Raw genomic sequence first — 54,998 nt, 5'->3', positions numbered from 1 at the left:
TACCGCCCAAGAGTTCATATCGACGGCGGTGTTTGGCACCTCGATGTCGGCTCATCACATCCTGGGGCTGAAGCCGGTCCCAAGGGTATGGCTGTTCGCCATTTAAAGTGGTACGCGAGCTGGGTTTAGAACGTCGTGAGACAGTTCGGTCCCTATCTGCCGTGGACGTTTGAGATTTGAGAGGGGCTGCTCCTAGTACGAGAGGACCGGAGTGGACGAACCTCTGGTGTTCCGGTTGTCACGCCAGTGGCATTGCCGGGTAGCTATGTTCGGAATAGATAACCGCTGAAAGCATCTAAGCGGGAAACTAGCCTCAAGATGAGATCTCACTGGGACCTTGAGTCCCCTGAAGGGCCGTCGAAGACTACGACGTTGATAGGTTGGGTGTGTAAGCGCTGTGAGGCGTTGAGCTAACCAATACTAATTGCCCGTGAGGCTTGACCATATAACACCCAAGCAATTTGCAAGCTTTGAGCTGAAAAGCGAAAGAGCACCAGATTGCGGTGTGTGAAGACGAAACGAACCGAAAGTTCGAAAGACTCACAAAACACCGAGATCTATCACATACCCATTCGCTGGAGCGTAATCCGTAAGGAGAACGACCTGGCTACCGAATTTCTTGACGACCATAGAGCATTGGAACCACCTGATCCCATCCCGAACTCAGCAGTGAAACGATGCATCGCCGATGGTAGTGTGGGGTTTCCCCATGTGAGAGTAGGTCATCGTCAAGATTAAATTCCGAAACCCCTATCTGCGTATGCAGGTAGGGGTTTTGTTTTGTTCGCAGGAAAGTACTCCTCCGATCACAACACAATTTTGCACAGTTATTTTCGACTCATGACACTAGAATAGGTCCAACTTTTTCGGAGGCCAGAGCCTTTATGCCAGATCCGGTTGACGCCCCCGGGCTGTCAGAATTACCGCTGGACGACTTGGTGGCGTGCCATGAGTGTGACTTGCTGATGCGCAAGCCCGAGCTCGCCCATGGCGAGAAAGCCCTGTGCCCGCGATGCGGTTACGAGCTCTACGCCCATCGGCACAACGTGGTGCAGCGCAGTCTCGCGTTGGTCATCGCCGCGCTGTTGTTGTATATCCCGGCGAACTTTTTACCCATCATGCAGCTCAATCTACTCGGGCAATCGTCGCAAGACACTGTCTGGACCGGCGTTGTCGGTCTGTTCGATACCGGCATGCAAGGCGTCTCGGTGATTGTGTTCCTGTGCAGCATGGGAATCCCCTTGCTCAAGCTGCTCTGCCAATTGGCCGTGCTGTTGAGCATCCGGTTTGATATCGGACGCAGCTACGGTTTGCTGCTCTACCGTATTTATCACCATCTAAGGGACTGGGGGATGCTCGAGGTTTACCTCATGGGCGTACTGGTGGCGATCGTAAAACTGGCAGATATGGCAGCCATTACCGTAGGTCTTGGTTTGGCGTGCTTTATCAGTTTGTTGTTGGTCCAGGTCTGGCTTGAGGTTGTGATGTCGCCTCATCAGATCTGGCAGGCTTTGTCAGGAGAGGATGCCCATGCGGGCGATTGATGCAGGCATTCTGATTTGCACCGAATGCCATGAATTGAACAAGCAGGAAGCCGACACCGACGAGCAAACCTGCACCCGTTGCGGTGCGCTGGTGCACGCCCGCCGCCCGAACAGTGTCATGCGGACCTGGGCACTGCTGGTCACCGCAGCGATTCTCTACATTCCGGCCAACGTGCTGCCGATCATGACTGTCAGCTCATTAGGGCAGGGCGATCCCAGTACCATCATGTCGGGCGTTATCCAGCTGGTTCAGCATGGAATGATTCCCATCGCTGCCGTGGTTTTTATCGCCAGTATTCTGGTACCCACGTTCAAGCTGGTGGGCATCGCGCTGCTGTTGTTTTCAGTACAACGCCGCCAGCCACTCTCGGCACGCCAACGAATCTGGATGTACCGCTTTATCGAGTTCATCGGCCGCTGGTCGATGCTGGACATCTTTGTAATCGCCATCCTCGTGGCGGTTGTGAATTTTGGACGGCTTGCCAGCGTCGAAGCCAATCTTGGCGCCATCGCTTTCGCCAGTGTGGTGATTCTCACGATGCTTGCCGCAGTTACTTTCGATCCCCGACTGATTTGGGATAACACGGAGTCGGACGACGACCATGACTGATTTGCCTATAGCTAAAACCCGACCGGCCTCGAACTGGTCTGCCATCTGGGTGCTGCCCCTGATCGCTCTGATCATTGGCGGCTGGCTCGGCTGGCGTGCCTACAGCGAAACCGGTATCGAGATACAGGTGCGTTTCGAAAGCGGTGAAGGTATTCAGGCCAACAAGACTGAAGTCGTCTACAAGGGCATGTCAGTCGGCAAGGTGAAAACCCTTAAACTCGATGACGAAGGCAGCTCCAAGGGGGTGATCGCCACCGTGGAGATGAATAAGGACGTGGAGCAATACCTCAGGACCAGCACCCGTTTCTGGCTGGTCAAGCCGAGCGTGACGCTGGCCGGTATCACCGGACTGGAAACGCTGGTGTCCGGCAACTACGTGGCCATCAGCCCCGGCGAGGGCGAGCCTACCCGCAAGTTCAAGGCTCTGGCTGAAGAGCCACCTCTCTCGGACTCTCAGCCCGGTCTGCACCTCACCATCAAGGCTGATCGTCTCGGCTCACTGAATCGCGGCAGCCCAGTGTTCTACAAGCAGATCAAGGTCGGCCAGGTCAAAAGCTACTTGCTTTCGGAAGACCAAAGCACAGTCGAGCTCAAAGTGTTCATTGAGCCTACCTACGCCAATCTGGTGCGCAAACACACACGTTTCTGGAACGCCAGCGGCATCAGCATCGACGCCAACCTGTCCGGTGTAAAAGTGCGCAGCGAGTCTCTGGCCAGCATTGTTGCCGGCGGTATTGCCTTCGCCACGCCGGAGAACCGCAAGGACAGCCCGCCCACCGATCCGAGCCTGCCATTCCGTCTCTACGAAGATTTCGATGCCGCCGCCGCCGGTATTCGGGTCAAGGTCAAACTCAGCGACTTCGAAGGAATGCAGGCCGGTCGCACACCGGTTATGTATAAAGGCATTCAGGTCGGCAATCTGAAAGCGCTCAAGATCGATCCAGATCTATCCAGTGCCACCGCCGAATTGACCCTCGACCCTCTGGCTGAAGACTATCTGGTTGAAGGCACCCAGTTCTGGGTGGTCAAACCGTCGATTTCGCTGGCCGGTATCACCGGTCTCGAAGCGTTGGTCAAAGGCAACTACATCGCCGTGCGTCCAGGAGACAAGGGCGCCGCACCGCAGCGCGAGTTTGTGGCACGGCCGAAGCCACCACCGCTCGACTTGCGTGCACCCGGACTGCACCTGGTGCTGTTCACCGAAAACCTCGGCTCACTGGAGGTCGGCAGCCCGATTCTCTACAAGCAGGTCAAGGTCGGTTCGGTCCAAAGTTATCAGTTCTCACGCACCAAAAAGCAATTGGTGATTGGTGTGCACATCGAGAAAGAATACGAAGGTCTGGTCAATGCCTCGACACGCTTCTGGAATGCCAGCGGCATCACGCTCACGGGCGGCTTGACCGGCGGAATCCAGGTCAAAAGCGAGTCGCTGCAAAGCCTGATGGCCGGCGGCATTGCCTTCGAAACCCCGGAAGCCAAGGCGCCGTTGCAGAAGCGCATTCCACGTTTCCGCCTGTTCGCCAACCATGAAGAGGCCAATCAGAAAGGCACCGTGGTCACGATCAAGGTCGATCGTGCCGATGGCTTGCGCAGCGGTACTCCCGTGAGATTCAAAGGCCTGGATGTCGGCAAGATCGAAGATGTCGACCTGAGCGATGACCTGCAATCGGTGATGCTCACCGCCCGAATCACCGAAGTGCCGGAGCGTATTGCCAGGGTCGGCACGCAGTTCTGGGTGGTCAAGCCTGAGCTGGGCCTGATCAAGACCTCCAACCTGGAAACGCTGGTAACTGGCCAATACATCGAAGTGCAGCCGGCAGCGAAGAACCTCGGCCCCCAGAAGAATTTCGTCGCCCTGACCACGCCACCGGAGTCGGCCAAACAAGAGGCCGGCTTGAGTCTGGTCCTGAGCGCCGCTCGCCGTGGTTCACTGAAAACCGGTGTGCCAGTGACGTACCGCGAGGTCACCGTGGGCAAAGTGACAGGCTATGAATTGGGTCAGACCGCTGACCGTGTGTTGGTGCACATTCTGATCGAGCCGAAGTACGCGCCGTTGGTACGCAGCGGCACGCGTTTCTGGAACACCAGTGGTTTCGGGTTCGACTACGGCTTGTTCAAAGGTGCGACGGTCCGTACTGAATCGTTGGAAACGCTGATTCAGGGCGGCATCGCCTTCGCCACGCCGGAGGGTGATCGCATGGGCAGTCCGGCGCGGCCTGAGCAAACCTTCCCGCTGTTCGACAAGTTTGAAGATGAATGGCTGACCTGGGCGCCGAAGATTTCACTCGGCAAATAGTCCATCGGCGTCAGGGATGACGCCTTCGCGAGCAAGCCCGCTCCCACAGGGTTGTGTGTTAAACACAGATGTTGTGTACAACAGCGATCACTGTGGGAGCGGGCTTGCCCGCGAAGAGGCGCTGAAGTTCACTACAAATCCCACACAATGAAAAAGGCCGCAATCCATTGGATCGCGGCCTTTTTTATCGCCTTCGATTTAACGCAAAATCAGACCGCATCCAGCTCCGGCTCATCCGCTTCAACGCTAACCACAGCCTTCACCTCATCATGGCGACGAATGTACTTCCAGTCCGCCTCATCAATGTAGATTCCGTTCGGCCCGCTGCCACCTTCCAGGTCAATCGCCACACTGGCGCAGACCTGCGGCTTCACACTCGCCAGGATCGGCACGAAACCCAGTTGCAGGCTGGTTTCCAGCAACGCTGCCTGGTTCTTCTCGTCGATGTCTGCCGCTTCGTCGAGGTAGTACGGCAGGCGCACGCGACCGGCCTGGTCGCGGTCCATCAAGTGCAGCAACAAGTACATGTTGGTCAGCGCCTTGATGGTCATTGTGGTGCCGTTGGAGGCTGCGCCGTCGATGTCGGTGTGGATAACCGGTTGACCATTGACCTTGGTGATCTCGAAGGCCAGTTCGAACAAGTCCTTGAGGCCGAGCTGGTTGTGGTTCGCCGCCACCAACCGCGCCAGATACTCCTTGGCTTCTTCGTTCTTGTTGTCCTGATCGGCGCTTTGGCTCAGGTCGAACACGGAGAGGGTTTCGCCTTCTTCGTACTGGCCGGCGCTGTGGATGATCTGGTCGATGTGCTTGAGCGCTTCCTTGTTCGGCGCGAGCACGATGCGGAAGCTCTGCAGGTTGGACACCTGACGCTTGTTGATCTCGCGGTTGAACAGCGCCAATTGGTGCTCAAGGCTGTCGTAGTCGCTGCGGATGTTGCGCAGGGTCCGAGCGATGTCGGTCACCGCTGCACGACGCGCCTTGCCGAGGGTCAGCGCTTCTTCGGTGCGGTGTGCGTAAGCGTTGATCAGCAGTTGCAGGCGACGCTCCATATCGTCTTCGCTGTCGAACTTGGCCACGCCCTTGAGACGGACTTGCGCGTAAAGCGCCTCGATCTGGCCATCGCTGCGCTGCAAACCCTGCCAGCTGTCCTGATAGTCGTTGAGCAGTGGCAACAGGTTGTCCATTGAATCGTCGATCGGGTCCATGAACGGCGTACCGAACGGCAGGTCTGCGGGCAACAGCTGACGGCGGCGCAAGGCGTCGTCGAGGGTGCGTTGCTTGGCTTCCATGTCGCCGATCTGCCGGCCGACCAGTTGCAGCTTGGCCGACAGTTGCTGGACGCGCTCGGTGAAGGCATCGCTCGAACGCTTCAATTCGTCCTGCGCCGCTTCCATCTGCGCCAGTTGCTCCAGCTTGTCGCCTTCCTCGGCGCTCAAGGTTTGCGCGCGACGGAAATCTTCCAGGGCTTTCTGCGCATCCAGCACTTGCTGGTACAGCGCTTCGGTCTGGGTCTTGCTCGCCGCGCGGTCAGCGACCACGGCAGCCTGGGTTTTCAGTTGCTTGAGCTCTTTCTCCAGTCGCTCTTTCTGATCACGCAACGCGGCGCGGTCAGCCAGGGCTTGCAGGGCGGGCGGCTCGATGTGCGAGATGTCGATGGCCAGCCCCGGCACTTCAAAACGCTCACCTTTGAAGCCGTCGAGGATCAGCTCCAGGGATTTGACCCACTGACCGTCCTCGTCCAGCGTAATCCCGTGCTCACCCAGCGGCAGGCTGAACAGCGCGCTGTTGAACAGGCGCATCAGGCGCTCGACGTCCTGCTGCGAGAACTCTTCGCGCAGACGGGCGTAGCTGTTGTTGTCGGCGTGATCGAGTTGCTGCTTCACCGATTTAAGGCGTTTTTCCAGGTCCCGCAGACGTTCTTCAAGGTCTTCGGCCGAGAACTGTCGCGACTGGGCCAATGCACCGGCCAGTTCATCGTGCGCGTCCTTGGCCGCGAGCAGTTGCTGCTCCAGCACTTTGACGTCATCGACCAAAGCGAAGCGATTCTTCAGCGCGGACAGTTCGCCGAGCCAGCGCTGGATGCCGGTGATCTCCCGCTCCAGGCGCATCAATTCCTGAGTGCCGCCGCGCTGATCGTTTTGCAGGGCGTCCTGCTCGTTGCGGTAGTGCTCGGCCTGAATCGTCAGCTCTTCCTTGCGCGCACTGGCGTAGTCCGACCAAGTGCCGAGCAGGGAGTCGAGCAGCGGCGAAATGCGGTGCAATTTGCCGCGCAGGATATTGCGCTGGGTTACGCCGGCTGCGAGCGCCTCAACCAATGGGCCGGCAGTGACCAGCGAGTTGTAGTCCTGCTCCATGCGGCGTACATCGCGGAACGCTTCTTCGCACGCGGCGATGTAATCGACACTGCCGGAACGCAGGCTGTGTTCGAAGGCATCGAGGAACAATTGCTTGAGCTTGGCCGCGGTGATTTCGCGCATGTGCAGCAGGTTGATGAACAGCGCGCGGAAAGTCTTCAGGCTCTGCTCGCTGGTGGAGCGCAGCGGGATCAGCGTCAGGTCCAGCGGAATCGAAGTGTGACCGCCGACCAGCAAGCGGCGCAGTTCATCCGGCTTGAGCTCGTAGGCTTTCAGGCCTTCGCGCTCAAGGTTGGTGAACAGCTCTTTCTGCCGCAGGCAGGTGTCGTTCTTCTGGTAATGGGCCAGGTCCAGTTTGCCGGCATAGGCAAAGAACTGGTGACCAAATCCACCGCCCGGGCCGCGACCGACCACACCGATCACATGCGGACCGTGAGGCAGCGAGACTTCGACCAGAATGTAACTGGTGTCCGAGGCGAAATAGAAACGACGGGATTGTTCCAGGCTGTATTTGCCGAAACTCATGTCCGACATGCGAGCCAGAATCGGGAACTGCAAGGCGTTGATCGACGCGGATTTACCGAGGTTGTTCGCGCCGTAGACCGACAACGGTTCTTCCAGCGGAAACAGGCCCAGGCTGTAACCGGCGGTGTTCAAAAGGGCAAAGCGGCGAATGCCGTAGCGTTCCTTGCTCATGCGTCGGTCTCCTGTTCTTCGGCGATGGCACGGGCCATGGCGTCTTCTTCGCTTTCTTCAGCGAAGTCGCTCAGATCGAGCGGGTCATCGGTTTCCAAAAGTTTTTCGTCGCTGTCGTCATCGATCAGCACTGGAACCGGCAACGGCAACACGCTGTGCAGGCTGGCTGCCAGGTCGCGGTCTTGTTGAACCGACAGGCAGACATCGAGGAAACGGTGCATCGGCGGCAGGAAACGGTAGATGCCATTTTCTTCGCCGGCGAAACCGAGTTGGGTCATGCGGCGCATGATTTTTTCTTCGAGTTCTTCGACGGTCTGCACTTCGGCCTGGATAAACAAGTCGCGGTATTTCTCCAGCAGCGATGGCAATTCATCGCGGCCGAGGCTGCCACCATCGAGCACCGCGACCGGATCGCGGCCCTGGTCGGCCAGATGCTCGACGAGGATGAAGGTGAACAGCGCCAGGCGTTGTGCGGTCTTGTTCACTGCCGCAGCGGCCAGATCCGGCACGAAGTAGTAGAAACCACGGGTGTCGCAGACCAACTCATAGCCCAGCGCCCTGAATAGCGTGCGGTACTGGTCTTGGAAGTTCGACAGTTGCGCGTACAGCTCCGGGTCGCGGCGGCTGACGTGGTAACCCTTGAACAGCTCGCGAAAGATCGGCGCCAGTTGGGACAGTTCGGATAGATCAAGATGCATGTGGAGTGCTCGCAGAATTCTCGGCGGCGCTGTCGCCGGCCGAGAGCAGGGCGAAGGAGCGCAGGCTGACCTGGTGCTCGTGAGTGTGGTAATCGCGACGTTCCAGACGCTCGCGTTTGAAGCGTTTTTCCCGCGACAGGCGCGAGAACCAATAAAGCAATTCGTCGGTGGCGCCGTCCGGTTCTTGCTCCAGCAGCCAGGTCATCAGATCCGGCATTGGCAGGGCGTCTTCGCAGCGCTCGAGCATTTCGCGAACGGTGCGCGGCGCGCGCGGGGCTTCGCCTTTCTGGGTCTTGTGGGCCTTGGGGAAGCGCGCCGGTTTTGGCTCGAAACGCGCCAGCGCATACACGTAGGCTTCAACCTGACTGGCGCTGCCGAGGAAGGTGCTTTGCGGTCGGGTGAACATCGGCATCGCGGCTTGTGGCACCGCATCGATGCCTTTGCGACGGATGGCCGACAAGGCCAGCGCCGCGCCACGGGTCACGGCGTTGTGGCGGCGCGCTTCTTCACGCAGCGGCAGCAACAATTCGCGGGCGTGGCGCAGGGTCAGCTGGGCGCTGGTCTGCATTTCGAGGATGCGCGCGTGGGTGCGCAGCAGCATGTCGTCATCGACCAGATGGCCGAGGCGCTGCTGTTCGGTGAGCATCTTCAGCAGGACGTTTTCGACCTTGCGCACGCCTTGCTCGAAGGCGCCGTCAGCGTTCACCAACTGAATCATCGGCTCGACGTATTCGTCCCAGGTCGCCAGCACTTCGGCGTAACGCTGACGCAGCGGGATTTGCCGGTCGCTGGTTTTGGCGCGTTCGGCGACGGCCACCAGGGCCTGTTCGTCGTTCGCGAGCTTCTTCAGTACATCGCGCACACGCATGTCGAGCAGGCGCAATTGACGCGCCAGGTCGTGGCCGTCGCGGATGTCGAAGGCGTCCTGGATGTAACCGGCAAGGCGTTCGAGGTGGCGCAGATAGGCTTCGATCTCCAGGCACAGGCCCAGACGGTGCTCACGGCGCAGGTAAGCGAGGAAGTCGTGGATCTGCGCGTTGAGCTCGAAACGGTTCGGGCTTTTCGCCACGGGAACCAGAATGTCGAGGCGGATCCACACGTCCAGCAGGCTGGTGATGTCCTGCGGCGTACTGTCGAGTTGCTGGGCGGCCAACTGTGAACGCAGTTCGTTGAGGCTCAATGTGCCTTGGTCGAAGTGCTCGCACAGTGGCTCCAGAAGTGCCCAGTGTTCAGCGAGGGCGCGCAAGACGCGCTTGGGTTCGATCATCGGAATGGCCGGCTGGTTGGCGATTAAAAGCCGCGATTGTACTGCATCGGGGCCGATGCGATTCACTCTCGGGACGGGCTGTAGCTGTTTCTAAGGGAAAGAGTATCGATCAAGCGCGGGCGATCTTGAGCGAAGGGCGGTAGAATCAGCGCACTTTAGTTATCCACAAGTGGCCGACCTTTGCTTATCGAGTCCCGTCGCCGCGCCTATTTGACCGCCATGCAGGTGGTCAACTGGCTGCCGCGCACCGAATTGCCCTTTGCCGCGCCCTCGCGTCCCGAGCTGCTGGCGATGCCGGAGCCGTTGGTCGCCGCCGCGCCGGTGGTAGCGGCGTCCACACCTGCGCCTGCGCCTGCCGCCAACGTAGCGGCTGCGCCGATGGTGGCGCCGACGGAGCGAGTCAAGATCGAGGTGCCGCGCCCCTCATTGGCCAGCACCCGCACGAACGCCAAGGTCGAAGAAGAGGCCGCACCGGTCGTCGCCAAGGCAGTCCAAGTGCCGCCACCGCGTTTTTCCCTGCAATTGTTGCGCGCCGGTCGTTGCCTGCTGTTGGTCGAGTTACCCACAGGCGAACCGTTCCAGACCCGCGATCCAGCCTATCTTTTGCTCAAAGATATGCTGCGCGCCGCCGGTCTGCCTGACGCCCCGCAGATCATCGGCGAGCCGGTCCGCTGGCCGCTGCTGGCCCGGGGCACCATGGACCAGGGGCCGGAAGCCGCTCGGGATTTTGTGCAAGGTTTCCTCTCGGCCCGGCTGGAAGACGCTCCGTGCGTCTGCGTGTGGCTGATCGGTCTGCCAGCGGTGCGTTTTGCCGGTGAAGCGAACGCCGAATCCTTCAACCGTGAACTCCAGGTCGAAGGCCTGGGCTCGGTCTGGGCCCTGCCGGGCCTGGAATTATTAATGGAAGAGCCACAGCGTAAGGCTGATGTCTGGCAAGCCATGCGTCGGCTGATGGCGCGCTGGAAAGAATCGAATGAGTGACGCTGTATCGTTTCGCCCGATGACCGAGGCGGACTTGGACGCTGTACTGAAAATCGAATACGCGGCGTACAGCCATCCCTGGACCCGCGGGATTTTTCTCGATGGGCTGGGCAAGTACCAGATCTGGCTGATGTTCGAAGGTCAGCAACAGGTCGGTCACGGCGTGGTGCAGATCATTCTGGATGAAGCGCATCTGCTGAACATCACCGTCAAACCGGAGAATCAGGGCCGTGGCCTGGGTTTGACGCTGCTGGAGCATTTGATGTCCCGGGCGTATGACGCCAAGGCGCGGGAATGTTTCCTGGAAGTGCGCGACAGTAACCGTGGGGCGTTCAAGTTGTATGAGCGGTATGGGTTTAACGAGATCGGGCGGCGACGGGATTATTATCCGGCCGTTGGCGGGCGGGAAGATGCTGTGGTCATGGCCTGTACCCTCGTCGATTGAGCCTTTTTAAAAGCTTCGCGGGCAAGCCTCGCTCCTACGGGATTAGTGGGTACGACACCAATCCTGTAGGAGCGAGGCTTGCCCGCGAAGCCGTTCTGACTGACATCAACGATCAACGATTACCATCCATCGGATCCCGCCGCGCCAGTTCCTCTTCATCCAGCCCATTCCCCCCGCCAATATCGTCTTCATCGACAATGCTCAAATCCCAATCCGCCTGATTGCCTTCACCGGCCTCATGGGCATCCCGCGCACCGTCTTCACGGATCAACGTTTCCGGACTCATGTCATCATCGGTAGACTCATGGTCATCGGTCGAGGCCCCCGTCATGCCCGCTTCACGCACACGCTCCCGAGGCATCAGCCGTTCGCGCTCGGTTTCCGACAGTTCGTCGCCGATTTTCGCGCTGGGTTCGTCCTCGTCGAAATCCAGTTCATGCATCGAACCCATGCGGTCTTCGTTGTCGTCGATGGGCTCGGGCTGCGTCGCATCGAACGGACGTCGTGAATCAGTCATGGCAATTCCTCATACTGTGGGCCTTACTACGGTGGACCCGCTGAACTCCTGAGAATTCCACCGGCAATACTTGCATCAAGCGCGTGACCCCGACGGGCGGTTGTCTGTCAAACCAGCGCATCATTCTTGAGGCTTTACAGCATGAACGAATTACAAGATCTGATTGATAACAACGAACGCTGGGCCGAGGCGATCAAACAGGAAGATCCGGACTTCTTCTCCAAGCTGGCTCGCCAACAGACGCCGGAATACTTGTGGATTGGCTGTTCCGACGCCCGTGTGCCGGCCAACGAGATCGTCGGCATGCTGCCCGGCGACCTGTTCGTCCACCGCAACGTGGCCAACGTGGTGCTGCACACCGACCTCAACTGCCTGTCGGTGATTCAGTACGCGGTCGACGTGCTCAAGGTCAAACACATCCTCGTCACGGGCCACTACGGCTGCGGCGGTGTACGGGCTTCGATGCAGGATCGCCAGTTGGGCCTGATCGACGGCTGGCTGCGCTCGATTCGTGACCTCTATTATGAAAAACGCGAAGAACTGGCCGAGTTGCCGACCGAAGAAGAACAGGTAGACCGTCTCTGCGAGCTCAACGTGATCCAGCAAGTGGCCAACGTCGGCCATACCAGCATTGTGCAAAACGCATGGCATCGCGGGCAGAACCTGTCGATCCACGGTTGCATCTACGGCATCAAGGATGGCCGCTGGAAAAGCCTGAACACGACCATCAGCGGCTTTGAGCAATTGCCGCCGCAGTACCGACTGCGTCCGGTCGAGACGCTGTAAAACGGTTTAACAGAGACTGCGCCGACGCCAGTGGTGGAAATACAACTGGCCGTCGGCGTTCGGCGATTCTTCGTAGCCGCAGATCCAGCCGCGACACTCCCGGGACCCGCACTGACAGGCGAACTGGCGCAGCAGTTTGTCTTCGGTCGTGGCGTAATCCATCGTCAGGGTGTCGCCTTTCTTAATATCCTTCAGTGCCCACAACCACAGCTCGCTCATGTCGAAAAAGACATTGGGGTCACAAGAGTGACTGAGCAGACCGCTGAAGTGTGGGTCGTAGACGTGGATACCAGGCGCCAGTTGCCGGGTATGTGGATGGCGATAAGGCAGGAGATGCCCCGACACGCGGCAGATTCGGCTGATCCGTGGAAATTCGCGCAGGGCTACGATAGCCACCGCCAATCCACTGGCGTTGTAGATAATCTCGAAATCGTCCCGGGAGGGAAATCCAAGGCCCAGCGGTAGCTCCGGGAAGGGATAGATTCCATCGGGAGGTTGCGCAACGGTCCCGTGCAGGGAATGAGGTTTCATAACGATCCTTGTCGGCAGCGCGTTGCGACTTCCCAAACTGACGTCCTGTCAGCCCTGCAACACAGAGGTTTACCTCAAGATCTCGCAAATTAAACGACAGGTCTACTGTCAGAACTGACAGGAGGGAAGTGCGCTTTTGCGCGTAAGCCTTCACTCACGCGCAAAAGTGTAAGGGCGATTACAGCGCCGGCACAGGGGCCGCAGTCTCAGGCGCCGGGGCTTGCAGCTGTTTGAGTTGCGCCTGGATCGGCGTCGTTGCGCACTTGGCCACGGCTTGTTCAGGCGTCAGGTTGCGGATTGAGGTGTAGAACAGCTCGCAGGTTTTTTCTTTCTGGGTCACTTGCCACGTCTGGGTGCAACCTTTCAGTTGAACGGTCGGGTCGGTCCCGGGTTTGCTGCCCATACCGGCCTGCCAGCAGGCGGCGCTCAAGTCCTGGCCCATGACTTTAAGCCCCGCGGCGTCGGCCTTGGCCTGAGCATCGTCGCCGGTGTAGCTCTCCGGGTTGGCGGCGTACCAGATGTAACTCGGGTGGTTGGAACCCAGCACCGGCACTTTCACTCCCTCGCTCGGGCTGATCGTGGCCAGACCGAGCACATTCACGGTCGGACCATATTGCTGCTTGATCCAGTTACGCACCGGAGCGCCGAACGCGACCATCGGCAATGCGGCACCGCGAGCGTTCTGGCTGACCTCTTTGACCATGGTGGTCTGGTAGTCCTTGAAGTAGTCGTAGACGCCTTCCAGATCCTTGCCCGCACTGGCCGGCGCCGCAATCGGTGCGATATCGATGATGGTCTGGTAGCCCGGCGTCTGATCGGCGGGGATACCGTTGTCGGTCAGCAGCGTGGCCCAGCGATCCGTGGTGGCGGAGCGCAGGTAATCCTGGGCTTGCGTCAGGGAGTAATCCGGCGGGAAATGCAGCAGCTCGACGCTCTTGCGGTTTTCCAGGGCCATGCCCAGCGGCAGGAACAAATACCAGCTGTAAGCCCACTTGCCATCTACGTTGAGCTTTTTGGCGCCGGTGTAGGCCAGATCACCGGCATTGAGCAGCGCGGCCAGGGGTTTTTCGTAACCCTTCGGCACACCGCTGATGTCGGCGTAGAGCTGATCGTTATCGGTCTTGACCCGCACTTTCGCGGAGCTGTAGCCATCGCGCTGCACGCTTTGGGTCAGGTAGTGCTCGACGGTCTGCTCAAGCGTCCAGTTGCGGAAGCAAACTACGTTGCAGTTGTTGGGGTAGGCGAACAGCCGCGTGACGCGTTCGGTGCTGCCCAGTTTCAGATCGACATTGGCGTGGGCGGCGGCGCTCAGGGTGAGGGCCGCGAGGGTAAGTCCTGTCAGTTTGAACATGCTCAGATCCTTTTCAGCGTGGGTCCGCGTTGATCGCGGGCGATAGTTACTTAAGCAGATCGGCCGGCAATCGCTCACCTGAACATCAAATGAGTCAGGTGATACTCCGGGAAATACATCCGGCACACGAAGATGACGCCGACCATCACCAGCAAAAACACTAACTGCAAGGGACTGAAGTGCGCCCAATGCAGCGCGGTCAACCATGGACGCCGAGCAGCCAGTTCAGGATCAAGCTGACCGATACGGCGCTTGTGCAAGAGTCCGATTAGCATAAAACCGACATAAGTCGCCATGCCCGGCCAACCCAACAGAAGCCCGAACAGCAGCGTGAGGACGGCTTGCGGAGCACCATGTCGGATCACCAGCCAGCGGGTATCCGGGTTCCAGTGTCGGGGGACCAGGCCTTCGGTCAGCCACAGGTCCTGGACAATGAAATGCGCGGTGTACGGCACCCACCAGCTCATGGTTGATCGGAAAAACCAGACCGGCGCGCAGGCGAATACCAACGGGATGAATATCATCGGGATGCTGATGCTGAAGCCTTTGGATTTGTACTCGGTCGGGAAATAAAACAAAAACAGCGCCAGTGCGATACCCGCCCAGACTTGCACCCAGGTTTCGGCGGCAATGGGGCGCGGCAGGAAACGTCGCCAGTGGAAAACATCGGCGTGGGGCAACCGTAAACGCAATTGCGGGTAACGCCATTTAAGGGTTTGCGCAAGGTCATGGCAGGCCTGCCATTCGTTCTGGCCAAAGCCGTCGACCATTTTCTTCTGTTGCCCGGGCTTCATCGGGTTCATCAGCAGATGCGCAGCCTGAACATCGGCGGGCAGCCAGGTCCGGTTGTCTTGTGCCTTGACTTGCAGGCTTGCGTAGAAGCTTTCCTGATTACAGCGCTCGATCAGTGCCTGCCAGAGCGACGCTGGTTCAGGATGAATGCCTTTTTTATCGTCCCAGCCAAACACCTGACCGACGTGGTCGAACAGCGGCAGGCTCCATTGGGTGTCGTTGAACAATTGCAGAAGGATTCGCTGCCACTCCTGGCGTCGATCGAACACCTGCAGCCAGGGTTGTGCGGCGTAACTTTTGAGCTGCGTCAGGAATTCCCGCTCCTTGCCGGCTTCGAGCAACTCCTGCAACGCCTGCCGATAATCCTGCAGCAAACCACTGGCGAGAGCGTCTCGCTGCCAATCGGTCATCTCGACGTTTTGCCAGGGCGCGAGCCAATCGAGGTGCTGGACCGCCCAGGTGGCAATCGAATTGCGCAAGCCCGGGTGATCGAAGCACAACGCCAGCAGCAATCTCTCAAACGCTTGGGCGCAGTGCTGTTGTTGCGCTTGCGTCCAGCGTTCGGTCAGATTTTGCTCAGAGAGCCCATCGAGCAATGTGCGCGCTGCCAGCTCGTCCTGCGTGATGACCGGTTCGTGCAGGGGCGCGGGATCGGATGGTGCAAGGTTCAGCGAGCGAAGAGGGCCCGGACTTTCAAGGCTCAGCGGACGCAGCTCGAGCACATCGGACCACGCCTGGAGGTTGGCATGATTTGGCTGTTCGCCGACTTCGACCGTCGCGACTTCAGGTTCTTCGGCGGCATATTCGGCCCGCCATTGCACAACATCCAGCGCTCGCTCATAGGCTTCGCGCAAGCGTTGAAAGCCTTCGGGATCTTCATCGGGCCGGAAGGTTTTCAGCAGCCGCGCATAGCTTCGCTTGATGGTGCGCGCATCAGCGTCTTCGGGCAGTTCCAGCACAGACCAGCAATCCATGTTGCTGCTCCTTAGTGCCAGAGACCGTTGTCCAGCGTGCCCAGTTGCTGGGTCAGTTCGCTGCGCGCTTCACGGATCCGCCGTTCATCCTGCGAATCAAGCACGTGCTGAAACTGTTTGGCCCAATGACCGATCTGTTCACGCATCTGCCCCAGACTTTCCTGATAGAGACGCTCAAGGCGTGCGGTCAAAACGGTATTGACCTGTTGATCGCGCGGATGAATCTTCAACAGCGCCAGGCCCTCCAGTCGCTGCTGAATCTCCTCGGGTGTGAGCACGCCGGGATTGTTCTCGATGACCAGCGAATGCTTGTCGCCCGTCAGCGGGATGACCACTTGGGCTTCGAGCAACCCGTTGTTGTCGTAGGTGAAACGCACATCGAGGGCGACTTCGCCGGCCTTGCGTTTCGGCACCTTGATGTCCAGTTCGCCCAATGCCACGTTGTCTTTGACCAGGCGGCTTTCGCCCTGAAAGATCTTCAGCCGCACCTGGTCCTGATTATCTTGCAGGGTGTATACGGTTTTCACCCGGCTCACCGGCACGATGCTGTTGCGCTCGATGATCGGCAGGTAATGTCCGCTTTCGTATTGCTGGCCGATTTGGGTCGAAGTTTCGATGCCCAATGTGTAGGAACAGACGTCGGTCAGCACCACTTCTTCCAGCGCGGCGGAGCGTGCTTTCAAGGCTGCCTGGATCGCCGCACCGTGGGCCACGACTTCGTCCGGGTCGAGACTGATCGAAGGAAAACGCCCAAACAGGCCGGCCGCCAGTTTGCGAACCAGCGGCATGCGCGTCGTACCGCCCACCAGCAGGATTTCGTCGAGGTCACTGACCCTAATCCGCGCGTCTCTCAGGGCTCGTTCGATCGGTGTGCGCAGGCGTTCGAGCAATGGCGTGTAGAGCGTGGCCAATTGCGCTTGGGTGATGGTTTGTGTCCATTGCTGGCCGTCGACCCGCAGGCTGAATTCGGCGCTGCTGTCCTGGCCCAGGGCTTTGCGCACGCGCTCGGCCTCGCGACGCAACGGCTGGATGATGCTGGCGCGGTCAGGAAAGTTATCGGTGTTGCGATGGTGCTCGAGAAAATGCTCAAGCAGCACGCTGTCGAAATCTTCGCCGCCCAGGAAGTTGTCGCCCGCGCTGGCGCGCACTTCCATGACCCCGTCGAACAGCTCCAGGATCGACACATCGAAGGTGCCGCCGCCGAGGTCGAACACCAGGAACGAGGTTTCCTTGTCCCGTTGGTGCAGCCCATACGCCAGGGCTGCCGCGGTCGGCTCGTTGATCAGCTTTTCAACCTTCAGACCGGCCAGTTCACCGGCAATCCGCGTGGCCTTGCGCTGGGCATCGCTGAAGTAGGCCGGCACGCTGATCACCGCTTCATGCACGGTTTCGCCAAAGGCCCGTTCGACGTCTTCCTTCAGGCTTTTGAGCACCAGCGCCGAAAGCTCCTCGGGGCGGAATGACCTGTCTCCCAGCCGCACTTCCGTGGCGCTGCCCATGTGCCGCTTGAACAGCGAAGCGGTCTGGCGCGGGTGGGTGTGCAAACGCTCGCGGGCGGCCTGACCCACCAACACGCGGCCCTGATCATCGAGACCCACCACGCTAGGGGTGAGAAACTGGCTCAGGGCATTGGGCACCAACTCGCTGGACTCCCCACGCCAGACGGCGACGAGGCTGTTGGTGGTCCCCAAGTCAATCCCTACGATCATTACGATGAACTCCCTTTCCGGCCTGCAAAAAGTTGAAACAGATAATATTCGCGCAAGGATATTACCGGAGCAGCGGGGCGGTAAAGGAAAGTAGTGGCACTGAGCTATTATTTGCTACGGAACGTGGTTTGGCGTGCAGGGATTGACGAATTACGTCTTCGAATACAGCCGAGCCCTAATGTGGGAGCGGGCTTGCTCGCGAAAGCGATGTATCAGTCACTAATGATGTTGACTGTCGCACCGCTTTCGCGAGCAAGCCCGCTCCCACAATGGTTTTGTGGTGATTATCAGGTTGGGTTAAGGCATCACCGGCGCCGTATACGTCAGCGTCGTCCCCAGCGCCCACAGCAGAAACAGCACCAGCGGCGTGTGCACCAGCAATTGCACGAACGAAAAACCGATCAAGTCCCGCGCCTTCAATCCGAGCACGCCCAGCAGCGGCAGCATGTAGAACGGGTTGATCAGGTTCGGCAGGGCTTCAGCCGCGTTGTAGATCTGCACGGCCCAACCCAGGTGGTAATTCAGGTCGGTGGCCACCTGCATGACGTAAGGCGCTTCGATGATCCATTTGCCGCCGCCGGATGGGATGAAGAAACCGAGAATCGCCGAGTAAACGCCCATCAGCAGCGCATAGGTGTCGTGGGATGCAATGCTGACGAAGAAGGTCGAGATGTGGTGGGCCAGGGTCTGCGCGTCAGTGCCTTTGACCGTGGTCATCAGCGCAGCGATCGAGCCGTAGAGCGGAAACTGGATCAGCACGCCGGTGGTGGTCGGCACCGCTCGGGACACGGCATCGAGGAAGCTGCGTGGACGCCAGTGCAGCAGTGCGCCGAGCATGATGAACAGGAAGTTGTAGGTGTTCAGGCCCGAGATCGCGCTGATCGCCGGCTTGGTCGAAAACTCGTGGAACAGCCATCCCGCCGCCAGCAGTACCAATAGAATCGTCAGCAGCGGGCTGTGCTCCAGCCATTCGCCGGGACGGGTGCGCGGTTGCAGCGGTGGCAGGTTGAAACTCGGGTCGATGCCGCAGGCTTCGGCGTCGCGGGCTGTTTTCGGCCCCGGCGCGGTGGCGTAGGCAATGATCAGCGAAATCACGATCAGTGCCAGCAACATGACGCCGGACTGCCAGAGAAAAATGGTCTGGGTGAACGGAATGACGCCGGTGATCGACAGAATCGACGGCGGCAGGCTGGCCGGGTTGGCCTGCAATTGCGCGGCGGACGACGACAGGCCCAAGGCCCACACGGCGCCAAGGCCCAGATAGGCGGCAGCACCGGCGGCGCGGTAATCCATTTTCAGGTCGGTGCGGCGGGCGAGGGCGCGCACCAGCAGGCCGCCGAACACCAGCGACAGGCCCCAGTTCAGCAGCGACGCCACCATGGAAATCAACGCGACCCAGGCCACGGCCGAGCGCCCGTTTTTCGGGATCCGGGCCAGGCGGTCGATGAGTATCACCGCGGGCGGGGAGCTGGCGACGACATAACCGCCGATGACCACGAACGCCATCTGCATGGTGAATGGAATCAGGCTCCAGAACCCATCACCGAACGCCATGGCCGCGTCAGTCGGTTTGGCGCCCATGGCCAGGGTGGCCACGGTCACGATGATCACTGCCAGCGCGGCAAATACCCAGGAGTCGGGGAACCAGCGTTCGGCAAAACTTGAACAGCGCAGGGCAAAGCGGGCGGAGCGGGTATCTTCGATATCAGCGGCCACGGGAGTACCTCGAGTTTTTATGTTTATTGTGGTCTTTGGGGCGGCAAAGGCCCGTCTGGACAGGTGCCAACAGTAAATCAATCAGTCATATTCTGTGACGAAGATTAACCAGACTGAGACTTTGGTCTAACGGGTTGTCGGTGGGCGCGTTTGCGTAGACCATGGGCGCCTTGGTTTTTTGCCCGTGCCAGAGTTCTTTTCATGACTGCCAATACCGATTCGCGCCCGGCGCCGTTCAGCCGCTCGGACTACAAGACCCTTGGCCTGGCGGCCCTTGGCGGTGCGCTGGAAATCTACGACTTCATCATTTTCGTTTTTTTCGCCCTGACCCTTAGCCAGTTGTTCTTCCCGCCGGAAATGCCCGAGTGGCTGCGCTTGCTGCAAAGCTTCGGGATTTTCGTGACGGGGTATCTGGCGCGGCCTTTGGGCGGCATTCTGATGGCGCATTTCGCCGACCGGCTAGGGCGCAAGAAGGTCTTCAGCCTGAGCATCCTGATGATGGCGCTGCCGTGCCTGCTGATCGGTATCATGCCGACCTACGCCCAGATCGGCTATTTCGCACCGCTGCTGCTGTTGGTCCTGCGGGTCCTGCAAGGTGCTGCGGTCGGCGGTGAAGTGCCGAGCGCCTGGGTGTTCGTCGCCGAGCACGCGCCGGCCGGGCATCGCGGTTATGCCCTGGGTTTCCTGCAGGCCGGGCTGACCTTTGGCTACCTGATCGGCGCCCTGACCGCGACCTTTCTGGCGCAGGCGTTCAGCCCGGCAGAAATCCTCGATTACGCCTGGCGTTATCCGTTCCTGCTGGGCGGCGTGTTCGGGGTGATTGGCGTCTGGCTGCGCCGCTGGCTCAGCGAAACCCCGGTATTCATGGCGATGCAGGCGAAGCGTGATGCCGCCGTCGAACTGCCACTGCGCACGGTCTTGCGTGAACATCGCCTGGCGATTCTGCCGGCGATGCTCCTCACCTGCGTGCTGACGTCGGCGGTGGTGGTGTTCGTGGTCATCACCCCGACCATGATGCAAAAAACCTTCGGCATGACCGCCAGCCATACCTTCGCCTTGAGTGCCTTGGGCATTGTGTTCCTGAACATCGGCTGTGTACTCGCCGGGCTGCTCGTCGACCGCATCGGTGCCTGGCGCACGGTCATGCTCTATAGCCTGCTGCTGCCGCTGGGCATCGGCGTACTTTATACGTGCCTGATCACCGGGGGCGAATGGATCGGCTTGGCCTACGCGATTGCCGGCCTCGGTTGCGGGGTCGTCGGCGCGGTGCCGTCGGTGATGGTCAGCCTGTTTCCGGCGCGGATTCGCGTCTCGGGCATTTCCTTCACCTACAACATTGCCTACGCAGCGTGGGCGAGTGTCACACCGTTGTTGCTGATCGGTCTGATGCCTTGGAATCCGTGGATTTGCGTGATCTTCAGTGCGGTGATGGGCGCGGTGGGCGTGAGCAGCGCGGCGTATTTCGGCACACGGATGCCCCGGGTTGAACATTGCCCGGCCGCTGGCGCGGCGTGAGTAAACAGCCTGATAGGCGTGCCACAACTATTTTTGTAGGACAACCCTGAAGCAGGCTTCAGAAAACATCCGCAAGGCCGATGGCTAAGCTATATGCCGCTTTCTATCCCTGTCCATCGGTGCTTTCCATGTTCAACAAACGCTTGAAGCAGGAGCTGTCGGCTCTTCGCGAAGAACTCTCCAGCCTTCAGCAAGTGAAGGAAAGTCTGGAAAGCGAGATGCTGGTGCTGACCCTCGATCCCGATGGGCGGATTCAATCGGTCAACCAGAACTTCCTCGGCGAGATGCTCTACAAGAGCAGCGACCTGATCGGCCGGCAAATCGAAGACATCGTCCCGGCCCATGTGAAATCGGACGAATTCCACCACCGCTTCAAGGCTGCGCTGACCCGTGGCGAGCATTTCGCCGGCACCGTGCGTTTGTTGCGTGGCAATGGCCAGGAAGCCTGGCTGCGCTCGATCGCGCAACCGGTGCGGTCTTCGGAAGGTCGGATCAAGCACTTCTCGATTTACTCCAGCGACCTGACCCGTACCATCGAGGCGTCCCGTGAGCATGAGAACCTGATCGGCGCGCTGGTGCGTTCGACGGCGGTCATCGAGTTCGATCTCAATGGCAACGTGCTGGCGGCCAACGAGCGGTTCCTCAGCGGCATGGGTTACAGCCTGGCGCAGATCAAAGGTAAACATCACCGTACATTCTGCGAACCAGAGGATTACAACAGCGCTGAGTATCAGAACTTCTGGCGACGCCTGAACGCCGGGGAGTTCGTCGCTGGCCGGTTCAAGCGTGTGGACAGCCACGGTCGTATGGTCTGGCTGGAGGCGTCCTACAACCCGGTGGTGGACGCCAACAACACACTCTACAAAGTGGTGAAATTCGCCACGCTGATTACCGATCAGGTCAATCAGGAGCAGGCTGTCGCCGAGGCGGCCAACATCGCCTACAGCACCTCTCAGCAAACCGATCAAAGCGCCCAGCGCGGCACCGCCGTGGTGACTCAGGCGGTGGACGTGATGCGTGACCTGGCCCGGCACATGCAAACTGCCGGCGAAGGCATCGAAGCGCTGAACGAGCAGTCGCTGGTGATTGGCACCATCGTCAAAACCATCAGCGGCATTGCTGAACAGACCAACCTGCTGGCGCTTAACGCGGCCATCGAAGCGGCGCGTGCCGGTGAGCAGGGCCGAGGTTTTGCCGTGGTCGCGGATGAAGTCCGGCAACTGGCTTCACGCACCAGCCAGGCAACCGATGAAATCGTTGGCGTGGTGCGCCAGAACCAGGACATGGCGCGCAATGCCGTGGCCCTGATGACCGACGGCAAACTCCAGGCTGAACAAGGCCTGGCGCTGGCGGCGGAGGCGGGCACGGTGATTGTCGAGATCCAGGACGGTGCGCAGAAAGTGGTCAACGCGGTCGGGCAGTTTGCCAACCAACTGGCGACTTGATACCTGACCTCCTGGCGGAAATCGCTACAATCAGCGTTTTGCCCCAGGAGCAGCCCTCATGAGCGTTTCTCATCGCCGTCCGGTTCCCTTGTCCAAGGCTTATCGCTTGCTCAATCACGGGCCGACCGTGCTGGTCAGCGCGGCACATGATGGCCAGCGCAACATCATGGCCGCCGCCTGGGCCATGCCGCTGGACTTCGAACCGCCGAAAATCGCCGTAGTGCTGGACAAGTCCACCTGGACCCGACAACTGCTGGAAGCGTCGGGCACCTTCGTGCTGAACGTTCCCTGCGCGGCCCAGGCCGATATCACCCAGACCGTGGGCTCGACGTCGGGCCTGGAACTGACCCAGGGCCAGGGCCTGGACAAGTTTCAGGTGTACGGCCTGCAGACGTTCAGCGGTGAACTGATCGACGCGCCGATGCTTGAAGGCTGCGTCGCCTGGCTGGAATGCCGACTGCTGCCGGAGCCCAGCAATCACCAGCAATATGACCTGTTCCTGGCCGAGGTGATTGCCGCCCAGGCCGATGAGCGCGTATTCAGCGAAGGCCGTTGGCACTTCGAGGGACACGATGCATTACGCACCCTGCACCATGTGGCGGGCGGGCATTTCCTGGCGATCGGCGACCCGGTGGAAGGCAAGACCTTGCAGCCATAAACCGGCTGCCTTTCACACCCATACGTCATTCTGCGCCGTGCGTTCGCCACCCTCACTGCCGGTGTTCAGTACACCCTTGGGTTCGATCAGCAGCAGTTTCACTTCCTGTTCCGCGCAGGGTTTGTGCTCGACACCCTTTGGCACCACGTACATTTCGCCCGCGTTCACCAGCACGTGGCCATCGCGAAAGTCGATGCGCAGCTGCCCTTCGAGCACGATGAAGGTCTCGTCGGTATCCAGGTGATCGTGCCAGATGAAATCTCCCAGCAATTTCACCACTTTGAACTGGTAGTCGTTCATTTCGGCGATGACCCGAGGGCTCCAGTGCGAGTCGATCCGGGCGATTTTTTCAGCGAAGTTCAGGCTTTGGTAGGCGTTCATGAAGCAAGCTCCCGTGGTTGATCGTGAAGCCACGATAGTCAGCACGGCAGCAGGCTTCTTGTACGATTGTGCGCGCTCAGCGGTGGTGCATTTTCATCCAGCGGGCCGGTGACAGGCCGTAGGTCTTGCTGAATTGCCGGGTCATGTGGCTCTGATCGGTGAAACCGGCGATCAGTGCCGCACTGACCAGTGACTGGCCCTGGATCAGCAGTGCGCGGACCAGGTCCAGGCGGCGCATGGTCAGGTATCGATAAGGGCTGGTGCCGAACAGCAGGCGAAAATCCCTCGACAGACTCCAGCGATCCCGACCGCTGTGTTGCGCCAGTTCCTCCAGCGTCACCGTGCGATCCAGAGCGCTGTGGATGAACTCGCGTGCGCGCTCCGCGGCCACATAATCGAAGCTTTTGCGCTGGGTGGAGGACGCTCCCGAAACGCTGCTCAAGGCCTGCGCCAGGTCGAACAGTGCGTCCTGTTCTTCCAATGGATCGAGGGGGCAATCCAGGCTTCGCAGCAGCACATCGGTGGCGGCGAACAGGCGTGGGTCTGTCGACAATCCGGTCTTGATGAACGGCAGCGGCTGCCCGCCGAGCATTTGCTGGATCAGCGCTGGCTCGATGTACATCATCCGGTATTTGAAACCGGCCTCGGTGCCGGCCTCGCCATCGTGGACTTCGTCCGGGTGCAGCACCAACGTTCCGCCCGGCAGACTGTGGCGCCAGCCGCCGCGGTACTGAAAACTCTGCACGCCGGCCAGGGTCCGGCCGATTGCGTAGGTGTCATGGCGGTGAAGGTCGTAGCCGTGGCCGGCAAAAAACGCCTCGAAACGCTGAACCCCGCCCACGTCGGGGGCGCGGTGGAACCAGTCGATGGGAGGCGTGTGCTTGGCCATGGTGTCGTGTTCTTGAACGCAATGGAGATCACGGTAACCCAGTGACCAGCCACCTGTCTTCCGGCCGACAAAACCCTCGGGGTTAGTAGAAAACCGCAGGCAAATGTTGCAAGGTGTCGAGCATTCTCTGCAGCCTGAAAGCCGTCGGGGCGCGGGTACGTATGATCGTTCGTTGAGGTGTCTGGTATGAGCAAGCTGCGGGTCGGGATTATTTTTGGTGGTCGTTCTGCGGAGCACGAAGTGTCGCTGCAGTCGGCGAAAAACATCGTCGATGCGCTGGATCGGTCGCGCTTCGAACCGGTGCTGATCGGTATCGACAAGCAAGGGCATTGGCACCTCAACGACCCTTCGAACTTCCTGCTCAACCAGGAAAATCCGGCCCTGATCGCCCTCAACCAGTCCAACCGGGAACTGGCCGTGGTGCCGGGCAAGGCCAGCCAGCAACTGGTCGAAACCTCCGGCCAGGAACTGCTGGGCCACGTCGACGTGATTTTCCCGATCGTGCACGGGACGCTGGGTGAGGACGGTTGCCTGCAAGGCCTTTTGCGCATGGCGGATTTGCCGTTTGTCGGCTCCGACGTGCTCGGCTCGGCGGTGTGCATGGACAAGGACATCAGCAAGCGCCTGCTGCGTGACGCCGGGATTGCAGTCACACCCTTCGTGACCCTGACCCGCGCCAGTGCCGCACGCACCGGGTTCGCCGAGGTCCAGGGCAAACTCGGCCTGCCGCTGTTCGTCAAACCGGCGAACCAGGGCTCATCCGTGGGCGTGAGCAAGGTTAGCGACGAAGCCGAGTACACGGCGGCAGTGGAGCTGGCCCTGGGTTTCGATGAAAAGGTATTGATCGAATCCGCCGTCAGCGGCCGCGAGATCGAGTGCGCGGTACTCGGCAACGAGGACGCCATCGCCAGCGGGTGTGGCGAGATCGTAGTGCGCAGCGGCTTTTATTCCTACGACAGCAAATACATCGACGCTCAAGCGGCAGAGGTCGTGGTGCCGGCGAACATCAGCACCGAAGCCAGCGAGCGCATCCGCGCCTTGGCCGTCGAAGCGTTTCAGGTGCTGGGCTGTTCCGGGCTGGCGCGGGTCGATGTGTTCCTGACCGACAGCGGCGAAGTGCTGATCAACGAAATCAACTCGTTGCCCGGCTTCACCCGCATCAGCATGTACCCCAAGCTCTGGCAGGCCACCGGCATGACGTACAGCGAGCTGGTCAGCCGCTTGATCGATCTGGCGCTGGAGAAGCACAAGGCACGGCAAGCGCTGAAGATCACCCGATAAGCGGCGCGCGACTATTCAATCAAGGATTTATGGATGAGCGATTCAACGGTGTACCTGTTTTCCTACGGCACCTTGCAGGACAAAGCCGTGCAACTGGCCAACTTCGGGCGCGAGCTGACCGGCAGTGCCGATGCGATGCTGGGGTACGAGCAGTCCTGGGTCGAAATCACCGACCCAGAGGTGTTGGCCACCAGCGGCAAGACCCACCACCCGATTCTTCGTCCGGGCAGCGCCAGCAGCGCGCCGATTCCGGGGATGGTGTTCCAGATCACACCCGAGGAACTGGCGGCCGCCGACAGTTATGAAGTAGCGGATTACAAGCGTGTCAGCGTAGTCCTTCAATCCGGGATTGAAGCGTGGGTGTACGTGAGCGTGTAGTGTGCCTGCGTGATATCCGATGAGCCGGGGAGGGGAGATTTTCAGCGTCGGCCAGTACGATTCGACCGACGTTTGATCAAGCTTGTTTCAGAGGTTTAATCAGGCTCTCTGCTGGTATTCCGAACAGATCATGTAGTTTCCATATCATCGGGAGCGTCAACGCACGCTTGCCATTAAGCACTTCGTAAACCCGGTTTGTCCGGCCAATGGCAGGCGCAAGGTCCGCTGCGGAAAGACCTGATTGTTCCATGCGGAATTTTATCGCATCGATTGGATTGGGCAGATCAACTGGAAACTGCTTCGATTCATAAGCTTCGATCAGTGTGATCATGATGTCGAAATAATCCCCTTAAGGCGTACCAGGCTCTGGCTCATTGTCGAAAAGGGCAGATACAGTCTTGAGGGCTGCGCGGTAGTCCTCGTCGGTGTGAATCGGACGAATGTTCATTGGTTACTCCATCTCGACGGTATCGGCGTCGATTGCGTCGTACTGCTTGTGAGTGCCGAAAAATTTTATGTAAACGGCGCCGAAGCGATAAGCGACAGCGACTTCGGATGGCCGAATTGATGCGAAAAATGATCTTTGAACTCTATCGAAGAAGCAGTGGTTTGCAGGTAGGAAAAGTCGGCGCGAGATAGCCGATCCGGATTTATTACGTAAAAAAAAGGCCTACCTCCCGGTAAGCCTTTTCCACCCTGCGCAGGACTCAATCCCCCAACGCTGCACCCTCGCGCCGAGGATCGGCCCCACCTGCCAACGACGCTTTCCCCTGCGCATCCTTCACCCGAACAATCGCCTGGGTGCCGCTGGTCATGTCGATCTCGCTGACGCTGTGCCCTTTGTCCTTCAGCGCCTGAATCAGCCCAGCGCTGAACTGCCCCTCTTCCAGCTCCGTCGGGCCGTTGCGGCTGCCGAAGTTGGGCAGGCTGATGGCGGCTTGCGGGTCGAGGTTCCAGTCGAGCAGGCCGATGGTGGATTTGGCGACGTATTCGATGATTTGCGAACCGCCCGGCGAGCCGATGGTGGCGAGAAATTCGCCGCTCTGGCGGTCGAAGATCAACGTCGGTGCCATGGACGAGCGGGGGCGTTTGCCGGGTTCGACGCGGTTGGCGACTTTCTGCCCGTTTTCTTCGGGGATGAACGAGAAGTCGGTCATCTGATTGTTGAGCAGGAAGCCTTGCACCATCACGTGCGAGCCGAACGCGGATTCGACGGTGGTGGTCATGGACACCGCGCCCCCTTCGTCATCGACCGCCACCACTTGCGAGGTGGAGATGCGCAGCGGCGAACGGTCCGGTGCGTAGGCGACCTTGATGCCCGGCGGGGTGCCAGGTTTGGCGGTGCCCATGCTGCGATCGCCGATCAGGGCTGCGCGGCTGGCCAGATAGGTCGGGTCCACCAGGCCTTTGACGGGGACGGGCACGAAGTCGGCGTCGGCCAGATAAAGCGCGCGGTCGGCGTAGGCCTGACGCTCGGCTTCGGCGATCAGGTGCACGGCTTCTGGTGTCGGCTCGGTGCCGGCGGGTTTGTCGGTCTTGACCGGTTTCATGGAGGCCAGGGCAAAACGCTGATCGCGAACTTCCAGCGCCTGGAGTGTGCCAAGGATCTGCGCCACGGCGACCCCGCCCGACGACGGCGGCGGCATGCCGCAGACCTGCCAGCGTTTGTAGTCGGTACACAGCGGCGCGCGTTCCTTGGCCGTATAGCTTTGGAGATCATTCAGCGACAGGCTGCCGGGGTTGGCGTGGCCCTGAACCTTGGCGACGATTTCTTGCGCAACCGGCCCTTTGTACAGCGCGTCGGGACCTTCTTTGGCGATGCGCTTGAGCACGGCGGCCAGTGCCGGGTTTTTCAGCTGAGTACCCGCCGCTTTCGGGCTGCCATCGGCATTCAGAAAATACGCCACCATGTCCGGCGAGCGTCGCATGGAAGCGTCTGAAGCGATCAGCTGATGCAGGCGCGGCGAGATGGCGAAACCTTGCTCCGCGAGTCTGATGGCCGGTTCGAACAGTTGCGCCCACGGCAGACGACCGTGTTGCTGATGGGCCAGCTCAAGCGCCCGCAACACGCCGGGCGTTCCCACTGAGCGACCCCCAATCTGTGCCTGGGTGAAGGCCATCGGTTTGCCGTCAGCCTGTAGGAAAAGCTTCTCGGTGGCGCCGGCCGGTGCGGTTTCGCGACCGTCGTAAGTGCGCACGTTCTTGCCATCCCACAACACAATGAACGCGCCGCCGCCGATGCCCGAGGATTGGGGTTCCACCAGCGTCAGCACTGCTTGCATGGCAATCGCGGCATCAACCGCTGAGCCACCCTGACGCAGCATCTCGCGGCCGGCTTCGGCCGCCAGAGGGTTGGCTGCCGCCGCCATGTGTTTCGCGGCGTGCCGGGTTTGCAGGTCGGTGCGATAACCCGAGGCGACTTCCGGCGCAACCGGCAGCGTTGACGTCGGTGGGGCATTGCAGGCAGCGAGGGTCAGCGCGGTGGCGATCAGCGAAAAGGCTGACAGGCGATAGCGGCTCAAGCGAAAGGCTGAGAACACGTTGGCACTCCGTCCGTGGGAAAAGATCAGGGGACTTTATCGGCCGACAGGGCGTGGTGCAAACCACGGATGACAGCCAAGACGCTTTTGCCCTTCATGAGTTGACGGATTTTCTGTAGGGTCGAGGGCATCAGACGGGTCAGAAGATCAATAAGAGGCAGCCATGCAGACCGAGTTTCCCACGCAGCCGAGTTATCGCACGCAACGTGAACAGTTCCTCGTGGCAGCGACCGCGGCCGGAGCGACATTGACCGAATATCCGCACCCACTCAAAGGACCCTTCGGCGAGCCCTTGAGCACCGATGTTGCGGTGTTGGGGGATCCGGGTGCCAAGCGATTGCTGATCGCGTTGAGCGGCACCCATGGGGTGGAAGGTTTCTACGGCTCCGGGTGTCAGATCAAGTGGATGCAGGAGTTGAGCAAGCGTTCACTGCCGGCCGATGTCGCGGTGGTGATGATCCACCTGATCAATCCCTGGGGCACTGCATGGCTGCGTCGGGTCAACGAAGACAACATCGACCTGAACCGCAATCACCTGAACTTCCAGCGTCCGCTGCCGGACAATCAGGCTTACACAGCGCTGCATGACCTCTATGCGTTCACTGAGCTGCGGGGCCCCGAACGTGACCGCGCCGATGCCTTGCTCGACGGGCAGATTCGCGAACACGGCTGGCCAGCGGTGATGTCGATTGTCGAGGGCGGCCAACACAGTCATCCCGATGGCCTGTTTTATGGCGGGCTGGCGCCGAGCTGGTCGAACCGCACGCTGCACGAAATCCTGCAAAAACATATTGCCCACGCCGAGGTCGCGATGTGTTTCGACTTGCACACCGGCGCTGGCGAGTACGGTCATCCGATGTTACTGACCATCACCGAGGCCGCTTATCCCGCGCTGCCCGATGCGCAGGCCATCTACGGTCCTTGGCTCTACACGCTGCTGACCGGCGCCGACACTTTGAGCGAAACCGGGGTGGCCGCCACCGCGACGGGCTACACCTCGCAGGCACTGATCAATGCGCTGCCGCTGGTAAAACTGATGCCGTTTGTGATCGAGTGCGGGACTTACCCTGGGGCGGATGTTCATCGCCATTTGCGCGATGACCACTGGCTGCATCTGCACGGCAATCCAAGTGATGCGGTGGGGCGTGAGATCAAACTGAACCTGCTGGAGCAGTTCTATCCTGCCGACAGCGACTGGCAGGCGATGGTCTGGCTGCGGACTTGGCAGATTTGGGAGCGAGCGTTATCGGCGTTGCCGACGGTTCGTTCCTGAGGTGCTGTTCGAGGCACTTTTCTCGAGGCATAAAAAAACGGCCTACCTTTCGGTAAGCCGTTTTTAGTACTTGGTGGCTACACAGGGACTTGAACCCCGGACCCCAGCATTATGAATGCTATGCTCTAACCAACTGAGCTATGTAGCCAAGTGGCGCGCATTATTCACCGGTAATGCAGATGCGTCAAGCGTAAATCCAAAATATTTCTCTACGCTTTCAACCGCTTATCCACCTGAGCCGAATATTCGGGCCGGGGGAGGGCGTCAACTGAGCTGAAATCTCCCGGTATTGGCACTCAAGGCCTTGCTGCCCTGGCTCAAGGTGTCCGCCGCCAGGTTCACCGCCCGCGCGCCTTCGAGCAACCTTACGGCTGCCTGATCGACCTGCTGGATGTTGCCGCTGACTTCATCGGCGGTGCAGGCCTGTTCCTCAACCGCCGTGGCGATCTGCGCCAGGGTGTCGGTGACGCCTTGTACCGCGTGGGCGATTTCCCCAAGGCGTTCGCCCAGGCCGGTGACCGACTGGGCATCACTTTGCGCCTGGCTACAGGCCGCTTCCATCAGGCTGACCGCCTCATTGACCGTGCTGCGCAGGCTGTCGACAGTGCCGGCGATCTGCGCGGTGGAGGATTGGGTGCGTTGCGAGAGGCTGCGCACTTCATCCGCCACCACCGCAAAGCCGCGACCTTGTTCGCCAGCGCGAGCTGCCTCGATCGCCGCGTTGAGCGCCAACAGGTTGGTCTGCTCGGCCACGCCGCGAATGGTGTCGACCACCAATTGAATCTGTTGTCCTTGTTCGCTGACCCGGCCGAGTGCCGCCGCCGTGTCGTTCAAGCGCTGGTTGAGCTGCTGAATGCTCGCTGTGGTGCGCTGACTGTCACGACTGCTGTCGGCCGCAATGCGTTGGGTGTGTTGAGCGCTGCCGGACGCCTGTTCGCAACTCTGGGCGACACCTTGAGAGGTCGCGGCCAACTGCGTGGCCGCAGCGGCGATCTGGCTGATCTGCAATTGCTGCGCTTCAACTTCGCCCAAGGCGCCGCTGGAGTGATGGTTGAGGGTGCGCACCGCGTTGCTCACCTGCAAGGTTTCGTGATCGACCCCCAGCAAACTGTTGCGCAGCTGCACCACGGCGACATTCAGGGCGGTGCTGATGGCCGCCAGTTCGTCGCGCCCCTGCACTGGCACTTGCAGGCTGAGGTTGCCGTCGCGCAAGGCTTCGGCCAACAGGGTGATGCCGCTGGCGCTGCGACGGATCGAGGCCTGCAAGCAGATGAACAGGTACAGCGCGGCCAGCAGCAGGCAGCCAAAGATCGTCGCCACCAGAATGAACTGGCGAATCGCCGATCCGTGGTAGTAATCCAGACGTTGATCCAGCGAAACCAATGACTGCTGGCGCAGCGAGGCGAGGTCGGTGAGCAGGCTGTCGAGGCTGCGCTCGAATTCTTCCGGCTTGAGCTTGATGCTGCCGCCGAAGACGCCGTCATCGAGGACTTTCAGTTCAGCGTCGAGATGCTTGAGGCTATCGTGGTATTGCCCGGCCCAGCTTTGCAACGCGCTGGGCAGGCGCGCTTCCAGGAGGCTGGCGGTTTTCGCCAGCTGTTCCCGGGCATCGCCGATACGACTGCGCAAATCGCGCAATTGCAGACGGCTTTGCAGGGTGAACTGCCCGGACACCACCGACGCTTGGCCGACACTGGCCAGGCGGCCGACCCGCTCAATCAGGTCCGGCGCATGCTGTGTCGAGATTTGCGTCAGCAGGTAGGTTTCCAGCCACGGCGCGAGCGTCAGGCGATTGTCCATGGCGATCTGCTCACGCAAGGCTTGCAGCGCACTCAAGGCATTGGTGAAACGATCGTAGCCATCCGGCCACCAACCGACGCTGCTCAGGCTTTTCGAGTCGAGGCCGTTGAGGGCGGTTTGAAGGGCCTGATAACGGGTCAGGGTTTCGCCCTCGGCGCCTTCAGTTTTCAGCGCATTACCGAGGTCCGAGGTGGCTTGGGCGACGGCGGGTTGAACCGCATCGAACGCGGCCATCGCGGCAAGGGTCGCAGGGGTTGGCTGGCGATTGGTTTCCGTCGCTCGCCAGCGGGCAGCGCGGTCACGTTGGGCCGCGAGCAGGTTATCGAGTGCATCCAGGGCGAGCAGTTGACGAACACCGGCACGTTCGCCGGAGATCAAATTAAGTTTGGCGCGATAGTCCTGGCCGATCATCAACAGGCTGCCTGCCAGCGGCAGGATAAACAGCAGAAACAACAACTGAAATTTGCGTGCGAAGCCAAAACGGCCCAGCAACCCGATCCCCGGTGATAAAAAAGCCTGCATGCCCCATGACTCCTCTGGACACCACGCACCATTGGCGTGCGTCGGGGTCGTTGCGACCGCGACTTGTGCCCTTTTAAAAGGCCTCGAAAGTTCACCCTTGTCAGCTCTGTAGGCCGACTCTGTGGCGAAACTTCCCATTCTCGGTCCCCTTTGTAAGGGGCCGCGTTGAAGCGGATTAACAAGGCAAGATTCAGACCATGGCGTTGCGCTATCACCTTCTCGGCGATGAATGTCGAGGTCGTTAGCAGGCTAAGGGGATGGCGCTGCTGCACTGAAAAATGGCACATTGATGCACCTGCCCGTGTGCACCCATCCGCTGTACGGAAATTCTCATGGCTATCAGTAACGCTCAGACCGGCGCGACGTCGGCACCCGCGACTTCACAAAGCAGCCCTCTGGTCATGCGCATCATCGGCGCGGTGGCGCTGGCGCATTTGATCAATGACCTGATCCAGTCGGTTCTGCCGTCGATTTATCCGATGTTGAAGGCCAACTATGGCCTGACATTTACCCAGGTTGGGTTGATCACTTTGACGTTCCAGCTGACGGCTTCACTGTTGCAGCCATGGGTCGGTTACCACACCGATCGCCATCCCAAGCCCTGGCTGCTACCGGCGGGAACCGTCTGCACGCTGATCGGTATTTTGATGATGTCGGTGGTCGGCACTTTCCCGCTGATTCTGCTGGCGGCGGGTTTGATCGGCATCGGCTCGTCGACTTTTCACCCGGAAGCTTCTCGCGTGGCGCGACTGGCTTCGGGCGGACGCTTCGGCCTGGCGCAATCGACCTTTCAGGTCGGCGGTAATGCCGGCTCGGCCTTCGGTCCATTGCTGGCGGCGGCGATCATCATTCCCTTCGGCCAGGGTTATGTGGCGTGGTTTGGATTGTTCGCCGTGTTTGCGCTGTTCGTGCTCTATCGGATCAGCCGCTGGTACGCCAACCACTTGAACCTGTTCAAGCTCAAACAAGGTCAGGCGGCGACACACGGCTTGTCGAAACGCCGGGTGATCAGCGCGCTGGTGGTGCTCGGGCTGCTGGTGTTCTCCAAGTATTTCTACATGGCCAGTTTCACCAGCTACTTCACCTTCTACCTGATCGAGAAGTTCGACCTGTCGGTGGCCAGTTCGCAGCTGCATCTGTTCCTGTTCCTGGGCGCCGTGGCGGCGGGGACCTTCTTCGGTGGGCCGATTGGCGACAAGATCGGGCGTAAGGCGGTGATCTGGTTTTCGATCCTTGGCGTGGCGCCGTTCACGCTGATCCTGCCTCACGTCGACCTGTTCTGGACCAGCATTCTGAGCGTGGTGATCGGCTTCATCCTCGCGTCAGCCTTTTCGGCCATCGTGGTTTACGCACAGGAACTGGTGCCGGGCAATGTCGGGATGATTGCCGGGGTGTTTTTCGGATTGATGTTCGGTTTTGGCGGGATTGGTGCGGCGTTGCTCGGGCATCTGGCGGATGTTCACGGCATCGAATACGTGTACTTCCTGTGCTCGTTCCTGCCGTTGTTTGGGGTGTTGGCGATCTTGCTGCCAAGAACCAAGAAGGCGTAGCACCGCTCCACCTATAGGAGCGTGGCTTGCCCGCGAAGAACGATGACGCGGTGTACCTGGCAAACCGCGTAACGGCCTTCGCGGGCAAGCCTCGCTCCTACAGGATTAGGTATCGCCCGGATTTCAGGCACAAAAAAGCCGCGTATCAAACGCGGCTTTTTCTTGTGCAGCTGCTTCGTCTTGAAAACTTAGACGTTGAAACGGAAGTGCATCACGTCGCCGTCTTTAACGATGTAGTCCTTGCCTTCCAGACGCCATTTACCGGCTTCCTTGGTGCCGGCTTCGCCCTTGTACTGGATGAAGTCGTCGTAGGCGATGACTTCGGCGCGGATGAAGCCTTTTTCGAAGTCGGTGTGGATCACGCCAGCGGCTTGTGGCGCGGTAGCACCCACGCGGACGGTCCATGCACGGACTTCTTCGACACCTGCGGTGAAGTAGGTCTGCAGGTGCAGCATTTCGTAGCCAGCGCGGATTACGCGATTCAGGCCAGGTTCTTCGAGGCCCAGGGCTTCGAGGAACATGTCTTTTTCTTCACCGTCTTCCAGCTCGGCGATTTCGGCTTCGATCTTGTTGCAGACCGGAACCACCATGGCGCCTTCTTCTTCGGCGATGGCTTTGACGATGTCCAGCAGCGGGTTGTTCTCGAAACCGTCTTCAGCGACGTTGGCGATGTACATGACCGGCTTGGTGGTCAGAAGGTGGAAGCCACGAATCACTGCTTTATCGTCGGCGCCCATGTTCTTCATCAGGGTGCGCGCAGGCTTGCCGAGGGTGAAGTGAGCGATCAATTGCTCCAGCAGGCCTTTCTGGACCACGGCCTCCTTGTCACCACCCTTGGCGTTGCGAGCGACTTTCTGCAGTTGCTTCTCGCAGCTGTCGAGGTCGGCGAAGATCAGTTCCAGGTCGATGATTTCGATGTCGCGTTTTGGGTCGACGCTGTTGGAAACGTGAATCACGTTTTCGTCTTCGAAGCAGCGGACCACGTGAGCGATAGCATCGGTTTCACGGATGTTGGCGAGGAACTTGTTGCCCAGGCCTTCACCTTTCGAGGCGCCGGCCACCAGGCCAGCGATGTCGACGAATTCCATGGTGGTCGGCAGGATGCGTTTTGGATTGACGATGGCTGCCAGGGCTTCCAGGCGCGGATCCGGCATCGGCACGATCCCGGTGTTCGGCTCGATGGTGCAGAAGGGGAAGTTCTCGGCCGCGATCCCGGATTTTGTCAGGGCGTTGAACAGGGTGGACTTACCGACGTTAGGCAGACCGACGATGCCGCAATTGAATCCCATGGTGTTTCCCCGAGGAGTTAGAGTCAGGCCTTCTGGCTGTGCAGGTTTTTCATCGCGCGGTTCCATTCCCCGGCGAGGATATCCGGCAGCACGCCGAGGGCAAAGTCGATGCTGGCATCGAGTTTTTCCTGTTCGGCGCGTGGCGCACGACCCAGGACGAAATTTGAAACCATACTGGCTACGCCCGGGTGGCCAATGCCAAGCCGCAAGCGATGAAAGGTATTCTGATTGCCCAGTTGCGCGATGATGTCGCGCAACCCGTTGTGACCGCCGTGGCCGCCGCCCTGTTTGAGTTTGGCAACGCCCGGTGGCAGGTCGAGTTCGTCATGCGCCACGAGGATTTCTTCAGGCGTGATGCGGAAGAAACCGGCGAGTGCCGCGACGGCCTGGCCGCTGCGGTTCATGTAGGTGGTGGGAATCAGCAGACGAACATCCTGACCCTGATGCGAATAGCGTCCGGTCAGGCCGAAATATTTGCGATCGGCCACAAGGTTTACGCCTTGCGCGTTCGCGATGCGCTCAACAAAAAGGGCCCCTGCGTTATGCCGGGTCTGTTCGTATTCAGCGCCTGGATTACCCAGGCCAACGATCAGTTTGATGGCAGTCACGATAGGGGCCCTTCCTTGGAGTGGTGGATAACATCGCCGCAATCAGTAAGTGCGGCGAAAGTGGACGACAAGTGCTCATTTACCATTATGTAAACTCCGCGTGCTCGCCCGCTTTCTCGCTACGTTCCAGTCCGCGATGTTACTTGATCACTCCGGCATGACAGAGTGAATTACTCTGCTGCGCCTTCTTCAGTAGCTTCTGGAGCAACACGTGGAGCGTGGACGTTGGCAACAGCCTTGTCATCGCCGTGTGCCAGAGCAACAAACTCAACGCCTTTAGGGGCTTTGAGGCCGGACAGGTGAATGATCGAACCGACTTCGGCGTTAGCCAGGTCGACTTCGATGAATTCAGGCAGGTCTTTTGGCAGGCAAGTTACTTCGATTTCCGAAACAACGTGCGAAACTTCGCCGCCTTTCTTGATCGGGGCTTCTTCACCAACAAAGTGTACAGGCACGATAGCGGTCAGTTTCTGGCCAGCTACAACGCGCACGAAGTCAGCGTGCAGGACGTGGCCTTTGGCCGGGTGACGCTGCAAAGCCTTGATGATTACGTTTTGCTTGGTGCCGCCAACGTTCAGCTCGATGATGTGGCTGTAAGCCGCTTCGTTTTCGAGCAGTTTGGCAACTTCTTTAGCCAGCATGCTGATGGATTCAGGGGCTTTTTCGCCACCGTAAACTACAGCTGGAACCAGGCTTGCGAGACGACGCAGGCGGCGGCTCGCACCTTTCCCCAGGTCGGAACGCACTTCAGCATTCAGAGTAAAATCGTTCATGTTGTATCTCCAAAATAACCACATTCGCCCCAGCGGTTGCGACCAGCGCTAAAGGCGATATGGGCAAAAAAGCCCCGCCCCGACAGGAATGCCGGGGCGGGGCGCTTTTCGTCAACGAGACAGTCGAGAAGGGCAGGGCCCTTAACGGAACATCGCGCTGATCGATTCTTCATTGCTGATGCGGCGGACCGCCTCGGCAACGACCGGCGCGATATCCAGTTGACGGATACGCGAGCAGGCTTGAGCAGCAGCGGACAACGGGATGGTGTTAGTCACCACCAGTTCGTCCAGCATGGAATTTTCAATGTTTTCGATCGCCCGACCGGACAGCACAGGGTGTGTGCAGTAGGCGAAAACCTTGGCAGCGCCATGCTCTTTCAGGGCCTTGGCCGCGTGGCACAGAGTGCCGGCGGTATCGACCATGTCATCGACCAGAATACAGGTACGCCCTTCGACATCACCGATGATATGCATCACTTCAGAGTGATTGGCTTTCTCACGGCGTTTGTCGATGATCCCGAGATCAACGCCCAGGGATTTGGCAACAGCACGTGCACGCACGACGCCGCCAATGTCCGGGGACACGATCATCAGGTTTTCGAAGCGCTGATCTTCAATGTCATCCACCAATACTGGGGAGCCGTAGATGTTATCTACCGGAATATCGAAGAAACCCTGGATCTGGTCAGCATGCAGATCAACCGTGAGAACACGGTCGATGCCGACTACGGTAAGCATGTCAGCAACGACTTTCGCGCTGATAGCCACACGTGCGGAACGCGGACGGCGATCCTGACGGGCATAACCAAAGTAAGGAATAACAGCAGTGATACGAGTAGCCGAGGAGCGGCGGAAGGCATCAGCCATCACTACCAGTTCCATCAGGTTATCGTTGGTCGGAGCGCAAGTCGGCTGAATAATGAAGACATCTTTACCGCGGACGTTTTCATTGATCTCTGCAGTAATTTCGCCGTCGGAAAACTTGCCGACAGAGATGTCACCGAGAGGGATATGCAGCTGACGTACAACACGCCGAGCCAGATCGGGGTTAGCGTTCCCCGTAAAGACCATCATCTTGGACACGCGCAGTACCTGAAGGCTGAGGGTAACCTGGATGAGTATAGGAAAATGGCAGGGGCGGCTGGATTCGAACCAACGCATGGCAGGATCAAAACCTGCTGCCTTACCGCTTGGCGACGCCCCTGTATCTGTTGCAACGAGTACCCAGTACCCGGTTCCTTTTAGAGCAGACTTTGCAGCTTGCGATGCAACATCGAAACGTTGCTTCCCTTTGCTACAAACCCTGTAAGGGTCTCTGTAAGAAGGGCCGAGACTTTATCAGCTTCAGCTTTGCTTGGGAAGCCCCCAAACACACAACTTCCAGTTCCGGTGAGTTTTGCTTCGGTAAATTTACCTAGCAAATTCAAAGCGTTACGTACATCTGGATAACGCCTTGCTACCACCGGTAAGCAGTCATTTCGACTGTTTCCCTTGGGAACGGGGCGCACTTTAATGGGAGAAGAGTTACGTGTCAACAACGGATCTGAAAAAATTTCTGCTGTACTTACAGAGACTTGCGGCACAAGCACGAGATACCACGGTTCTTCGGGGTCTACAGGGGTGAGTTTCTCCCCCACGCCTTCGGCGAAAGCCGCGTGCCCACGCACGAAAACCGGGACGTCGGCGCCCAGTGTCAGGCCCAGCGCGGCAAGGCGATCCTCATCCCAATCCAGTTTCCAGAGATGATTCAGACCGAGCAAAGTCGTTGCGGCATTTGAACTGCCGCCACCGATTCCGCCGCCCATGGGCAGAATTTTTTCGATCCAGATGTCGATACCGAGCGAACAACCGGATTGCTCCTGAAGTTTTTTTGCCGCTCGAACAATCAGATTGCTGTCGTGAGGAACACCATCGAATTCGGTGTGCAATCGAATCACACCGTCGTCACGCACGGCGAAGGTGATTTCATCGCCGTAATCGAGAAACTGAAAAATCGTCTGCAGCTCGTGATAACCGTCTTCACGACGACCGAGGATGTGCAGCATCAGATTGAGTTTGGCTGGGGAGGGCAGCGTCAAGCGCGCAGCGGTCATGTTCACTGCCCCAGTTTGCGTGGTTGCCATTCCTTGATCACCAGCGTGACATCAAGGTCGGTGCCGTGCAGTTTGATCCGCTCGGGCAGCCAATAGCCGTTTTGCTCGGCATAACTGAGGTATTCCACTTTCCAACCGTCCTGCTCGAGATTGGCCAGCCGACTGTCGGCATCCAGGGTCAGGCGACTTTTGCTGTCCGGGGCCGGAAGCCCGCGAACCCACCACGCCAGATTGGACACCGGCAGCTTCCAGCCGAGCTGTTCTTCAACCAGCGCTTCGGGTGTCGTGGCGTCATAACGGCCCTGATTGGCCACTTCCAGCGAGACTTTGCCAGGGCGACCGGTCAAGCGAGCTGCGCCGCGACCCAGCGGGCCGGAAAGGCGGATGTCGTAGTAGTCCTGTCGCTGCAGCCAGTACAGCGTGCCGCTGCCCGAATCTTTTGGCGCGCGGATGCCGATCTTGCCGTTGATCTGCCAGCCATCAAGGCCGGTCAGCTGTTGTTTGTACTCGCGCCATTGGGTCGTGTTGCCTTGGCCCTGGACCGATTCGCGGGCGCCGAAGCCCGCGCAACCGGCGAGCAGGGCGATGAAGCTGAAAACAATAAGGTGGCGCAAAAACATAATCTTAAAGAGTCTCTGATCCGGTCAGGCGCTTGATGGTGCTGCGCAGGATGGGGCTGTCGGGTTGTTCCTTGAGGAACTTGCTCCAGACCTGTTTAGCTTCCCGTTGCTTGCCATTGGCCCACAGGACTTCGCCCAGGTGAGCGGCCACTTCCTGATCGGGAAAACGATCCAGGGCCTGGCGCAGATAGCGTTCGGCTTCATCGAGGTTGCCCAGGCGGAAGTGCACCCAGCCGAGGCTGTCGAGTACCGCCGGGTCCTCCGGGTTGATCTGGTGCGCTTGTTCGATCAGGGCCTTGGCTTCGGCGTAACGCGTCGTGCGATCCGACAGGGTGTAGCCGAGGGCGTTCAACGCCATCGCATTGTCCGGGTCGCGCTTGATGATCAGGCGCAGGTCTTTTTCCATCTGTGCCAGGTCATTGCGTTTTTCCGCCTGCATGGCGCGGGTGTAAAGCAGGTTCAGATCGTCCGGGTATTTTTGCAGCGCGGTTTCCAGTACCTTCCAGGCCTTGTCGGGCTGATTGTTGGCAGACAAGGTCTCGGCTTCGATCAGGTACAACTGAATCGCGTAATCGGGTTGCTCGTCGCGTTCCGTAGCCAGACGGCTTTGGGCTTCGGCGGTCTTGCCGTTGTTGATCAGAATGTCGGTCTGACGCAGTTGCGCGGGCAGGTAGTCGTTGCCTGGGCCGACCTGGGCGTACTCGATCAGCGCGCCTTGCGGGTCGTTGCGCTCTTCGGCGATGCGACCGAGGTTCAGGTGTGCGGAGTCGACGTGACTTTCACGCGCGATCAAGTCTTCCAGGTAACCCTTGGCTTCTTCCCAGGCCTTGGCTTCCAGGCACACCAGCGCCAGGGAATAACGCAGTTCGTCGTCTTCCGGGTATTGCTGGACCAGGCTTGAGAACTCGACCTTGGCGTCGTCCATGCGGTCCTGTTCTACCAGCATGCGCGCATAGGTCAGGCGCAGGCGCTTGTCGTCCGGGTATTTCTTGATGCTTTTTTGCAACAGCGGCAAGGCTTCGTCGCCACGGTTGAGCACCTGCAACAGGCGCGCGCGCAGCAGGATCGGGGCTATTTCGCCGTCGTCCGGTGGATTGTCCTCGAGCAAGGCCAGTGCGCCTTTGGCGTCACCGTCCTGTTGCAGCAGCAAAGCCTTGCCGAAAATCAACTGGCTGTTATTCGGGTGGCGCAGCAACAAACGGTCAAAGCTTTTCATCAGTCCGTTGCGCGTGTCCTGGTCGGTATCGGCCGCGGACAGGGCGAGGAAGTCGAAATGCGTGTCGCCCTTGCCGAGCAGGACTTTCTCCATATAGACCATGGAGTCGTCATAACGCCCGGCGCGCGCCAGTTGCACCGCAGCCGCGCGTTGTGCCTCGAGGTCGTCCGGGGCGTTTTTCGCCCAGATCAAAGCGGTATCCAGGGCAGCCTGATCGGCGCCCAGGTACTCAGCAATGCGGAAGGCCCGCTCGGAGATGCCCGGATCCTGGGTGTTGATGGCCTGGGTGACGTAGTTGTCCAGGGCAATGTCGAAACGATTGCGCTGGCCAGCCAGTTCGGCGCTCAACAGACTGAAGACGGTTTCTTCACTGAATGAGCTGTAAACCTTGGGCTTTTCAGGGGCCGGAGTGCTGTCTTCGACCGGCGGCGTACCGTCCGACGAAACGGGTGCCAAGGCCTGGCAGCCGCTGAGGAAGACAAAAGCGAGGAGCAACGCGGAGGATCTATTCATATAGGAAGAGGACGACTAACCTGCGGTCGGATCATCATGACACAAGCCTTCGGCCAAACATAACCGAGTCTCGATTGACGCCTTTATAGAGGCAGGTCATTGGGACAATAGTCAGCGGTAGTTGTTCTGGCTCTGTCGAAGTAGGACAATTGCCGGCTTCACGTCACCATCAGCGACCATGAATGGCCTTCCTTGCACTCGGTATCAACCACAAGACTGCTTCAGTAGACGTCCGCGAGCGCGTGGCCTTTACCCCTGAGCAGCTGGTGGAGGCCTTGCAGCAGCTCTGCCGACTCACCGACAGCCGCGAAGCTGCGATCCTCTCCACCTGCAATCGCAGTGAACTCTATATAGAACAGGATCACCTTTCGGCAGACATCATCTTGCGCTGGCTGGCCGATTACCATCATTTGAGCCTCGACGAGCTGCGCGCGAGCGCTTATGTGCACGAAGATGATGCGGCAGTTCGTCACATGATGCGGGTCGCCTCCGGGCTCGATTCGCTGGTGTTGGGTGAACCGCAGATTCTCGGTCAGATGAAATCGGCCTACGCCGTGGCGCGCGAGGCCGGCACCATCGGGCCGCTGCTTGGGCGTTTGTTTCAAGCGACGTTCAACGCCGCCAAGCAAGTGCGCACCGATACGGCCATCGGCGAGAACCCGGTGTCCGTGGCGTTTGCCGCGGTCAGCCTGGCGAAACAGATTTTCAGCGACTTGCAACGCAGCCAGGCCTTGTTGATCGGCGCCGGCGAGACCATCACCCTGGTCGCCCGTCATCTGCACGAACTGGGTGTGAAGCGCATCGTGGTCGCCAACCGTACCCTGGAACGGGCGAGCATCCTCGCTGAACAGTTTGGCGCCCATGCCGTTTTGCTCTCGGACATCCCGGCAGAACTGGTGCGCAGCGACATCGTCATCAGCTCCACCGCCAGCCAGTTGCCGATCCTCGGTAAAGGCGCGGTGGAAAGTGCCCTGAAGCTGCGCAAGCACAAACCGATCTTCATGGTAGACATCGCCGTCCCTCGGGATATCGAGCCGGAAGTCGGTGAGTTAGACGACGTTTACCTCTACAGCGTCGACGATCTCCACGAAGTGGTCGCCGAGAACCTCAAGAGCCGGCAGGGCGCAGCCCAGGCGGCGGAAGAGATGGTCTCGATCGGTGCCGAAGATTTCATGGTCCGTCTGCGCGAGCTGGCGGCGGTGGATGTGCTCAAGGCCTATCGTCAACAAAGCGAGCGCATGCGCGACGAAGAATTGCAGAAGGCCCAGCGCATGCTGGCCAACGGCAGCAGCGCTGAAGAGGTGCTGGTGCAATTGGCGCGCGGCCTGACCAACAAACTCTTGCACGCCCCGAGTGTGCAGTTGAAAAAGCTTTCTGCCGAAGGCCGCCTTGATGCGCTGGCCATGGCCCAGGAACTCTTTGCCCTGAATGAGGGCTCATCGGATAGCTTTTCGGATAAGAAACCGCAATGAAAGCGTCACTGCTCAATAAGCTGGACATCCTCCAGGACCGTTTCGAGGAATTGACCGCCTTGCTTGGCGATGGCGAAGTCATTTCCGATCAGAACAAATTCCGCACCTATTCCAAGGAATACGCGGAAGTCGAACCGATTGTCGCCACCTATAAACAGCTGCTCAAAGTGCAAGGCGACCTCGAAGGCGCCCAGGCACTGCTCAAGGACAGCGACCCGGACATGCGTGAAATGGCCGTGGAAGAAGTTCGCGAAGCCAAAGAGCAACTGATCGACATCGAAGCCAGCCTGCAACGCATGCTGCTGCCCAAGGACCCGAATGACGGGCGTAACGTGTTCCTCGAAATCCGTGCCGGCACCGGCGGTGACGAAGCGGCGATTTTCTCCGGCGACCTGTTCCGCATGTATTCGCGTTACGCCGAGCGGCGTGGCTGGCGGGTGGAGATCCTTTCGGAGAACATCGGTGAGCACGGCGGCTATAAAGAAGTCATCGCCCGGGTTGAAGGCGAAAACGTCTACGGCAAACTGAAATTCGAATCCGGTGCACACCGGGTGCAACGGGTTCCGGCCACCGAATCCCAGGGGCGCATCCACACCTCGGCCTGCACCGTGGCGGTGTTGCCCGAACCGGATGAGCAGGAAACGATCGAAATCAACCCGGCGGACCTGCGTGTCGATACCTATCGTTCCTCCGGTGCCGGCGGCCAGCACGTCAACAAGACTGACTCGGCGATCCGCATCACGCACTTGCCGTCCGGTATCGTCGTCGAATGCCAGGAAGAACGTTCCCAGCACAAGAACCGTGCACGGGCGATGTCATGGCTGTCGGCCAAACTCAACGATCAGCAGACCAGCGCCGCCGCGAACGCCATCGCCAGCGAGCGTAAGTTGTTGGTCGGTTCGGGTGATCGCTCCGAGCGCATCCGCACCTACAACTTTGCCCAGGGCCGAGTGACCGACCACCGGGTCAACCTGACGCTGTATTCCCTCGATGAAATCCTCGCGGGCGGCGTCGAGGCGGTGATCGAACCGTTACTGGCCGAGTTCCAGGCCGATCAATTGGCAGCGATAGGTGAGTAAATGACGATCATTGCCAGTTTGTTGCGCGCAGCCGACCTGCCGGATTCGCCCACCGCGCGCCTGGATGCCGAATTATTGCTGGCCGCTGCGTTGGGCAAGTCCCGCAGTTTTCTGCACACCTGGCCGGAACGCATTGTGCCGAGCGAAGCCGCGCTGAAATTTGCCGAGTTCCTGCAACGCCGTCGCGGCGGTGAGCCAGTGGCTTACATCCTCGGTCAGCAAGGTTTCTGGAAGCTTGATCTGGAAGTTGCGCCGCACACGCTGATCCCACGCCCGGACACCGAACTGCTGGTGGAGGCTGCGCTGGAACTGCTGCCGGCCACACCAGCCTCGGTACTCGACCTCGGCACCGGCAGCGGCGCCATTGCCCTGGCTTTGGCCAGCGAGCGTCCGGCCTGGAAGGTTACCGCCGTGGATCGCGTGCTCGAAGCCGTGGCCCTGGCCGAGCGCAATCGCCAGCGACTTCACCTGAATAACGCCACCGTGCTGAGCAGCCATTGGTTCAGTGCGCTGGAAGGTCAGCGTTTTCAGCTGATCATCAGCAACCCACCTTACATCGCCTCCGCCGACCCGCATCTGGTGGAAGGCGATGTGCGTTTCGAACCGGCCAGTGCCTTGGTGGCCGGCGTCGACGGGCTTGACGATCTGCGTCTGATCGTCGCCCAGGCGCCGGATTATCTGGAGGCGGGTGGTTGGCTGATGCTCGAACACGGTTACGACCAAGCTGAAGCCGTGCGCGACTTGCTGCTGAGTCGCGGCTTTGGAGAAGTCCACAGCCGCACCGATCTGGGCGGTCATGAACGTATCAGCCTGGGGCGCCTGCCGTGCTGAATGATCAGGAGTTGTTGCGCTATAGCCGGCAGATTCTGTTGCAGCATGTCGACATCGACGGCCAGTTGCGGCTGAAAGAAAGCCGCGTATTGATCGTCGGCCTCGGCGGTCTCGGCTCACCGGTTGCGCTTTATCTGGCTGCGGCTGGTGTCGGCGAACTGCACCTGGCGGACTTCGACACCGTCGACCTGACTAACCTGCAACGCCAGATCGTTCACGACACTGACAGCGTCGGCTTGAGCAAGGTCGATTCGGCGATTCGCCGTCTCAGCGCAATCAATCCCGAGATCCAACTGATCGCCCATCGCACCGCGCTGGACGAAGACTCCCTGGCCGCCGCCGTGGCGGCGGTGGATCTGGTACTGGACTGTTCCGATAATTTCTCGACCCGTGAAGCGGTCAACGCGGCGTGCGTCGCCGCCGGTAAACCGCTGGTCAGCGGCGCGGCGATTCGCCTCGAAGGGCAATTGTCGGTGTTCGACCCGCGCCGCCCGGAAAGCCCGTGCTACCACTGTTTGTACGGTCATGGCAGCGAAGCCGAATTAACCTGCAGTGAGGCCGGCGTTGTCGGTCCACTGGTTGGGCTGGTGGGCAGCCTCCAGGCGCTGGAGGCCCTGAAACTGCTGGTGGGTTTCGGTGAGCCGTTGGTGGGGCGTCTGTTATTGATCGATGCCCTGGGTTCGCGCTTCCGTGAATTGCGGGTCAAGCGTGATCCGGGCTGCAGCGTCTGTGGTTCGAAACATGCGTGAAGCGCCGATCGGCGTGTTCGACTCCGGCGTCGGTGGGCTCTCGGTGCTGGCCGAGATCCAGCGTCTGCTGCCCAACGAGTCTCTGCTGTACGTCGCCGATTGCGGGAATATTCCCTACGGCGAGAAAACCCCTGAGTTCATCCAGCAACGTTGCAGCGTGATGGCCGAATTTTTTCAGCAGCAGGGCGCGAAGGCCTTGGTGCTGGCCTGCAACACGGCGACCGTCGCCGGTGTTGCGGACTTGCGGCGCGATTACCCTGAGTGGCCCATCGTCGGCATGGAGCCCGCCGTCAAACCCGCCGCTGCCGCCACCCGCAGCGGCGTGGTCGGCGTACTCGCCACCACCGGCACGCTGCAGAGCGCCAAGTTCGCGGCGTTGCTCGATCGTTTCGCCACTGATGTACGCGTCATCACTCAGCCGTGCCCCGGCCTGGTGGAGCTGATTGAAAACGGCGATCTGCACAGCGAGGCATTGCGTCAGTTGCTGGCCGGGTACGTCGGGCCGCTGCTCGGTGCCGGGTGCGACACAATAATTCTCGGCTGCACGCATTATCCCTTCCTAAAGCCATTGCTTAAGCAGATGATCCCCGATGACATCAGCTTGATCGACACTGGCGCCGCTGTAGCGCGGCAACTTCAGCGCCTGTTGGCCGAGCGTGAATTGCTCGCTGGGGGCCCCGCACGAGCTGCGCAGTTCTGGACGAGTGCCGATCCGGAACATTTCAGAAATATCTTGCCGATCCTGTGGAATACCGCTGGTGTTGTGCGAAGCTTCAAAGGGTAAGTTAAATCCTGGGGCAAACGAGTAATTGGGGTGAACTTCTGATTAAGCGTCGAATTCTATAGCGGTAAGCAACAAAAAAATCTTACGAAATCGTTCGGAAAAGGATGTTTCTAATGAAGCGACTATTCTGCTTGGCCGCGATTGCGGCCGCACTGATGGGGCACAGTTTTACTGCACAGGCAGCAGGCGTGGAGTTCGCAGTCGGCCAGACCAGCGATTCAACCATGACCTATAGACTGGGCATGCAATTCGATTGGGACAAGAGCTGGCTGCAGAGTGATATCGGTCGTTTGACCGGGTACTGGAGCGGCGCCTACACCTACTGGGATGGCGACGAGGCCTCCAGCAATCACAGCCTGTCGTTCTCGCCGGTGCTGGTTTACGAGTTCGCCGGCCAGACCGTCAAGCCCTACATGGAGTTGGGCGTTGGCGTCGCGGTGTTCGCCAATACCGAAGTCGAAAACAATCAACTCGGCAGTGCCTTTCAGTTTGAAGATCGGTTCGGTTTTGGCCTGCGCTTTACCGGCGGACATGAAGTCGGCATTCGTGCGACGCACTATTCCAATGCCGGGATCAGTAGCCCGAACAACGGTGTAGAAAGTTACGCGCTGCACTACACGATGCCGCTCTAAGACTCGCTACTTTAGATGTTGGAGCGAGCCTGCTCGCGATGGCTGCCTGTCAGTCAATACTGTTGCTGAATGGCAGGGCGCAATCGCGAGCAGGCTCGCTCCCACATTGGATCTGCGTCGACTTTAAATTCAGCGATACGCCGTGGTAATCCCCTGGCGCTCATCGATGCATTCCGGTGCGCCCATCTCGAACTCCCGGCAGATCAGCGGGCGTTTTTCGTAGATGGTGCACATCATGCTGTTGCGATCCAGCGCAGCGCACCAGCCGTCATCCAGACGCAGCATGACTTCCCCGCCCCAATCATCGGTATCGATAAAACGTTCAGGCACGCCCGTGTCGGTGATCAGCATAACTTCGAGCTGGCAGCAGCAAGCTGCGCAGGTCGAGCACGTGACGGCCGGTTCGGTGATTTGCGTGTGGGGAATGGTTTTCATGGCGGGCAGTGTAAGGCAGTGCGCCTTGGCTGTGTTAAAGGCCTGACGGACGCTTAGCCGCGGGTGTCCGCCGCCAACCGTTGAGACATGAAATGCAGGGTGGGAAGCAAAACGGCCCAGAGCACGCCGATGCCCAGCAGCGTGGGCACCTGACCGTAAGGAAACTGCACGCCGGCCAGTTGTCCACCGGCGTAATACGACACCGGCCCACCCACGGCGCCCAGCAGGCTGCCGAGCCACCAAGGGTTCGCGGTCCATTGCAGGCAGTGGCGCAAAGTGGTTGCCAGTAATGCCCACAACAGCATCAGCCACAGCGGGATCAAGGGCGCGACGTCGGCAAAGTCGAACACCCCCAGCCAGCGCAACGAACTGTCGACGGTGGTGCCCAGCAGCACAACGCTGAGAATCAGTCGGCCTTCATCCGCCCAGCGACTTATCCACAGCAGATGAATCACCAGTGCCGCCAGCGCCACCAGCAACCACACACTGTTGCCGCCCACCACGCAGGCAAACCAGCCGAGCTGAAACAGCGCGGCATTGGCCAAGCGCTCACGCATCGAAGCGACCCAGCAGCGGCGCGGGCATCGCCGACGGTTTGGCCAGCAGCATTTGCGCGGTGCCGATGGTGCGCTCCAGAAATCCCCCTTCGCAGTAGCACAGATAAAACTCCCACAACCGCAGGAAATAATCGTCGTAGCCCAACTCGCTCAGGCGCCCCTGGGCTCGGCGAAAATTCTCATGCCACAGGCGCAGGGTTCGGGCGTAGTGCAGGCCAAAATCCTCCATGTGCAACAGATTCATGTCGGTGTCGCGGCTGATGACTTCCAGCATCTTCTGCACACAGGGCAGGGCGCCGCCAGGAAAAATGTAACGCTGAATGAAATCGACGCTGCCCTTGGCCTGTTCGTAGCGCTGTTCGCGGATGGTGATCGCCTGCAACAGCATCAAGCCGTTGCTTTTGAGCAACTGCGCGCATTGCTTGAAATAGACCGGCATGAAGCGATGGCCGACCGCTTCGATCATCTCGATCGACACCAGTTTGTCGTACTGCCCGGTGAGGTCGCGGTAATCCTTGAGCAGCAGCGTGATCTGGTCTTGCAGGCCGAGGGCTTCAATGCGTTGTGCCGTGAAGGCGTACTGTTCTTTTGACAGCGTGGTGGTAGTGACTTTGCAGCCGTAATGCTGCGCCGCGTAAAGCGCCATGCTGCCCCAGCCGGTGCCGATTTCCAGCAAGTGATCACTGGGTTTGAGCGCGAGTTTCTGGCAGATCCGTTCCAGCTTGTTCAACTGTGCCTGTTCCAGGCTGTCTTCGTCCGTCAGGAATTGCGCGGCGGAATACATCATCGTGGGGTCGAGAAACTGTTCGAACAGGTCGTTGCCCAGGTCGTAGTGGGCAGCGATGTTTTTCTGCGAACCCTTGCGCGTGTTGCGATTGAGCCAATGCAGGGCTTGAACGAAGGGGCGGCCGAGTTTCGCCAGGCCACCTTCCAGCGCATCCAGCACCTCAAGGTTACTGACGAACACGCGAACCACCGCGGTCAGGTCCGGCGAACTCCAATAGCCGTGGATAAACGCTTCGCCAGCGCCGATCGAGCCGTTACCCGCCACCAGTCCCCACGCCGCCGCGTCGAGGATATGGATCTCCCCGATCAATGCGCTGCCTGCGGTACCGAAGACATGCCGTTCGCCGTTTTCGATGACCACCAATTGTCCATGTTTGAGCTGCGTGAGTTGCCGCAATACACCACGGCGCAGCAACGATCCGGTCAGGCCGTTGGTGCTGAGCAGATTGACTTTGGCCGAGACGCTAGAGGATTTCATGACGGTGATCCTTGGGAGGAACGATGGCGGTTTGAACGCTGCCATCGGCAGCCTGATGAGCAAATATCGGTGCGCGTTTAAGCAGCAGGCGCAGGGCCTGCCAATAGATCGCCAGGCAGGTTTTCGCCGTCATCCATGGAAAACGCCACAAGTAACGGTGCAGGCTGGCGCGATCCAGAGCTTCGCGTTTCAGGTTGAGCGTGGCGTCGAACAGTTTCAGTTCGCCCTGCCAGTCCGCCATGTGCACGCCGAGCTTTTTCGCGGCGGGGCTGAAGCTCATGCGGTATTCCAGGTCCGGCGGCAAAAACGGCGAGACGTGAAACGCCTTCGCCACGGCAAAATGTTGATGGAAATCGCCCAGGTTCACCGGGGCCTTGGCCGGTAAGACATAGTGATAACGCTCGCGCCACGGGGTGTTGGTGACTTCGCAAAGAATCGCTGCCAGTTGCCCGTCTGCCTCATGGCAGTAGAAAAAACTCACCGGGTTGAACGACAAGCCCCAACTGCGCGGTTGGGTCAGCAGGCAGACCGAACCTTGGGGCGCATGGCCGATGGCCTGGCCGACGAGTTCGCGCACCGCATCAATCAGGCGCATGCCGCTGCCGGTATAGGTTTTGAGGTAATCGCTCTCGCGAAACGAGAAAGGTGCGAAGCGACTGTTGCCCGAGAGCGGCGACAAGCCGAGCACGGCATCCTGTTCGTCGAGGTCCAGGTACAACAGACCGATCCGGTAACGGAAGGCATGAGGCTTTGGGGCGAACCGCCGATGGGCGATCCATCCGCTGTAGAGGGCGCTGTTCACAACACTTCACCAAACGAGCGAGCAACGCGCAACGCACTGACCACGCCGTCTTCATGGAAACCGTTGGCCCAATAGGCGCCGCAGTAATAAGTGTGTTGCGCGCCGTCCAGTTCCTCCCAACGGCTTTGCGCTGCAACCGCAGCCAAGCTGAATTGCGGATGGGCGTAAGTGAATCTGGCGAGCACTTTGCTCGGGTCGATGCCAGCGCTCTGGTTGAGGCTGACGCAGAACGTGGTGTCGCTCTGGATGCCTTGCAGGATGTTCATGTCGTAGGTGACGGCGGCCCGTGTATGGCCCGGGCCACCGAGACGGTAATTCCAGCTGGCCCACGCGAGTTTTCGGTTGGGCAGCAGGCGTGTGTCGGTGTGCAGCACCACTTCGTTGTCGGCGTAGGGCAGGGCGCTGAGGATCGATCGTTCGGCATCGCTGGGCGTGGCCAACAGTTTCAGGGCCTGATCGCTGTGGCAGGCAAACACCACTTTATCGAATCGTTCGCTGCCGGCGGCGCTGTGGATAATGACACCTTGCTCATCGCGCTCGACTCGGGTCACCGGGCAGTTGAGACGGATGTTCTCTTTGAACGTCGCCGTCAGTGGTTTGATGTAAGCGCTCGAGCCCCCTTCGATCACTCGCCATTGCGGGCGATTGCTGATGGATAGAAGGCCGTGATTCTTGAAAAACCTGACGAAGGATTGCAGCGGAAAACCCAGCATGTCAGCCATGGACATCGACCAGATCGCCGCGCCCATCGGCACGATGTAATGCAGGATGAAGCGCTCGCCATAGCGGCGGGTTTTCAGATAGTCGTCCAGCGTGGTGTCGGCGTCGATCCGACCCTCGGCCAGGTCACGCTGCGCCTCTTTGTTGAAGCGCTGGATGTCGCGCAACATGCCCCAGAAGCCGGGTGACAACAGATTCCGCCGTTGGGCGAACAAGCTGTTGAGGTTATTGCCGTTGTACTCCAGGCCCGAATCCGGGTCCGTCACTGAAAAACTCATTTCAGTCGGTTTGGAGCCCACGCCAATCTGGCCGAGCAGGCGAATGAAATTCGGATAGGTCCAGTCGTTGAACACAATGAAACCGGTGTCCACGGCGTAGTGCTGGCCATCGGCGGTCACGTCCACAGTGTGGGTGTGACCGCCGATCCAGTCGCTGGCTTCGAACAGGGTGATCTCATGCCTGCGATTGAGCAGGTAGGCGCTGGTGAGCCCCGAGATTCCGCTGCCAATGATGGCAATGTTCACGGCACGTCCCGGATTGGTGGGCTGCTGCGCACCATGCGTTTGCCGATCGCCAGTTTCACGCAGTTGGGCATTTTCGACAGAGGCCAGAGAGCAGCCATGAACAGTCCGGGAAAGGCGATCTCCAGGGGACGGTTCTTGAGTTTGGCGAAGATGTGCCGGGCGGCTTTCGCTACGGGCCAACTGAGCGGCATCGGGAAATCGTTTTTCGCCGTCAGCGGGGTCTCGACAAACCCCGGGCTGACCACCGTGACTTCGATGCCTTCCGGCGCAAGATCAATGCGCAGGGATTCGAACAGATAACGCAGCCCGGCCTTCGACGCGCCATAGGCTTCGGCCCGTGGCAGCGGCAGGTAGGTCACCGAACTGGCGACGCCCACCAGATGCGGCGCGGTACCCTTGCGAAGCAGGGGCAAAGCGGCCTCGATGCAATAAGCGCTGGCGAGCAGGTTGGTGCGCACCACGTGCTCGATGATCGACGAATCGAACTGCTGAACGTCGACGTATTCGCAGGTGCCGGCGTTGAGAATCACCGTGTCCAGCGAGCCCCATTCATGGGCGATCTGCTCGCCGATCTCGCGCACCGTCTGACTGCTGGTCAGATCGCCAGGCACGACCAGCACTTGCCCGGGATAACGCTGGGATAAGACTTTCAGCACCGCTGTGGACCGCGAACTCACGGCCAGATGGGCACCGGTTTTCAGGATTTCTTCGGCCAACGAGGCGCCAATGCCGCTGCTGGCGCCCGTCAACCAGTATCGCCGTGGAGGTGTAATACTCATCCCATTCTCCTTTTCAGCCAGGCAATCGCCCGACCCAATACGGGTAAATGTTCGTAAAGCAGTGCCCCGGCATCGAAGTAATCCCGGTGGCGATAAACCTTGTCGCGCCAGCGCAGGTGCGAGCAGCCGTTGACTCGAATCAACTGGCCTCCGCTCAGGCGTGGATGGCGGTAGCTCATGACCCAGCGCAGATACCCTTCGCCTTCGCCGGTCTGGTCGAAAGCATGAAAATCGAAACGCAGTTCGGTGACGTTGGCGTAGAGCTCGGTGAAATAGCCGCGCAACTGTCCGAGCCCTTGCACTTCGTGCAGCGGATCGGTGAAGTGCACGTCTTCGGTGTACAGCTCGCCGAGGCGTTGCAAACTGTCTTTGTCCAGCTGCGCGAATTGCCGGGCAAACTGCCGCAGGAAATCACTCATGAGCGCCTCCGGCATCGTGCCGCGATGGCAGGTTCTTGAACGCGGCCAAGGCTCGCTGGCGTGAAGTACTCAGGTTGACGATCGGCGACGGATAATCCACCACGCCGAACAGACCGCCGAGGTTCGCCGGGTTGTGCACGTCTTTTTTGTTCAGCCCGGCCAGTTGCGGCAACCAGTGCTTGATGAACACGCCTTCGGCGTCGAATTTTTCCGACTGGCTCAGCGGATTGAAAATACGGAAGTAAGGGGCCGAATCAGTGCCCGTGGACGCACTCCACTGCCAGCCACCGTTGTTCGCCGCCAGGTCGCCGTCGATCAAGTGGCGCATGAAAAAGCGTTCGCCTTCGCGCCAGTCGATCAGCAGGTTCTTGGTCAAGAACATCGCCACTATCATGCGCAAGCGGTTGTGCATCCAGCCGGTTTCGAGCAATTGGCGCATCGCGGCGTCGATGATCGGCAGGCCGGTACGGGCTTGCTGCCAGGCCAGCAGTTCTTGCGGGGCGTCGCGCCAGGCCAAGGCTTCTGTTTCCGGGCGGAAGGCGCGGTGACGCGAGACCCGTGGGTAGCCCACCAGAATGTGTTTGTAGAACTCGCGCCACAGCAACTCGTTGATCCAGGTGACCGCGCCCACCTTGCCGCTTTCGAACTCGCCTTGATTACTGTGCAGGGCGGCGTGCAAACAATGGCGAGGGGAAATCACCCCGGCAGCGAGATAAGCCGAAAGCTGGCTAGTGCCAGGTTTGGCGGGGAGGTCGCGTTCGTCTTTGTAGTAGTCGATTTGCGCGTCGGCGAAGGTGTCGAGACGACGGTGGGCTTCGGCTTCACCGGCAGGCCAGAGCGTGCGCAAGTGATCGCTGGGGGTGTCGAACCCTTCAACGCTCGACGGAATGTCGTCACTGCTGATGTGCAATGGAACCTGTACGGCCGGTGCTGCCACCCGCCCCGGAAGCGAGCGATGCAGACGTTCGTAACAGACTTTGCGGAACTGACTGAAGACCTGGAAGTAAGTACCGGTCTTGGTCAGCACGGTGCCCGGTTTGAACAGCAGTTGATCGAGGTGGCTATAGAAGTCGATGCCATGGGTCTTCAGCGTTTCGGCGACCGCCGTATCGCGACGGCTTTCATGAATCCCGTATTCCTCGTTGACGTGCACCGCCTCCGCGTTTAATTGCTGACACAGCTCGAGCAGAACCTTCGGCGTCTCATCCCAGCGAGGGGCCTGGCGAACCAAAAGGGGAATGTTCAGCTCGCCCAGCGCGCGGCTCAGTTCATCCAGATTACGCAGCCAAAAATCCACTTTGCATGGCGCGTCATCGTGTTCCAGCCATTGCTCCGGGCTCAACAGGTACACCGCCACCGTCGGGCCGCGCGCTGCGGCAGCCGAGAGAGCGGTATTGTCGTGGAGGCGCAAATCGCTGCGCAGCCAGATCAATTGCAGGGGGATGTCCGCACTGTTCATTAAATAAGCCCACGCTTGACCAGTTCCTGATGAGCCGAAAGCGGGTCTTCAGCCAGGAACAAATCAGTGATTTCGGAAGTTCTTACGGACAGCTCAGCGTGGTGGATGCATACCGTTGGTCCGGCAATCATTTTTGGGCAACTGACACCATTCAAAAGTTTCAACAGCTGCGAAATGTTCATGGCTTTGCTGGAGTACAGCAGTACGCCGCGGGCTTGCAGGTGATCGACCGCCAGCGCGAGTTCGCCCGTCGGCAGCGGCCAGTCGAACACTTCCACCGGGCAATCGGCGCTGCTGATCAGCCACGCGGTCAGCCACAGGCAAGGTTCCAGTGGCAGGTCCGAGTGGTTGATCAACAGCAATGGCGCAGTGCGTAGCTGACGGTTGTTATGGTAGATACGTGCGCCGAATTTGCTGCGCAACCAGGAAAAGAAAAACACCCGCTCCATCTGCGCGCCGAACTGGCCCTGCCAGCGTTGTTCCAGTTCCGCCAGCAACGGTATCAGCAGTTGTTCGCACAACGTGCGGGGCGGATACAGCGCCATGGCTTGATTGACGGTGTCATCCAGCGTGCGCTCATTGAGTTGGGTCACCGCTTGCAACAGCGTCTGGCCCAGCACCTGCCAATCGTTTGAGAGGGTTTCGGTAACGGCCTGGGGCGTGTCGAGCAGCTGCTTGATCTGACTGACGGCTACGCCGCGATTGAGCCAGGTGAGGATGGTCAAAATCCGTTGCACGTGTTCGGCAGAGAACAGGCGATGCCCCTTGGGCGTGCGCTGGGGCACGATCAGCCCGTAACGTCTTTCCCAGGCACGCAGGGTCACGGCGTTCACGCCGGTCTGGCGCGCCACTTCGCGAATTGGCAACCAGCCTTCGTCCAGGGCTTTCTTGAAGTCGGCGCCAAGGTCTTCGCTGGCGCTGGTGTCGATTGGGCTTTTCATTAGATTGCGTTTCGCAGGCTGAGGTTTTCCGGGTGCGGCTGAAGGTAAACCTGCTGCGCGATGTAAGGATCCGGGTGTTGGCGGAAGTAGTGTTTGAGCAGCATCAGTGGCACCACCAGCGGCACGATGCCTTGCCGGTATTGGCCAATGACGTGCTGCATTTCCTGCTTGTCTTCAGGGCTGATGACTTGCTTGAGATAACCGCTGATGTGTTGCAGAACGTTGGTGTGGGTGCGCCGCGTGGCGCATTTCTTCAATGCCGCCATCAGCTCGCTGAAATAGCGCGGGCCGAGTTCCGCAGGATCGGTCTGACCCATATTGCCCAGCAGATTGCCCAGGATTTTGTACTGCACCGGGTTATGGGCCATCAGCAGGTATTTGTAGCGCGAGTGAAACTCCGTGAGGCCGCGTCGCGTTATCCCTTCCTGCAGTAACTGTTGCCAGGCGCTGTAGGCGAACACGCGGGTCAAGAAGTTTTCGCGCAGTACCGGGTCGTTAAGGCGGCCATCTTCTTCCACCGGCAAGTCGGGGTGCAGGGCGCAGAACGCCTGGGCGTAGATGCCGCGTCCACCGCCCTCCACCGGCGCTCCGTTGGCGTGGTAGACCTTGACCCGGTCGAGGCCACAGGAAGGGGATTTCTGCATGAAGATGTAGCCGCAGATATCGTCCAGCTCAGCGGCCATTTTCTGACCGTACTCGGCGAGCGGCCGGGTGACGTTGGTGTCGGGGTTGACGGTGCCGACGGCTTCGGGATGTTCGGGGTCGCCGATCAGGCGGATCGGTTCGCGAGGGATACCCAGGCCAATGGCGACTTCCGGACACACCGGTAGGAACTCGAAATAGTCGGTGAGGGTTCGGCTGCACAGACGCGATTCCTTGTGCCCACCGTTGAAACGCACCTCGGCCCCCATCAAGCAGGCGCTGATGGCGATTTTCGGTA

Annotated in this window: 49 protein-coding genes, 2 tRNA genes, 2 rRNA genes and 3 pseudogenes (2 of these 56 cut by a window edge); 22 read left to right on the top strand and 34 right to left on the bottom strand. The window is 59.7% G+C overall.

Annotation, left to right across the window (positions count from 1 at the left end):
• From ACA051_RS25035 to ACA051_RS25015, 5 genes are all read left to right on the top strand, one after another.
• Positions 1 to 445, top strand: a 23S ribosomal RNA gene (locus tag ACA051_RS25035); it begins 2,447 nt to the left of the window's first position.
• 173 nt (positions 446 to 618) lie between these two features.
• Positions 619 to 734 (top strand): 5S ribosomal RNA (gene rrf, locus ACA051_RS25030).
• 150 nt (positions 735 to 884) lie between these two features.
• Positions 885 to 1,544, top strand: a complete 660-nt coding sequence (locus tag ACA051_RS25025) for a paraquat-inducible protein A (protein WP_077749035.1) — start codon at positions 885 to 887, stop codon at positions 1,542 to 1,544.
• Complete coding sequence (locus tag ACA051_RS25020; protein ID WP_010458355.1) at positions 1,531 to 2,154, top strand: paraquat-inducible protein A; 624 nt, start codon at positions 1,531 to 1,533, stop codon at positions 2,152 to 2,154. The genes ACA051_RS25025 and ACA051_RS25020 overlap by 14 nt, the downstream gene beginning before the upstream one ends.
• Positions 2,147 to 4,450 (top strand): PqiB family protein, encoded by a 2,304-nt coding sequence (locus tag ACA051_RS25015; protein ID WP_497305463.1) that lies wholly within the window; start codon positions 2,147 to 2,149, stop codon positions 4,448 to 4,450. The genes ACA051_RS25020 and ACA051_RS25015 overlap by 8 nt, the downstream gene beginning before the upstream one ends.
• A gap of 209 nt (positions 4,451 to 4,659) precedes the next feature.
• On the opposite strand, the gene mksF is transcribed toward ACA051_RS25015, so the two are convergent.
• The 3 genes from mksF to mksB are packed head-to-tail and all read right to left on the bottom strand — an operon-like array spanning position 4,660 to position 9,465.
• On the bottom strand, positions 4,660 to 7,500 hold the full coding sequence (mksF, locus tag ACA051_RS25010; protein ID WP_497305461.1) for an Mks condensin complex protein MksF: 2,841 nt from the start codon (positions 7,498 to 7,500) through the stop codon (positions 4,660 to 4,662).
• Positions 7,497 to 8,198 carry an Mks condensin complex protein MksE gene (gene mksE / locus ACA051_RS25005; protein WP_347805955.1) on the bottom strand — a complete coding sequence of 234 codons (702 nt, stop codon included), beginning with the start codon at positions 8,196 to 8,198 and terminating at the stop codon, positions 7,497 to 7,499. The genes mksF and mksE overlap by 4 nt, the downstream gene beginning before the upstream one ends.
• Positions 8,188 to 9,465 carry an Mks condensin complex protein MksB gene (mksB, locus tag ACA051_RS25000; protein ID WP_497305459.1) on the bottom strand — a complete coding sequence of 426 codons (1,278 nt, stop codon included), beginning with the start codon at positions 9,463 to 9,465 and terminating at the stop codon, positions 8,188 to 8,190. Before mksB ends, mksE begins: the two co-directional genes overlap by 11 nt.
• Positions 9,466 to 9,684: 219 nt before the next feature.
• Here mksB and ACA051_RS24995 point away from each other — a divergent pair, with 219 nt between their 5' ends.
• On the top strand, positions 9,685 to 10,446 hold the full coding sequence (locus ACA051_RS24995; RefSeq protein WP_497310661.1) for an energy transducer TonB: 762 nt from the start codon (positions 9,685 to 9,687) through the stop codon (positions 10,444 to 10,446).
• Positions 10,439 to 10,891 carry a ribosomal protein S18-alanine N-acetyltransferase gene (gene rimI, locus ACA051_RS24990; RefSeq protein ID WP_008145534.1) on the top strand — a complete coding sequence of 151 codons (453 nt, stop codon included), beginning with the start codon at positions 10,439 to 10,441 and terminating at the stop codon, positions 10,889 to 10,891. The genes ACA051_RS24995 and rimI overlap by 8 nt, the downstream gene beginning before the upstream one ends.
• A 112-nt stretch (positions 10,892 to 11,003) precedes the next feature.
• On the opposite strand, the gene ACA051_RS24985 is transcribed toward rimI, so the two are convergent.
• The gene (locus ACA051_RS24985) at positions 11,004 to 11,408 is read right to left on the bottom strand and encodes a serine kinase/phosphatase (protein WP_497305455.1); all 405 of its coding nucleotides are present in this window, start codon (positions 11,406 to 11,408) and stop codon (positions 11,004 to 11,006) included.
• Positions 11,409 to 11,549: 141 nt separating this feature from the next.
• Here ACA051_RS24985 and can point away from each other — a divergent pair, with 141 nt between their 5' ends.
• Complete coding sequence (gene can / locus ACA051_RS24980) at positions 11,550 to 12,194, top strand: carbonate dehydratase (protein WP_497305454.1); 645 nt, start codon at positions 11,550 to 11,552, stop codon at positions 12,192 to 12,194.
• A 6-nt stretch (positions 12,195 to 12,200) separates the two neighbouring features.
• On the opposite strand, the gene ACA051_RS24975 is transcribed toward can, so the two are convergent.
• From ACA051_RS24975 to ACA051_RS24955, 5 genes are all read right to left on the bottom strand, one after another.
• The gene (locus ACA051_RS24975) at positions 12,201 to 12,725 is read right to left on the bottom strand and encodes an SET domain-containing protein-lysine N-methyltransferase (protein ID WP_497305452.1); all 525 of its coding nucleotides are present in this window, start codon (positions 12,723 to 12,725) and stop codon (positions 12,201 to 12,203) included.
• A 178-nt stretch (positions 12,726 to 12,903) separates the two neighbouring features.
• The gene (locus tag ACA051_RS24970; RefSeq protein WP_497305451.1) at positions 12,904 to 14,076 is read right to left on the bottom strand and encodes a hypothetical protein; all 1,173 of its coding nucleotides are present in this window, start codon (positions 14,074 to 14,076) and stop codon (positions 12,904 to 12,906) included.
• Between the two features lie 74 nt (positions 14,077 to 14,150).
• A complete protein-coding gene (locus ACA051_RS24965) occupies positions 14,151 to 15,842 on the bottom strand; it encodes a J domain-containing protein (RefSeq protein WP_497372334.1) in 1,692 nt (563 codons plus the stop codon).
• 11 nt (positions 15,843 to 15,853) lie between these two features.
• The gene (locus ACA051_RS24960; RefSeq protein WP_497372332.1) at positions 15,854 to 17,551 is read right to left on the bottom strand and encodes a molecular chaperone HscC; all 1,698 of its coding nucleotides are present in this window, start codon (positions 17,549 to 17,551) and stop codon (positions 15,854 to 15,856) included.
• A 297-nt stretch (positions 17,552 to 17,848) separates the two neighbouring features.
• Positions 17,849 to 19,267, bottom strand: a complete 1,419-nt coding sequence (locus tag ACA051_RS24955) for a short-chain fatty acid transporter (RefSeq protein WP_497372330.1) — start codon at positions 19,265 to 19,267, stop codon at positions 17,849 to 17,851.
• A gap of 201 nt (positions 19,268 to 19,468) precedes the next feature.
• On the opposite strand from ACA051_RS24955, the gene ACA051_RS24950 reads away from it, so the two are divergent.
• From ACA051_RS24950 to ACA051_RS24935, 4 genes and pseudogenes are all read left to right on the top strand, one after another.
• Positions 19,469 to 20,782, top strand: a complete 1,314-nt coding sequence (locus tag ACA051_RS24950; RefSeq protein WP_497372328.1) for an MFS transporter — start codon at positions 19,469 to 19,471, stop codon at positions 20,780 to 20,782.
• An 80-nt stretch (positions 20,783 to 20,862) separates the two neighbouring features.
• Positions 20,863 to 21,639, top strand: a pseudogene (locus tag ACA051_RS24945) (PAS domain-containing protein); the annotation flags it as partial.
• A complete protein-coding gene (locus ACA051_RS24940) occupies positions 21,619 to 22,227 on the top strand; it encodes a methyl-accepting chemotaxis protein (protein WP_497375636.1) in 609 nt (202 codons plus the stop codon). The pseudogene ACA051_RS24945 and the gene ACA051_RS24940, both read left to right, overlap by 21 nt.
• A gap of 58 nt (positions 22,228 to 22,285) precedes the next feature.
• Positions 22,286 to 22,885, top strand: a complete 600-nt coding sequence (locus ACA051_RS24935) for a flavin reductase family protein (RefSeq protein WP_497305442.1) — start codon at positions 22,286 to 22,288, stop codon at positions 22,883 to 22,885.
• 12 nt (positions 22,886 to 22,897) lie between these two features.
• On the opposite strand, the gene ACA051_RS24930 is transcribed toward ACA051_RS24935, so the two are convergent.
• Together ACA051_RS24930 and ACA051_RS24925 are read right to left on the bottom strand one after the other, a co-directional pair.
• On the bottom strand, positions 22,898 to 23,266 hold the full coding sequence (locus ACA051_RS24930; RefSeq protein ID WP_497305441.1) for a cupin domain-containing protein: 369 nt from the start codon (positions 23,264 to 23,266) through the stop codon (positions 22,898 to 22,900).
• A 76-nt stretch (positions 23,267 to 23,342) separates the two neighbouring features.
• Positions 23,343 to 24,155, bottom strand: coding sequence for an AraC family transcriptional regulator (locus ACA051_RS24925; RefSeq protein ID WP_497372326.1), 813 nt, complete (start codon positions 24,153 to 24,155; stop codon positions 23,343 to 23,345).
• Between the two features lie 186 nt (positions 24,156 to 24,341).
• Here ACA051_RS24925 and ddlA point away from each other — a divergent pair, with 186 nt between their 5' ends.
• The gene (ddlA, locus tag ACA051_RS24920) at positions 24,342 to 25,436 is read left to right on the top strand and encodes a D-alanine--D-alanine ligase (protein WP_497372324.1); all 1,095 of its coding nucleotides are present in this window, start codon (positions 24,342 to 24,344) and stop codon (positions 25,434 to 25,436) included.
• Between the two features lie 33 nt (positions 25,437 to 25,469).
• Positions 25,470 to 25,814, top strand: a complete 345-nt coding sequence (locus tag ACA051_RS24915) for a gamma-glutamylcyclotransferase family protein (RefSeq protein ID WP_497305435.1) — start codon at positions 25,470 to 25,472, stop codon at positions 25,812 to 25,814.
• 76 nt (positions 25,815 to 25,890) lie between these two features.
• Here the strand turns inward: ACA051_RS24915 and ACA051_RS24910 are convergent.
• The 3 genes and pseudogenes from ACA051_RS24910 to ggt all read right to left on the bottom strand — a co-directional run bounded on the left by ACA051_RS24910 (position 25,891) and on the right by ggt (position 28,354).
• Positions 25,891 to 26,262 (bottom strand): annotated as a pseudogene (locus ACA051_RS24910) (helix-turn-helix domain-containing protein).
• 3 nt (positions 26,263 to 26,265) lie between these two features.
• A pseudogene (locus ACA051_RS24905) lies at positions 26,266 to 26,364 on the bottom strand (type II toxin-antitoxin system HigB family toxin); the annotation flags it as partial.
• A gap of 157 nt (positions 26,365 to 26,521) precedes the next feature.
• Positions 26,522 to 28,354, bottom strand: a complete 1,833-nt coding sequence (gene ggt / locus ACA051_RS24900) for a gamma-glutamyltransferase (protein WP_497372322.1) — start codon at positions 28,352 to 28,354, stop codon at positions 26,522 to 26,524.
• A gap of 163 nt (positions 28,355 to 28,517) precedes the next feature.
• On the opposite strand from ggt, the gene ACA051_RS24895 reads away from it, so the two are divergent.
• On the top strand, positions 28,518 to 29,627 hold the full coding sequence (locus ACA051_RS24895) for a DUF2817 domain-containing protein (protein WP_497372320.1): 1,110 nt from the start codon (positions 28,518 to 28,520) through the stop codon (positions 29,625 to 29,627).
• Positions 29,628 to 29,698: 71 nt separating this feature from the next.
• Here the strand turns inward: ACA051_RS24895 and ACA051_RS24890 are convergent.
• Together ACA051_RS24890 and ACA051_RS24885 are read right to left on the bottom strand one after the other, a co-directional pair.
• A tRNA-Met gene (locus tag ACA051_RS24890) sits at positions 29,699 to 29,775 on the bottom strand.
• Positions 29,776 to 29,891: 116 nt separating this feature from the next.
• Positions 29,892 to 31,949 (bottom strand): methyl-accepting chemotaxis protein, encoded by a 2,058-nt coding sequence (locus ACA051_RS24885; RefSeq protein ID WP_497305430.1) that lies wholly within the window; start codon positions 31,947 to 31,949, stop codon positions 29,892 to 29,894.
• 332 nt (positions 31,950 to 32,281) lie between these two features.
• Between ACA051_RS24885 and ACA051_RS24880 the strand changes: the two genes are divergently transcribed.
• Complete coding sequence (locus ACA051_RS24880; RefSeq protein ID WP_497305428.1) at positions 32,282 to 33,499, top strand: MFS transporter; 1,218 nt, start codon at positions 32,282 to 32,284, stop codon at positions 33,497 to 33,499.
• A gap of 188 nt (positions 33,500 to 33,687) precedes the next feature.
• Here ACA051_RS24880 and ychF read toward each other — a convergent pair whose 3' ends face one another.
• From ychF to ACA051_RS24840, 8 genes are all read right to left on the bottom strand, one after another.
• Positions 33,688 to 34,788, bottom strand: coding sequence for a redox-regulated ATPase YchF (ychF, locus tag ACA051_RS24875; protein WP_497305426.1), 1,101 nt, complete (start codon positions 34,786 to 34,788; stop codon positions 33,688 to 33,690).
• Positions 34,789 to 34,811: 23 nt separating this feature from the next.
• A complete protein-coding gene (pth, locus tag ACA051_RS24870; protein WP_008153430.1) occupies positions 34,812 to 35,396 on the bottom strand; it encodes an aminoacyl-tRNA hydrolase in 585 nt (194 codons plus the stop codon).
• 170 nt (positions 35,397 to 35,566) lie between these two features.
• On the bottom strand, positions 35,567 to 36,169 hold the full coding sequence (locus ACA051_RS24865; protein ID WP_497372318.1) for a 50S ribosomal protein L25/general stress protein Ctc: 603 nt from the start codon (positions 36,167 to 36,169) through the stop codon (positions 35,567 to 35,569).
• Positions 36,170 to 36,310: 141 nt separating this feature from the next.
• Positions 36,311 to 37,252 carry a ribose-phosphate pyrophosphokinase gene (locus tag ACA051_RS24860; RefSeq protein ID WP_003208392.1) on the bottom strand — a complete coding sequence of 314 codons (942 nt, stop codon included), beginning with the start codon at positions 37,250 to 37,252 and terminating at the stop codon, positions 36,311 to 36,313.
• Between the two features lie 46 nt (positions 37,253 to 37,298).
• Positions 37,299 to 37,373, bottom strand: a tRNA-Gln gene (locus ACA051_RS24855).
• Between the two features lie 37 nt (positions 37,374 to 37,410).
• On the bottom strand, positions 37,411 to 38,262 hold the full coding sequence (gene ispE, locus ACA051_RS24850) for a 4-(cytidine 5'-diphospho)-2-C-methyl-D-erythritol kinase (protein WP_497310659.1): 852 nt from the start codon (positions 38,260 to 38,262) through the stop codon (positions 37,411 to 37,413).
• Positions 38,263 to 38,264: 2 nt separating this feature from the next.
• Positions 38,265 to 38,882, bottom strand: coding sequence for a lipoprotein insertase outer membrane protein LolB (gene lolB / locus ACA051_RS24845; RefSeq protein ID WP_497305425.1), 618 nt, complete (start codon positions 38,880 to 38,882; stop codon positions 38,265 to 38,267).
• Positions 38,883 to 38,886: 4 nt separating this feature from the next.
• Positions 38,887 to 40,611, bottom strand: coding sequence for a tetratricopeptide repeat protein (locus ACA051_RS24840; protein WP_497372317.1), 1,725 nt, complete (start codon positions 40,609 to 40,611; stop codon positions 38,887 to 38,889).
• Positions 40,612 to 40,793: 182 nt separating this feature from the next.
• Between ACA051_RS24840 and hemA the strand changes: the two genes are divergently transcribed.
• From hemA to ACA051_RS24810, 6 genes are all read left to right on the top strand, one after another.
• Entirely contained in the window at positions 40,794 to 42,083 is a 1,290-nt protein-coding gene (gene hemA, locus ACA051_RS24835; RefSeq protein ID WP_497305422.1) for a glutamyl-tRNA reductase, read from the top strand.
• Positions 42,080 to 43,162, top strand: coding sequence for a peptide chain release factor 1 (gene prfA, locus ACA051_RS24830; protein WP_219094342.1), 1,083 nt, complete (start codon positions 42,080 to 42,082; stop codon positions 43,160 to 43,162). Before hemA ends, prfA begins: the two co-directional genes overlap by 4 nt.
• Complete coding sequence (prmC, locus tag ACA051_RS24825) at positions 43,163 to 43,993, top strand: peptide chain release factor N(5)-glutamine methyltransferase (RefSeq protein ID WP_497305420.1); 831 nt, start codon at positions 43,163 to 43,165, stop codon at positions 43,991 to 43,993.
• Complete coding sequence (locus ACA051_RS24820; RefSeq protein WP_461955693.1) at positions 43,987 to 44,742, top strand: molybdopterin-synthase adenylyltransferase MoeB; 756 nt, start codon at positions 43,987 to 43,989, stop codon at positions 44,740 to 44,742. Before prmC ends, ACA051_RS24820 begins: the two co-directional genes overlap by 7 nt.
• Positions 44,735 to 45,526: a glutamate racemase gene (gene murI / locus ACA051_RS24815; RefSeq protein ID WP_497296104.1), complete on the top strand. Its 792-nt coding sequence runs from the start codon at positions 44,735 to 44,737 to the stop codon at positions 45,524 to 45,526. Before ACA051_RS24820 ends, murI begins: the two co-directional genes overlap by 8 nt.
• A gap of 113 nt (positions 45,527 to 45,639) precedes the next feature.
• Positions 45,640 to 46,158 carry an acyloxyacyl hydrolase gene (locus tag ACA051_RS24810; protein ID WP_497372315.1) on the top strand — a complete coding sequence of 173 codons (519 nt, stop codon included), beginning with the start codon at positions 45,640 to 45,642 and terminating at the stop codon, positions 46,156 to 46,158.
• Positions 46,159 to 46,287: 129 nt separating this feature from the next.
• Here ACA051_RS24810 and ACA051_RS24805 read toward each other — a convergent pair whose 3' ends face one another.
• The 10 genes in view from ACA051_RS24805 to ACA051_RS24760 are tightly spaced (at most 53 nt apart) and all read right to left on the bottom strand, a layout consistent with a single transcriptional unit that may run on beyond the window.
• Positions 46,288 to 46,593: a YkgJ family cysteine cluster protein gene (locus ACA051_RS24805; protein ID WP_077749015.1), complete on the bottom strand. Its 306-nt coding sequence runs from the start codon at positions 46,591 to 46,593 to the stop codon at positions 46,288 to 46,290.
• 53 nt (positions 46,594 to 46,646) lie between these two features.
• Positions 46,647 to 47,150: a DUF2878 domain-containing protein gene (locus ACA051_RS24800; RefSeq protein WP_497305414.1), complete on the bottom strand. Its 504-nt coding sequence runs from the start codon at positions 47,148 to 47,150 to the stop codon at positions 46,647 to 46,649.
• On the bottom strand, positions 47,143 to 48,414 hold the full coding sequence (locus tag ACA051_RS24795) for a class I SAM-dependent methyltransferase (RefSeq protein WP_497372313.1): 1,272 nt from the start codon (positions 48,412 to 48,414) through the stop codon (positions 47,143 to 47,145). Before ACA051_RS24795 ends, ACA051_RS24800 begins: the two co-directional genes overlap by 8 nt.
• Positions 48,401 to 49,216 carry a DUF1365 domain-containing protein gene (locus ACA051_RS24790; RefSeq protein ID WP_497372311.1) on the bottom strand — a complete coding sequence of 272 codons (816 nt, stop codon included), beginning with the start codon at positions 49,214 to 49,216 and terminating at the stop codon, positions 48,401 to 48,403. Before ACA051_RS24790 ends, ACA051_RS24795 begins: the two co-directional genes overlap by 14 nt.
• The gene (locus tag ACA051_RS24785; protein WP_497372309.1) at positions 49,213 to 50,460 is read right to left on the bottom strand and encodes an NAD(P)/FAD-dependent oxidoreductase; all 1,248 of its coding nucleotides are present in this window, start codon (positions 50,458 to 50,460) and stop codon (positions 49,213 to 49,215) included. Before ACA051_RS24785 ends, ACA051_RS24790 begins: the two co-directional genes overlap by 4 nt.
• Positions 50,457 to 51,239: an SDR family NAD(P)-dependent oxidoreductase gene (locus ACA051_RS24780; protein WP_497305406.1), complete on the bottom strand. Its 783-nt coding sequence runs from the start codon at positions 51,237 to 51,239 to the stop codon at positions 50,457 to 50,459. Before ACA051_RS24780 ends, ACA051_RS24785 begins: the two co-directional genes overlap by 4 nt.
• Positions 51,236 to 51,658 carry a nuclear transport factor 2 family protein gene (locus tag ACA051_RS24775; protein ID WP_497305404.1) on the bottom strand — a complete coding sequence of 141 codons (423 nt, stop codon included), beginning with the start codon at positions 51,656 to 51,658 and terminating at the stop codon, positions 51,236 to 51,238. The genes ACA051_RS24780 and ACA051_RS24775 overlap by 4 nt, the downstream gene beginning before the upstream one ends.
• The gene (phrB, locus tag ACA051_RS24770) at positions 51,651 to 53,096 is read right to left on the bottom strand and encodes a deoxyribodipyrimidine photo-lyase (protein WP_497375634.1); all 1,446 of its coding nucleotides are present in this window, start codon (positions 53,094 to 53,096) and stop codon (positions 51,651 to 51,653) included. The genes ACA051_RS24775 and phrB overlap by 8 nt, the downstream gene beginning before the upstream one ends.
• Before the next feature lie 20 nt (positions 53,097 to 53,116).
• A complete protein-coding gene (locus ACA051_RS24765) occupies positions 53,117 to 54,058 on the bottom strand; it encodes a MerR family transcriptional regulator (protein ID WP_497305402.1) in 942 nt (313 codons plus the stop codon).
• Positions 54,058 to 54,998, bottom strand: partial view of a YbgA family protein gene (locus ACA051_RS24760; RefSeq protein ID WP_497305400.1) — the 3' portion only. Its footprint extends 22 nt past the window's final position; 941 of the gene's 963 nt are visible here — the last part of the coding sequence; its start codon lies beyond the right edge, outside the window; its stop codon occupies positions 54,058 to 54,060. The genes ACA051_RS24765 and ACA051_RS24760 overlap by 1 nt, the downstream gene beginning before the upstream one ends.

The sequence above is a fragment of the Pseudomonas sp. LBUM1669 genome (assembly GCF_059695705.1).
Note: the sequence above shows the minus strand (reverse complement) of the source record. Positions and strands in the feature narration are given on the sequence as shown.

Bases quoted from the DNA above. Each gene is read 5' to 3' on its own strand.
- ACA051_RS25025 (WP_077749035.1), top strand. From the start codon at position 885: ATGCCAGATCCGGTTGACGCCCCCGGGCTGTCAGAATTACCGCTGGAC.
- ACA051_RS25020 (WP_010458355.1), top strand. From the start codon at position 1,531: ATGCGGGCGATTGATGCAGGCATTCTGATTTGCACCGAATGCCATGAA.
- ACA051_RS25015 (WP_497305463.1), top strand. From the start codon at position 2,147: ATGACTGATTTGCCTATAGCTAAAACCCGACCGGCCTCGAACTGGTCT.
- mksF (WP_497305461.1), bottom strand. From the start codon at position 7,500: ATGAGCAAGGAACGCTACGGCATTCGCCGCTTTGCCCTTTTGAACACC.
- mksE (WP_347805955.1), bottom strand. From the start codon at position 8,198: ATGCATCTTGATCTATCCGAACTGTCCCAACTGGCGCCGATCTTTCGC.
- mksB (WP_497305459.1), bottom strand. From the start codon at position 9,465: ATGATCGAACCCAAGCGCGTCTTGCGCGCCCTCGCTGAACACTGGGCA.
- ACA051_RS24995 (WP_497310661.1), top strand. From the start codon at position 9,685: ATGCAGGTGGTCAACTGGCTGCCGCGCACCGAATTGCCCTTTGCCGCG.
- rimI (WP_008145534.1), top strand. From the start codon at position 10,439: ATGAGTGACGCTGTATCGTTTCGCCCGATGACCGAGGCGGACTTGGAC.
- ACA051_RS24985 (WP_497305455.1), bottom strand. From the start codon at position 11,408: ATGACTGATTCACGACGTCCGTTCGATGCGACGCAGCCCGAGCCCATC.
- can (WP_497305454.1), top strand. From the start codon at position 11,550: ATGAACGAATTACAAGATCTGATTGATAACAACGAACGCTGGGCCGAG.
- ACA051_RS24975 (WP_497305452.1), bottom strand. From the start codon at position 12,725: ATGAAACCTCATTCCCTGCACGGGACCGTTGCGCAACCTCCCGATGGA.
- ACA051_RS24970 (WP_497305451.1), bottom strand. From the start codon at position 14,076: ATGTTCAAACTGACAGGACTTACCCTCGCGGCCCTCACCCTGAGCGCC.
- ACA051_RS24965 (WP_497372334.1), bottom strand. From the start codon at position 15,842: ATGGATTGCTGGTCTGTGCTGGAACTGCCCGAAGACGCTGATGCGCGC.
- ACA051_RS24960 (WP_497372332.1), bottom strand. From the start codon at position 17,551: ATGATCGTAGGGATTGACTTGGGGACCACCAACAGCCTCGTCGCCGTC.
- ACA051_RS24950 (WP_497372328.1), top strand. From the start codon at position 19,469: ATGACTGCCAATACCGATTCGCGCCCGGCGCCGTTCAGCCGCTCGGAC.
- ACA051_RS24935 (WP_497305442.1), top strand. From the start codon at position 22,286: ATGAGCGTTTCTCATCGCCGTCCGGTTCCCTTGTCCAAGGCTTATCGC.
- ACA051_RS24930 (WP_497305441.1), bottom strand. From the start codon at position 23,266: ATGAACGCCTACCAAAGCCTGAACTTCGCTGAAAAAATCGCCCGGATC.
- ACA051_RS24925 (WP_497372326.1), bottom strand. From the start codon at position 24,155: ATGGCCAAGCACACGCCTCCCATCGACTGGTTCCACCGCGCCCCCGAC.
- ddlA (WP_497372324.1), top strand. From the start codon at position 24,342: ATGAGCAAGCTGCGGGTCGGGATTATTTTTGGTGGTCGTTCTGCGGAG.
- ACA051_RS24915 (WP_497305435.1), top strand. From the start codon at position 25,470: ATGAGCGATTCAACGGTGTACCTGTTTTCCTACGGCACCTTGCAGGAC.
- ACA051_RS24895 (WP_497372320.1), top strand. From the start codon at position 28,518: ATGCAGACCGAGTTTCCCACGCAGCCGAGTTATCGCACGCAACGTGAA.
- ACA051_RS24885 (WP_497305430.1), bottom strand. From the start codon at position 31,949: ATGCAGGCTTTTTTATCACCGGGGATCGGGTTGCTGGGCCGTTTTGGC.
- ACA051_RS24880 (WP_497305428.1), top strand. From the start codon at position 32,282: ATGGCTATCAGTAACGCTCAGACCGGCGCGACGTCGGCACCCGCGACT.
- ychF (WP_497305426.1), bottom strand. From the start codon at position 34,788: ATGGGATTCAATTGCGGCATCGTCGGTCTGCCTAACGTCGGTAAGTCC.
- ACA051_RS24865 (WP_497372318.1), bottom strand. From the start codon at position 36,169: ATGAACGATTTTACTCTGAATGCTGAAGTGCGTTCCGACCTGGGGAAA.
- ispE (WP_497310659.1), bottom strand. From the start codon at position 38,262: ATGACCGCTGCGCGCTTGACGCTGCCCTCCCCAGCCAAACTCAATCTG.
- lolB (WP_497305425.1), bottom strand. From the start codon at position 38,882: ATGTTTTTGCGCCACCTTATTGTTTTCAGCTTCATCGCCCTGCTCGCC.
- ACA051_RS24840 (WP_497372317.1), bottom strand. From the start codon at position 40,611: ATGAATAGATCCTCCGCGTTGCTCCTCGCTTTTGTCTTCCTCAGCGGC.
- hemA (WP_497305422.1), top strand. From the start codon at position 40,794: ATGGCCTTCCTTGCACTCGGTATCAACCACAAGACTGCTTCAGTAGAC.
- prfA (WP_219094342.1), top strand. From the start codon at position 42,080: ATGAAAGCGTCACTGCTCAATAAGCTGGACATCCTCCAGGACCGTTTC.
- prmC (WP_497305420.1), top strand. From the start codon at position 43,163: ATGACGATCATTGCCAGTTTGTTGCGCGCAGCCGACCTGCCGGATTCG.
- murI (WP_497296104.1), top strand. From the start codon at position 44,735: ATGCGTGAAGCGCCGATCGGCGTGTTCGACTCCGGCGTCGGTGGGCTC.
- ACA051_RS24810 (WP_497372315.1), top strand. From the start codon at position 45,640: ATGAAGCGACTATTCTGCTTGGCCGCGATTGCGGCCGCACTGATGGGG.
- ACA051_RS24805 (WP_077749015.1), bottom strand. From the start codon at position 46,593: ATGAAAACCATTCCCCACACGCAAATCACCGAACCGGCCGTCACGTGC.
- ACA051_RS24800 (WP_497305414.1), bottom strand. From the start codon at position 47,150: ATGCGTGAGCGCTTGGCCAATGCCGCGCTGTTTCAGCTCGGCTGGTTT.
- ACA051_RS24795 (WP_497372313.1), bottom strand. From the start codon at position 48,414: ATGAAATCCTCTAGCGTCTCGGCCAAAGTCAATCTGCTCAGCACCAAC.
- ACA051_RS24780 (WP_497305406.1), bottom strand. From the start codon at position 51,239: ATGAGTATTACACCTCCACGGCGATACTGGTTGACGGGCGCCAGCAGC.
- ACA051_RS24775 (WP_497305404.1), bottom strand. From the start codon at position 51,658: ATGAGTGATTTCCTGCGGCAGTTTGCCCGGCAATTCGCGCAGCTGGAC.
- ACA051_RS24765 (WP_497305402.1), bottom strand. From the start codon at position 54,058: ATGAAAAGCCCAATCGACACCAGCGCCAGCGAAGACCTTGGCGCCGAC.